The organism is Solirubrobacter phytolaccae (assembly GCF_027587195.1).
GTDB lineage: Bacteria > Actinomycetota > Thermoleophilia > Solirubrobacterales > Solirubrobacteraceae > Solirubrobacter > Solirubrobacter phytolaccae.
Genome location: NZ_JAPDDP010000045.1, coordinates 1 through 56,102, shown reverse-complemented (window position 1 = coordinate 56,102; position 56,102 = coordinate 1). Strand labels below are relative to the sequence as shown.

Below are 56,102 nucleotides of genomic sequence, written 5' to 3'. Positions count from 1 at the left end.
GGGTCGCCTTCGGGCCCACCGAGGCCGTCCGCGAGGTCTCCTTCGAGCTGCAGCCCGGGCGCTCGCTCGCGATCGTCGGCGAGTCCGGCTCGGGCAAGAGCGTCACCGCGCGCACGCTCGTCGGGCTGACCGGCGGCCGCGCGCAGGTCGGCGTGGACCGCTACGAGTACCTCGGGCGCGACGTCTCCGCGCTCAGCGACCGCGAGTGGCGCAAGGTCCGCGGCAAGGAGATCGGGTTCGTCACTCAGGACGCGCTCGTCTCGCTGGACGGGCTGCGGCCGGTCGGCAAGGAGGTGGGCGAGGGCCCGCGCCTGCACGGCTGGAGCGGCTCCAAGGACGAGTTGCGGGCACGCGTCGTCGAGCTGCTGCGCGACGTCGGCGTGCCCGAGCCGGAGCTGAAGGCGCGCCAGCTCCCGCACGAGCTCTCGGGCGGGCAGCGACAGCGGGCGCTGATCGCGTCCGCGCTCGCGCTCGACCCGAGCCTCTTGATCGCGGACGAGCCGACCACCGCGCTCGACGTGACCATCCAGGCCCAGGTCCTGGAGCTGCTGGAGGCGACCCGGGCGCGCGGCAAGGCGCTCATCCTCATCAGCCACGACCTCGCGGTCGTCTCGCGGATGGCCGACTTCGTGCTCGTCATGCGCGAGGGCGAGGTGGTCGAGCGCGGGCCGGCCGCGCAGGTGTTCGGCGACCCGCAGCACGAGTACACGCGCAAGCTGCTGGACGCGGTGCCGTCGGCGCATTCGCGTGGCGCGCGGCTCTCGCCGTCATCGGCGCCGCGGCTCGCGGTCGTGCCCGAGCACCGCACGGCGCCGGCGGGCGAAGGGCCGCTGCTGCGTGCGCGGGACCTCGTGAAGAGCTTCCGCGGGCCGGACAAGCTGGCGCGCACCGTCGTGCAGGACGTGTCGTTCGACCTCGCGCGCGGCGAGACGCTCGGGATCGTCGGCGAGTCCGGGTCGGGCAAGTCCACGACCGCGCGGCTCGTGCTTGCGCTGGAAACGGCGGACTCGGGTGTCGTCGAGCTGGGCGGGCGCGCGTGGTCGACGCTCAGCGAGCGCGAGCGCCGTCCGCGGCGACGCGAGATCTCCGTCATCTACCAGGACCCGCTCAGCTCGTTCGATCCCCGTTGGCCGGTCGAGCGGATCGTCGGCGACGCCGCCGAGGACGCCGCGCAGGTGAGCGAGCTGCTGGACCTCGTGGGGCTGGAACGCAGCCTTCGCGACCGGCGTCCGCTGGAGCTCTCGGGCGGGCAGCGCCAGCGGGTCGCGATCGCCCGCGCCCTCGCGCCGCGGCCGTCGGTGATCGTCTGCGACGAGCCCGTCTCGGCGCTGGACGTGTCGATCCAGGCGCAGGTGCTCGACCTGCTCGCCGACCTGCGCGACGAGCTCGACGTGAGCCTGCTGTTCATCTCCCACGACCTCGGCGTCGTGCACCACCTGTCCGACCGCGTGCTCGTCATGAGCGAGGGGCGCGTCGTCGAGCAGGGCACCGCCGACGCCGTCTTCCTGAACCCGAAGCACGACTACACGCAGCGGCTCGTCGCCGCCGTGCCGCGGCTCGGGTATCAGCGGGAGCAGGTGGCCGCGTGAGAGTGCGCCTCGGGGTCAACGTGCTCGGGGTGGGCTGCCACCCGGCGGCGTGGCGCACGGGTGAGGTCGAGCCGACGGCGCAGTTCGACGTCGCCTACTTCCAGCAGGTCGCGCGGATCGGCGAGCGCGGGACGCTCGACGCCGTCTTCCTCGCCGACCAACCCGGGTTGTTCGAGCCGCCGGACCGGCGCCCGCCGATGACGGCGCTGGAGCCGACGGTCGTGCTGGCCGCGGTTGCGAGCGCGACGGAGCGGATCGGCGTCGTCGCCACCGCCTCGACGTCCTACAACGAGCCGTTCAACCTCGCGCGGCGGATCGCGTCGCTCGACCATCTGAGCGGTGGCCGGGCGGGCTGGAACGCGGTCACCACCTACGCGCCGACGGCGTCCGCGAACTTCGGCTTCGAGGCGCCCGCGTCGCATGACGAGCGGTACGGCCGTGCGGACGAGTTCCTCTCCGTGACCAAGCAGCTGTGGGACAGCTGGGCCGACGACGCGCTCGTCGGTGACGTGGACGCCGGCGTGTACGCCGACACCGGCCGGATCGAGCCGATCGACCATGTCGGCGAGCACTTCTCCGTGCGCGGGCCGCTCAACGTCCCGCGCTCGCGCCAGGGTCGGCCGGTGCTCGTGCAGGCCGGCGGCTCGCCACAGGGCCGGGCGCTGGCGGCCAAGCACGCGGAGGCGATCTTCACCTCGCAGCTCACGCTCGAGGCCGGTCAGGCGTTCTACGCGGACATCAAGTCGCGCGTCCTGCGTGAAGGCCGCGACCCCGACGGCGTGCTGATCCTGCCGGGGCTGACGACCGTCATCGGCGGCACCGAGGCCGAGGCCCACGCGCGCTACGAGCGGCTGGAGGAGCTGGCCGGCGGGTCGGGCTCGCTCTGGCACCTCGCGGCGCAGCTCGGCCTCGACGCCGAGTCGCTGGACCTCGACGCGCCGCTCCCACCGATCGACCGGTCGCGGCTGAAGTCCTCCGTCGGCTTCCAGGACGCGTTCCTCTCGCTGGCCGCGCAGGGCCTGACCGTCCGCCAGATCGTCACCCGCTTCGCGAGCGGCCACCGGCTCGTCGTCGGCGCGCCTGAGCAGGTCGCGGACACGATCGAGGCGTGGGTGCGCGAACGCGCGGCGGACGGCTTCAACCTGATGCCCGACGTGTTCCCGACCGGCCTCGAGGCGTTCGTCGACCACGTCGTGCCGGAGCTGCGCCGCCGCGGGATCTTCCGCACCGAGTACGAGGGCACGACGCTGCGCGAGCACCTCGGGCTGCCACGTCCGGTGCGCCACGAGGCGGTGTTCGTATGAGGGAGCTCCACCTCGGCCTGAACGCGCTCGGCGCCGGCACGCACCGCGGCGCCTGGCGCTGGCCGGAGAGCGACCCGCTCGGGATCTTTGACCCCGATCACTGGATCGGGCTCGCGCAGACCGCCGAGCGGGCCACGTTCGACCTGCTGTTCCTCGCCGACCTGTCGTCGTTCACGACGCCGCCGGCCGCCGGACCGTCGCTCGGGTTCGACACGAGCGTGCTGCTGTCGACGCTCGCGGGCGTCACCAGCCGGCTCGGGCTCGTCGGCACGAGCCTCACCACCTACGACCATCCGTTCCACGTCGCCCGCCGCTTCTCGTCGCTCGACCACCTGAGCCGGGGGCGCGCGGCCTGGAACGCGGTGACCGGGGCGAACCCGGCGAGCGCGCGCAACTTCGGCGGGCTCGAGCATCCCGACCGCGCCGAGCGCTACGCCCGCGCCGACGAGTTCCTCACCGTCGTGCACGAGCTGTGGGACTCGTGGGAGGACGGGGCGCTCGTCGGTGACGCGGCCGCCGGGCGCTACGGCGACGCCGCGCACATCCACCGGATCGAGCACGCGGGCACGTACTTCGAGGTCGAGGGACCGTCGCTGCTGCCGCGCTCGCCGCAGGGCCGGCCGGTGCAGGTGCAGGCCGGCGCGTCGACCGGCGGGCTGGGCCTGGCGGCCAAGTACGCCGAGATGGTGTTCACGTCCGCGGGCTCGCTCGAGGACGCCGAGCGCTACGCCACCAACGTGCGGCGGCGGCTCGCCCTGCACGGGCGCGCGCCCGACGCCCTGAAGATCCTGCCCGGGCTCGTGTTCACGCTCGGCGGCACCGAGGCCGAGGCGCGGGCGCGCTGGACCGAGCTCAACGCGCTGGCCGGCGAGCAGCCGCTGCAGTGGCTGGCCTTCCACCTCGGCGTCGCCGAGGACGAGCTGGCGTGGGACAAGCCGCTCCCGGAACACGCGCTCAGCACGGACGAGATCCGCGCCGGCTCGACGGGCGCGCGCGACATCATCGTCAACCTCGCCCGCCGCGAGCGGCTGACCGCCCGCCAGCTGCTCGAGCGCGTGAGCGGCTGGCACCGGCAGTTCATCGGCACGCCGGAGCAGCTCGCGGACTCGATCCAGGAGTGGTTCGAGACGGGGCTCGTCGACGGCTTCAACCTGATGCCCGACGTCCTGCCCTCAGGGCTGGACGCGTTCGTCGAGCACGTCGTGCCGATCCTGCGCGACCGTGGCCTCTTCCGCCGCGAATACACGGGAACGACCCTGCGGGACCACCTCGGGCTTCAGCGCCCGGTGAGCCGCTACGCGAGAAAGAAGGTGGCGGCATGAGCCGGCGACTGCGGCTGAACGCGTTCACGATGAACGTCGTCTCGCACATCGTGCAGGGCCAGTGGACGCGTCCCGACACACGCCAGCGCGACTACACGTCGCTCGAGCCGTGGGTCGAGCTGGCCAAGCTGCTGGAGAAGGGCCGCTTCGACGCGATCTTCTTCGCCGACGTGATCGGCGCCTACGACGTCTACAACGGCAACCGCGACGCGGCCGTACGCCGCGCCGTGCAGTTCCCGGTGAACGACCCGAGCGCACTCATCCCGGCGCTCGGGCTCGTCACCGAGCACCTCGGGCTGGCGTTCACGCTCTCGATCCTCCAGGAGCACCCGTTCAGCTTCGCCCGCCGCGCCTCCACGCTCGACCACTACACCCGCGGGCGGGTCGGCTGGAACATCGTCACCTCCTACCTGGAGAACGCGGCCAACAACCTCGGCTACCGCGGCCTGCCGCTGCACGACACGCGCTACGACCGCGGCGACGAGTACCTCGACGTCGTCTACAAGCTGTGGGAGGGCTCGTGGGAGGACGACGCCGTGCTCGCCGACACCGAGCGCGGGGTCTACGCCGACCCGGCCAAGGTCCACGAGATCGACCACCGCGGCGAGTACTACGACGTCGCCGGCCCGCACCTGAGCGAGCCCTCACCGCAGCGCACGCCGGTGCTCTTCCAGGCCGGCTCGTCCGAGCGCGGGCGCGAGTTCGCGGCCCGCCACGCCGAGGCGACGTTCATCTCCGCCCGCAACATCCGCGGCGCGCGGGCGAACGTCGACGACCTGCACCGGCGGCTCGTGCTCGCCGGCCGCCGGCCCGACGACCTGCTCGTCTTCCAGGGGCTGACGGTCATCACCGCGGCCACCGAGGGGGAGGCGCGGCGCAAGGAGCGCGAGGTGCAGGAGCACCTGAGCGACGAGGGCACGTTCGCGGTCGTGTCGGGCTGGCTGGGGACGGACCTGTCGGCGGTCGACCCCGACGCCCCGGTCGGTGATCTGCGCACGAACGCGCAGCAGGGCATCGTCAAGTCGCTCGCGGAGGCCGCGCCGGACAAGACGTGGACGTTCCGCGACCTGATCTTCTCGATCGCCAACCGCCGGATCGTCGGCACGCCCGAGCACGTCGCCGACGAGCTGGAGCGCTGGCACGTGGACGGCGGGATCGACGGCGTGAACCTGACCTACACGACGACCCCGGGGTCGTTCGAGGACTTCATCGACGGGGTGGTGCCGGTGCTGCAGGACCGTGGAGTCGTCCAGCGCGAGTACCACGAGGGGACCTTCCGGGAGAAGCTGTTCGACGGGCGGGTGGGACCGCGGCTCGCGGACACGCACCCGGGGACGGCGTACCGGAGAAAGGCGGTGGTCGCGTGAGCCGCCACCTGCACCTGAACGCGTTCGTGATGGACGTCGGCCACCACGAGGCGGCGTGGCGGCTGCCCGAGTCCGACCCGGGCGCGAACCTCGACGTCGAGCACTTCGTCCGGATCGCCCAGCTCGCGGAAGCCGGCACGCTGGACTCGATCTTCTTCGCCGACGGGCCGGTGCTGCGGGGCGACCCGCGGTTCCGCCCGGTGGAGCGGCTGGACCCGACGCTGCTGCTGGCCGCGATCGCCACCCGCACGGAGCACATCGGGCTGATCGCCACCGCGTCCACGTCCTACACCGAGCCGTACGAGATCGCGCGGCGGTTCGCGTCGCTGGACCACATCAGCGGCGGGCGCGCGGGCTGGAACATCGTCACCACCGCGGGCGACGACGCGGCGCGCAACTTCGGCCGCGACGGCCAGGCGCTGCACCACGAGCGCTACGAGCGCGCGGAGGAGTTCGTCGAGGTCGCGCTCAAGCTGTGGGACAGCTGGCAGGACGACGCGCAGCTCGCCGACAAGGACGCGGGCGTCTACGCCGACGGCGACCGGATCCGCGCGATCGAGCACGAGGGCGCGTTCTTCCGCGTCGCCGGGCCGCTGAACGTCTCGCGCACGCCGCAGGGCCGGCCCGTCCTCGTGCAGGCGGGCTCGTCGGAGGACGGCCGCGCGTTCGCGGCCCGTCACGCCGAGGCCGTGTTCACCGCGCAGCGCTCGCTCGCGGAGGGCCAGGCGTTCTACACCGACCTCAAGGCGCGCACCCGCGCGGCCGGCCGCCATCCCGACGCGATCAAGATCCTGCCGGGGATCGTGCCCGTCCTCGGCGCCACCGAGGCCGAGGCGCGCGCACTCGAGCGGGAGCTGGACGAGCTGATCGTCCCGGCCTACGGCCTCAAGCAGCTGTCGAGCTTCTTCGGCGTCGACCTGAGCGGCGCCGCGCTCGACGGCCCGCTGCCCGAGGTGCCGGCCGAGTCCGAGATCGAGGGCACCAAGAGCCGCGCCACGCTCGTCGCCGAGCTCGCGCGGCGCGAGTCGCTGACCGTGCGCGAGCTGATCGGCAAGCTCGGCGGCGGACGCGGCCACCGCACGTTCGCGGGCACGCCGGAGCAGGTCGCCGACACGATCGAGGAGTGGTTCCGCGCCGGCGCCGCCGACGGCTTCAACGTGATGCCGGCCGTGCTCCCGTCCGGCCTGGAGCGCTTCGTCGAACACGTGGTGCCGATCCTGCGCCGGCGCGGGCTGTTCCGCCACGAGTACACCGGCCGCACCCTGCGCGAGCACTACGGGCTCGCCCGGCCGGCCCATCGTCAACTGGAGGTCATCGCGTGAGCATCGAAGGCGTTTGGTACACCCGCTGCCCTGTCCCGACCGCGTTCTCGCTCGCGGTCGAGCAGGGCTGGATCGACGACGCGGTGGGCGAGCACGGCCTCGTCGCCCGCTCGCTGTCCGCCAGCTCGGACCCGAAAGTCCGCCAGGCGCACTTCGACCAGAACCTGAGCGCGTTCTTCCGCCACGGCGGCAACATCCCGCCGCTCGTGGCGCGCTCGCGCGGCGTCGACGTGCGCGTGATCGGGCTCTCGTGGGCGCAGATCCCGCAGCAGCTGCTGACGCTCCCCGGCAGCGGGATCGGCAGCCCCGAGGACCTGCGCGGTCGGCGCCTCTCGCTCCCGCGGCGCGTCAACTCGTCCGTGGACTTCGTGCGCGCGACCGCCCTGCGCGGCTACGAGAAGGCGCTCGCGAGCGCCGGGCTGACGCTCGACGACGTGGAGCTCGTCGAGGTCGTCGTCGACCGCAGCTTCATCGCCGAGTCGACGGCCTCTACCGGCGAGCGCGACTCGCTGTGGGACGCCGGCTACCTGACCGGCTTCCAGCGCGAGGAGGCCGCGGCGCTGCGCGACGGCACGGTCGACGTCGTCTTCGCGAGTGGTGGGCACGCCGCACGGCTGCGCGCGGCGACCGGTGCGCTCGTCGTGATCGACGTCGGCGCGTTCGACGAGTGGGCGCGCAACGTCAACAACGGCAACCCGGCCGCGCTCACCGTCACCGGCGACCTGCTCGACGAGCGGCCGGAGCTGGTCGCGGGCGTGCTGGCCGCCGTCATCCGCGCGGGGCGCTGGGCCGTGGACGAGCCCGAAGCGGCCCGGCCCGTGCTGGCGCGTGAGTCGGGCGTCGCGGTCGAGGACCTCGACGCGGCCTACTCGCCCGCCGTGGCCGCGCAGCTCGACATCGACCTCTCGAAGGCGCGCCTGGCCGCGCTCGCCGACCAGGCGAACCTGCTCGAGCGGCACGGGTTCCTGGACGGGCCGCTGGACTGGGACACGTTCGTCGACGACCGGCCGCTGCGCGCCGCGCGCGAGGTGCTGAAGCGTCAGCTGGCTGCCACTTGACGGTTCCTTGATACAGCGCTGACCCTGAATTGAGAGGCGCGGTCGATCTCCAGGGGTGTGAACCCCCGAAGAGCGCTCGCCCCGCTGGCCGTGCTGGCCGTCCTCCCCTTCACCGCTTGCGGTGCGGACGAGCCGGTGCAGCGGGTCTCCCTGACGCTCCCGTTGGTCGCCGACGGGGGCGCGGAGGCTCCGCTGCGGGTCAGCGGGAACGTGCAGCGGGGCGTGCGGCTCGGCGACGCGACGCTCCTGGCGCTCGCCGACGAGGAGATCGAGCTCTACGAGCCGTTCGAGAAGCGCCGGATGCGCTTCCGGGCCGCACCGCTGCGCGACGTGCTCGGGCTGGCCGGGATCGAGCCGGAGGCGAGGACCCTGCACGCGGTCGCGCTCAACGACTACGTGGTCGACATCCCGCTCGACGTCGCGCTCGCCGACGGCGTGTATCTGGCCGTCCGGGACGGCGCGGGCGCGCCGCTGCCCGTCTCCAGCGGCGGGCCGCTCCGGATCGTCTTCACCGACGACGCGAAGGGCGCGGACGTCGAGAACTACTGGATCTGGAGCCTGGCGACGGTGAGGGTGAAGTGAAGCGCCCGTCGCTGCTGCTGGCCGTGGTGATCGCGACGACGCTGGCCGCGCTCGCCGTGCTCGGCCACCTGCTGCTGAACGTCGGCTCGACGACGGACGAGCTCGCCGCCACGCGGATCGTGGCCTCCCAGACCGCGAACGGCCAGCGCGACCTGCTGCTCTTCCAGCGCGCCGTCAACGGGCTCGCGCTCGACGGGACCGTGGAGGAGGCCGAGCTGCGGCGCGGGCTCGCGCTCCAGCAGCTCAAGAACCTCGAGCGGCACGCCCCCGACCCGGCGTCCATGACGCGGCTGGAACAGCGGGTGCGCGCGGTCGACCTGACCGGCCCCGTGGCGGAGGCCGACGCGCAGATCGCTGCCGTCGAACGCGACTTCAAGGCCTTCTCCGACTCCAGCAACCTGGCGTTCCGAGCGACGGTCGCCGACGCGGTCGACGCGCGCGGCGGCACGCAGCGGCTGCTCGCCGTGCTGATCGGGCTGACGCTCGTGCTCGCCGTCGCCGCGACGCTGCAGGCCCGCGCGAAGAGCTCACGCCGGTTCCGCGCGCTCGTGCAGCACGCCTCCGACGTGACGCTGCTGATCGACGAGCGCGGGGTCATCCAGTACGCGAGCCCGTCGCTCGAGCGCGTGATCGGCGTCACCCCGGAGGACGCGGAGGGCGCCGAGCTGTGCGGGCTGATCCCCGAGGACGAGGCGGGCCGGCTCACGCGCCAGCTCGCGCCGCTCGCCGACACCGGCGGACAGCTCCCGGTCGAGTTCTCGGTGCTGCACACCGACGGGACCAAGCGGCTGCTGGACGGCACGGTCGTGAACCTGCTCGACGAGTCCGCGGTCGGCGCGATCGTCTTCAACGTGCGCGACGTGACGGACCGGCGCGAGCTGGAGGGCGAGCTCACCGAGCTCGCGTTCCACGACGCGCTCACCGGGCTGGCGAACCGCGCGCTCCTGCGCGAGCGGATCGGCCACGCGGCGGCGCGGTCCCGGCGCAACGAGACGGCGGGCGCGGCCGTGATGCTGATCGACCTCGACGACTTCAAGTCGGTCAACGACGGCCTCGGGCACCGCGAGGGCGACCTGCTGCTGCAGGCCGTGGCCCGCCGCCTGGAGGGCGCGATCCGCTCCGCCGACACCGCCGCCCGGCTCGGCGGCGACGAGTTCGTGATCTTCGCCGAGGACGTCGACAGCATCGACGAGGCCGCCGAGCTGGCCGAGCGCGTGCTCGCGGCGTTCGACGCGCCGTTCGAGCTCAGCGTCGGCGCCTTCCACTGCCGCGCGAGCGTCGGCGTGCGCTACGTCGTCGGCGCCCAGCTCGACGCGGACGACCTACTGCGGGACGCCGACCTCGCGATGTACTCCGCCAAGGGCGCGGGCAAGGGGACGTGGACGCTGTTCGAGTCCGGCATGGGCGAGGAGGCGAGCGAGCGGCTCACCCTGCGCGCCGAGCTGCACCGCGCGCTCGAGAACGACGAGCTGGTGCTGCACTTCCAGCCGATCGTCGACCTCAAGACCGAGGCGGTCACCGGCTTCGAGGCGCTCGTGCGCTGGCAGCACCCGACGCGCGGGCTGCTCGCCCCGGACATGTTCATCGGCCTCGCCGAGTCGACCGGGATCATCCACCGCCTGGGCGCGTGGGTCATCCGCGAGGCGACCGGAGCGCTCCGCCGGTTCCAGGACGCGTCGGGCGATCACGAGCTGGCGATGAACGTGAACGTGTCGCCGCTGCAGCTCGAGAACGCGTGGATCGTGGACGTGGTGCGCTCGGCGCTGGAAGTCGCCGCGGTCGGCCCGCGGTGCCTCTCACTCGAGGTGACCGAGGGCGTCTTCCTCTCCGACACGGCGATGGTCGCGGAGCGGCTGCAGGCGCTGAACGCGCTCGGCGTGCGGATCGCGCTCGACGACTTCGGCACGGGCTTCTCCGCGCTCGGCTACCTCGAGCGGCTGCCGCTCGAAGGCCTGAAGATCGATCGCGCGTTCGTCTCCGGGGTCGCCGCGGACAACCGCGGCCAGGTGCTGGGCGCGATCGCGGGCCTCGCGAACGGCCTCGGCCTCTCGACCGTCGCCGAGGGCATCGAGACCGAGGCGCAGCTCGCCGCGGTGCGCGCGCTCGGCTGCGACCGCGGGCAGGGCTACCTGTTCTCACGGCCGCTGCCCGAGGCGGCCGCGGCCGCGCACCTCGCTACTTCGCGATCTTCGGGTCGCCCGTCCGCTTCTGCGTCGCGGTGATGACCTTGTTGTCGGAGCCCTTGATGGCGAGGACGACCTGCGTGTCGGTCGTCTCGCCGGTCAGGACGTAGAGCGTCCCGGTCTCGCTGACCGCCGCCTCGTCCGCCGCGGCCTTCGCGATCAGGCCCTGCGCGGTGAGCGCGCTCACGAGCTCCGCGGCGGCGGGGAACTTGTCCTCGGCCACCGCGGCCACCGCCATCCCCGCGGCGCTCGTGAGCGCCTCCTCGGCGGACGCGGCCTGCTGCTCACGGCCGGCGCTGGCCTGCTGGGTATCGATCGCGGTCTTGACCTTGGCGTCGAAGTACATGATCGCCTGCGCGGAGCCGTCCGTGGACTGTGCGACGCACAGGTCCGGCTTGCCCTTGAGCGCGTGCGAGAGCGTCACCGTGGTCGACTTGGCCTTCTCGGGCCACGTGATCAGGCTCGCCGCGTACCAGCCGAGCGAAGGCGCGGGCTGCTCCTGCGCGCCCATCAGCTTCGCGTAGTCGTCGGTGCAGTACACCTGCCCGGCCTTGCCGCCGGTGCCGGCCGCGCTCGCCGACGTGCGCTTGATCGTCACTTGGTCCCCCGCGACGCTGACGCTCAGCCCCGATTCCTTGTCGGAGGCGGAGTGCGTCGCCACCTTCTGCTCTTCCTCTCCACAGGCGGCGAGCGTGAGCGCCGCGGCGAGCGCGAGGACAGGACCGGTGACGGCAAGCTTCATCCTTCGAGTCTGGCCGCGAGAGGTTGCGCTCGGCCCGATTCTTCATTGAGTCTTCAGAATGCGTACGTGGTCTGACCATGGGGATCCTTCGCGAAGGCGATGACCTTGGTCGCCTCGACGCGGAACGCAGCGGCCGGTCCGCCCTCGGCGTCGTCGAACACGCCGTCGCCGACCGTGAAGCGCCACACCTCGCCGTACTTGGCCACGATCGCGTCCGCGAGCCGCTGGAGCTCGGCATTGTCGGAGACGCGCGCGGCCGTGCCCTCGACGACGACGTCGAGGCCCTGCGCCCAGGTGTTGTTCCCGGTCGTCATGGCGAGCTTCGGGCTTCGCTCGAGGTTGCGGTACTTCTGCTCCCGCAGACCGGTGGTGAAGTGCAGGGCGCCGTCGTGATAGGCGCCGATCAGCGGCGTCACGTGCGGGCGGCCGTCCTCACGCACGGTGGTGATCCAGTACAGCTCGGCCTGCGTGAGCGCGCCCTCGGTCGTCGCCCAGGGCGTGGGGTCGGCGGACGGGTCGCTGAAGCGGCGGTCGATCTTCGCGTGCATGGGGGCTTGGACCGTCCGGCGCGGTGCAACTCATCGCACGCGCAAAGATGGAGGTATGTCTGCGCACCGCATCAGCACCACCCCGAGCGAGCGCCATGTGCGCGTCGAGTCCAACGGCCAGGTGCTCGCCGAGTCCGACCGGGCGGTCGAGCTCCACGAGACTGGGCTGCCGACGCGCTTCTACCTCCCGCGCGAGGACGTGCGCATGGAGCTGCTGACCTCGACCGACACCACCTCGCACTGCCCGTTCAAGGGCGACGCGTCCTACTTCTCCGCGCCCGACGTCGAGGACGCGTTCTGGGTCTACGAGGCGCCGTCCGAGGAGGACGCCAAGCCGATCGCCGGCCTGCTCGCCCCGTGGCCCGGTCGGGTCGAGGTGATCGTCGAGTAAACCGAACCACCGCGCACGGCCGCGGACGGTACCGTCATACGTATGCGCGTCGTGATCACCGGAAGTTCAGGCCATCTCGGCGAGGCCCTCTGCCGTGTGCTGGGCGCCGCGGGCGAGGACGTCGTGTCGATCGACGTCCTGCCCGGGGCGTACACGACGCACGTCGGCTCGGTCACCGACCGTGCGCTGGTCCGGAAGCTCATCGCGGGCGCCGACGCTGTCCTGCACGCGGCGACGCTCCACAAGCCGCACGTCGGCTCGCACACGCGGCAGGACTTCGTCGACACCAACGTGACGGGGACCTTGACGCTGCTCGAGGAGGCCGTCGCCGCGGGCGTCGGCCGGTTCGTCTTCACGAGCACGACGAGCGCCTTCGGTCACGCGCTCGTCCCGCCCGCCGATTCGCCCGCCGCCTGGATCACCGAGGCCGTGCGGCCCGTCCCCAAGAACATCTACGGCGTCACCAAGACCGCCGCCGAGGACCTCTGCGAGCTCGTCCACCGCGACCACGGCCTGCCGGTCGTGATCCTGCGCACCTCGCGCTTCTTCCCCGAGGGCGACGACCGCGACGCGGTGCGCACCGCGTTCGCCGACGCCAACCTGAAGGTCAACGAGCTGCTGTACCGGCGCGTGGACATCGAGGACGTCGTCTCTGCGCACCGCTGCGCTCTGGACCGCGCCGACGCGATCGGCTTCGGCCGCTACATCATCAGCGCCACGACGCCGTTCGTCCCGGACGACCTCGCGGCCCTGCACGCCGACGCGCCGCCGGTCGTCGCGCGCCACGTCCCGTCGTACGAGGCGGTGTACGAGCAGCTCGGCTGGCGCATGTTCGACGCGATCGAACGCGTCTACGTGAACGCGGCCGCCCGCACCGACCTGGGCTGGACGCCGCGGTACGACTTCGCCTCAGCGGTCGCCCGCCTCTCGGCCGGCGAGGAGTGGCGCTCCGAGCTCACGCTCGCGGTCGGCGCGAAGGGCTACCACGCCGAGTCGACCGGCGTCTATACGGTGCGCTGATGGCGGACTGGACGAGGAAGAACTTCGAGGACTTCAAGGACCGCGCCCCGGAGGAGGTCCGGATCCGGTGGCTGTTCTCGCGCAACGAGGTCAAGTCGGAGCAGGTCGGCGTGAGCCGCTTCAGCTACGAGCCCGGCGCGCGGATGCCGTTCGGCCACCGGCACGGTGTGCAAGAGGAGGTCTACGTCGTCGTCGCCGGCTCGGGGCGCGCGAAGCTCGAGGACGAGATCATCGACCTGGCGTTGTGGGACGTCGTGCGCGTGGCGCCGCAGGTGTTCCGCTCGTTCGAGGCCGGCCCGGACGGGATGGAGCTGATCTGCGTCGGCGGCCCTCGCCCGGCCGGCAACGACAACGAGGGCTTCAAGGACTTCTGGCCGCAGGACTAGTCGCGACGGCCGAAGGGCCAGCGACGCCGGCGTTCGGTGGGCGGCGGCGCCTCGAGCGCGTTCGGATCGCCGAGCTGCGGCGTGGGCTCGCGGTCGTCCTCGCTCACGGCGCACACGCTAGTCGAGCTTGCGGCCGAGGGCGGAGGTGACCTCGCCGCCGGCCTGCGGCACGCCGGCCTCGATGAACCGGGACGGCAGCGCGCGGCCGGTCGCGCACTCCTCGCGCTGGTAGTGCAGATGCGGTTCGGTCGAGTGGCCTGAGGAGCCGACGGTGCCGATCGGCGTGCCGACGGCGACCCGCTGCTCGCGCTTGACGGCGACCGTCGCGAGGTGGGCGAAGCGGGCGCAGGTGCCGTCCTTGACGCGGAGCAGCGCGTGGTTGCCCCAGCCGTCGCCGCACTCCTGGCTGTCGAGGATGTCGCAGCCGCCGAACGTGAGGACGACCTCGCCGGCGACGCCCGTCAGGACCGGCTCGTGGATGCCGATCAGGAAGTCCCAGCTGAACCGGCTTTTCTCGCCGCGGTGGCTGTAGTCGCCGTACGGGCCCTGGCTGACCCACACCGCCTTGCCCGGAGTCCACGGCAGGTACTGCGGCGCGTCGGCCTGCGTGCCCCACCCGGTGTTGGTCGGCGGGATCGCCCGGGCCAGCGCGACCACGAGCAGCACGCCGAGCAGGGCGACGCCCAGTCCGGCGGCCAGCATGCGCTTCGAGAACACCGAGTGGACCGTATTCACGGCCGGGCGAAGCGGAATCCGTCATCCGTCGAGCGATGCGAACAGACGTCACAAGGACTCTCGAGGCGCGTTGTTAGGGTGCCCTAATAGATGTTCCGTCGTGATGTCGTTCCGCGGCGGCGAGTGCTAGTGATCGCCGCCGCGTTGATGCTTCCGCTGCCCGCCGCGGCCTCCGCCGCCACGCCCGGCACCTCGCTCCAGCTCTCCGGTCTGAAGGGCGTGAAGGTCACCGCCGTCGGTCCGACCGTGCGTGAGGCGTCGCGCTTCGTCGTGCCGTTCACCGGCTCCCCGTCGACGACGAGCGTCGCGTACCCGTCCGCCGCGGGCCTCCGGCTCAGCGCGGGCCGCCGCTCCGTCCGGCTGACCGCGCTGCGGCTGCAGGGCCGCTCGCTGAGCGCGGCGGTCGGCCGCAAGCGCGTGACGGTCTTCACCGCCGCGCGCGCCCCGCTGACGACGCGCAGCACCACGCTGCGCCTCACCGCCGCGGGACGGTCCGCGCTGCGGTCGGGCCTGCGGCTGCGGCGCCTCCCGACCGGCACCGTCGGCACGCTGAGCGTGGTCCTGCCCGCGCCGGTCCAGGGCCCGGCGACTGTGCTGCCGAGCACGCCGTCGCCGACCGTTCCCGCTCCCACGCCCGTCGCCACCCCCGCGCCGACCGTCGCCGCCACGCCGACGCCCACCCCGACCCCGCCGCCCGCGGATCGGATCTTCCCGCCGGGCGTCCCCGCGGGCGCCGTGCGCGCGAACGCCGCCGACTGGGCCTTCCGCGGCTCCTGGCTGCGCTACCTCGTCGCGGGCGGCGGCACCGTCGCGACCACCGGCGGCGCGGCGAAGACCGCCGACGGCTCGTTCGTCTACCCCGGCCAGGGCGGCACGTACGACCTCACCGCGGGCTGGTCGCTCCAGCACGGCGGCACCGTCACGTTCCTGTATTCCGCGCACGGCATCTCGATCGCGCTCGCCGACCCGATCGTCGAGCTCGGCCCGGCGCCGCGCATCAGCGTCCTGCTGACCGACTCCAGCCAGGGTGGAATCCCCGGCGGCGAGGGCAGCGGCGGCGACGGCACCACGCGCCGGGTCGTGTTCGGCACGCTCGACCTCTCGGCGGCGACGCCGGTCGTCAGCGGCGACACCGTCACGTGGACGTCCGTCCCCGTCCTGCTCACCACCGAGGGCGCCGCTCCCTTCCTGGCCTACAAGGCCGGAGAACCGTTCGGGCAGATCACCGTCCGGGCCACCATCCCGTCCGCCTAGCGCGGACCTGACTCCCCACTCCCCATGACTCTGAACCTGACTCCTCTCCGCGGGGTGCTGGCCGCGTCGCTGCTCGCGCTCGCCGTCGCCGCACCCGCCTCCGCCGCCGGCACCTGGTCCGCGGCGGCCGCGCTCAACACGGCGCCGAACAAGGACGCGTCGACCCCGACCGTCGCCACCGATGCCACCGGCACGAGCACCGCCGTGTGGGTCCGCAGCCTCGACGACAGCGTCGGCTCGGCGATCGTCGAGGTCGCGACCCGCCCGGCCGGCGGAGCCTGGAGCGCCCCGCAGACGCTCTCGACCGGCACCGACCAGACCGCGAGCCTCCCGCGCGTGAGCGCCGCGGCCGACGGCACGGTCGCGATCATCTGGCTGCAGAGCGGGATCAAGGACGACCCGTCGGCGTGGGCGACCGTCCGCCGGCCCGGCCAGGCCTGGGACGAGCCCACGCGGCTCTCCGCCCCCGAGGCCGACGAGCCCCAGATCGCGATCCGCCCCGACGGTCGCGTGATCGCGCTCTGGAGCATCGACTGGGCGGAAGGCACCGCGGTCGAGAGCGCCAGCACGCGCGCCGGTGGCGGCTGGAACCGCACCGAGGCGCTCACCGAGCCCGGCACCTGGGGCTCGTTCCCGTCGCTCGCGGTCGGCGCCGACGGCACCGCGGTCGCCGCCTGGGTCGACTACGACGACGCGACCGGGCAGCCCACCGCCAACACCGCGATCCTCCCGGCCGGCGAGACGACCTGGGACCCCGAGCAGACGGTCAGCGACCCCGCCGAGTACGGCACCTTCCCGGCGGTGACGGTCGCCGATGGCACCCCGACCGTGGTCTGGCAGGAGCGCACCGACAACCCGCGCTACGCCCGCAATCAGCTCTTCACCAGCGACCTCGTGGCCGGCGAGTGGACCGAGGCCGTGGCGCTCACCGCCTACGACGAGCAGGCCAACCACCAGGACGCGGTCCTGACCACGGACGCCGCCGGCAACCAGACCGTCGCGTGGCTGTGGACGGCGTACAGCGGCAACCCGACGGCGGGTGAGGCCGCGACCGTCGACACGATGCAGGTCGCCACGCGCGCCGCCGGCACGAAGACCTGGTCGGCGCCGCTGAGCGTCGCGACCGAGCCGCCGAACGCGACGCTCCGCCACGTCGCGCTGGCGACCCGCGCCGACGGCAGCTCCGTCCTCGGCTGGGCCGGCTACGTCGACGCGGCCAAGCGCAACAAGCTCATCCGCGTCGCCGTGCGTGAGGGCTTCGCCGGCGCCTGGAGCGAGCCCGCGACCCTGTCCGGCCCCGGTGGCACGAGCTCCTCGCAGATGAGCTGGGACATCGGCCTCGCGGCCGGCCCGAAGGAGCTCACCGCGGTCTGGCACGCGAACGCCACGAGTGGCCTGATCGGCGTGCAGGCGAGCACCTGGGTACCCGCGCCGCCGGTCGTCGTCGAGCCCGAGCCGACCGCGACACCGGAGCCGACCCCCGCGACGCCGCTGCCGACCGTCGTCCCGACCGCCACGCCCGGGCCGCCGACCCCCGGCACGACCGTCACGCCGGCCCCGGCCAAGCGCACCCCGATCCGCCTCACCGCGCGCTGGGCCAAGGGCCGCCTCGCGCTCAGCCTCACGGGCCTGACGAAGACCTCGAAGCTGCAGGTCAAGGTCCCCGGCCGCACGGCCGCGCTGAAGGCGACCGGCACCAAGATCACCGTCGCCGCCCGCTACGCGAAGACGGGCCGCAAGCTGACCGTGCGCGTGACCGACGCGAGCGGCCGCTACGTCGCGACGCGCACGGTGCGCGTCCCGCGCCGGTAGGACCCGGCGCGAACCGGGTACGCGCGTCGAATGATGCGCGTACCCGGAGTGCTGCTCGCGGTCCTCGCCGCGCTCGCTGGATGCGGAACCGCCGAACCGGAGGACCGCACGGCGGGCTTCGTCTCCTGCCTGGAGCTCGGGAAGGGAACGGTGGTCGAGCGCCCCGCGCAGCTCGCCGACTTCCCGACCGCCGGCGCCGAGTACTCGACCGGGTTCTCGCTCGAGAGCGTCGCGTTCGACACCATCGACGTCGAGGTCGGGGACAAGGTCCACACGCTCGTGCTCGTCAACCGCCCGCAGATCCCGCAGCCGGCGTCGAATCGCGCGACCGACCCCGCCGAGCTGATCCGCCGCGCCCAGCGTGGCGAGCGCACCGGCGCGCGCCAGCTCGTCATCCTGCCGCCGACGGCCGGCGCGGAGTCGGTGGCGAGTGCCTGCGTCGAAGCCGTCGCGGGCGACCAGATCTACCCGTGACCGCGGTGCGGCTCGTCGTCGTGGCCGCGCTCGCACTGGCGTGGGCGGGGTGTGCGCAGGACGCCGAGCGCGAACCGGCGGAGCGGCGCAACCTCCGCGCGCTCGACGCGGTGCCCAGTCCTCCGGGAGCGACGATGGTGCGCACCCAGACGCTCGGGCACAAGGCGCCCGACACGTCCGACGGCCCGATCGTCGGCTACTCGACCCGGCGCTTGCTCCGCCTCGCGCGCCCCACGCCGGAGAACGAGGTGCTCGCGTTCGTGCACGACAACCTGGGCCGGAACGGCTGGAAGCCCGAGCCGGGCTACGCGGCGGGCCGGCGCGACGGGTCCTGCCTGCACCTGATGGCCGTGTCGTCGCTGCCGGCGTCGAGCGATGACCTTCCGTCCGTGTCGTACTCGCTCGAGCCGTCGTCGTCGGGGCGGAACGGATCGGCACGCGGGCTCGTGCTCGACATCAGCGACTGCCGCGGCTGACGCGCTACCAGTCGCCTTGCTCGAGCTCCGCCCAGTCGACGCCGGGCAGGTCCGCCGTGCTTGGGAACACCGCCACCGCGCTGTTCCACAGATCCTCGTTCGCCCGCTGGCGGTCAGGCCCGTTGGGCGCCACGAGCAGCATGTCGACCTGCAGGAAGTCACCCTCGCGCGTGAACTGCTGATCCGAGAGGTGCGGGAGCCCGCGGAGCGCCGCCTCGATCGCGCGCTGGGTCTGCTCGGCGATCGCGTCGTCGTCGCGCTCCAGGGCCAGCTTCGCGACGACGACCAGCTCGAGCGGCTGCTCGTCGGTCACCGGCTCGGGCGCCGGCCTCGGGACAGGAGCGTTGCGGTCCCTGATGAGCTCGAACACGAGCCGCGGGAGGTGCCAGAACAGCACGGCGATGATCTTCAGGACCCATCCGACCGGGCTCAGCGTCTCCGGCTGGGGCGGCGCGTACCGGTGCACCGTGATCGCCAGCACCTCGCTGAGCGGGACGGGCTCCTCGTGGAGCTTGCCTGGGACTCTGAACCACAACGCCATCTGACCCGTTGCGGGATCGACTTCCGGCTCGGGCGGGATCATCAGGCCGGACCGCTCGCCGCCGCCCACGAGCTCCAGCGTCACGTTCTTCGCGGGACCCCAGCCCAAGGTCTCGCCGAACCACCGTGGCGCGACCTGCGGCGGCACCTCATACCGCGTGCTCACGTGACCGTCCACGCGCGCTAGCGACGGGCGACGCGCACGATCAAGACCACCGCGAGCACGAAGAACAGCACCACGAGAACTTCCAGGGGGCCAATATTGGGCATGGCCACACCAGTGCCCTCTCCACCTCCAATTTATACCGGAACCGAGGCCCTCATGAGGCCGTGATCGGTCCCGCATACTCGCCGCCATGGGCACGACAGAGCACGAGGTGGTCATCGTCGGCGGGGGCCCCGCGGGGATGATGTTGGCGGCCGAGCTGGCGTTGGCGCGGGTGGACGTCGCGGTCGTCGAGCGGCGGGCGGATCATGAGCTGGTGGGCTCGCGCGCGGGCGGGCTGCACGCGCGGTCGATCGAGGTGCTCGACCAGCGCGGAGTGGCCGAGCGGTTCCTCGCGGAAGGGCAGCCGGTGCAGGTCGTCACGTTCGGGTCGACGGTGCTGGACATGAGCGACTTCCCGTCGCGGCACCCGTACACGCTCGCGCTGTTTCAGAACAAGATCGAGGCGATCCTCGGCGCGTGGGTGGCCGAGCTGCCGGCGCGGATCCTCCACGGCCGCGAGGTCACGGGCTTCGCGCAGGACGACGCGGGCGTCGACGTCCAGCTGGCGGACGGCGGGACGCTGCGCGCGCAGTACCTCGTCGGCTGCGACGGTGGGCGCAGCGCGATCCGCAAGGCCGCCGGCATCGAGTTCCCGGGCTGGGACGCGACCAAGAGCAACCTGATCGCCGAGGCCGAGGTCACGGAGGAGCCGCCGGCCGGGCCGCGCTTCGACGCGATCGGCGTCCACGGCCTGCACCGGCTCGAGGACGGCAAGACGGTCCGGATCGTTGTGACCGAGAAGGCGGTCGGGCCGAGCGGCGAGGCCACGCTGGGCGAGCTGCGCGACGCGCTGGTGGCCGTGTTCGGCACCGACTTCGGCGTCCACCGTCCGACCTGGATCTCCCGCTTCACCGACATGACCCGCCAGGCCGCCGCCTACCGCGCCGGGCGCGTGCTGCTGGCCGGCGACGCGGCGCACATCCACTACCCGGCGGGCGGGCAGGGCCTCAGCCTCGGCGTCCAGGACGCCGTCAACCTCGGGTGGAAGCTGGCCCAGGTCGTCCACGGCACTTCGTCGGAACGGCTGCTGGACAGGTACTTCGCCGAGCGCCATCCGGTGACCGCGCGGGCGTTGCGGTACACGATGGCCCAGGGCACGCTCCAGCGCCAGGACGATCGCGTGAAGGCCCTGGTCGACCTCCTCGCGGACACGGTCGTCACGGACGAGTCGCGGCGCCGGCTGGCGGGGCTCGTCTCGGGGCTGGACATCCACTACGACCTCGGCGAGGGGCATCCGCTGCTCGGGCGCCGCATGCCCGACCTGGCGTTGGAAGACGGGCGCCGCGTCTACGAGCTCCTCCACGACGCCAAGCCGGTGCTCCTCAACTTCGGCGAGCCCGGTGCGCTCGACGGCCTGCCGTTCGTCGTCGACGCGCGCACCGAGGACGCGTGGGAGCTGCCGGTGATCGGCGCGGTCCCCGCGCCGACGGCCGTGCTCATCCGGCCCGACGGCTACGTCGCGTGGGTGGGGGAGGGCACGCCCGCGGGCCTGGCCGAGGCGTTGAGCACCTGGTTCGGCGTCACCAGGCGAGGTGCGAGCGAGCGTCCGGGATCTGCGCCATCACGCGCTCGATCGACGTGACCGGACCACCGGTGCCGCGGGGCGCGACGAGCACCTTCGTGCCCTCGACGGTGATCGCGCACCCCGGCAGCGCGGCGCGCAGCCGCCACAGGGCCATGTGGGCTTCGCTGCTGTCACTCAGCAGCGTCAGGGAGTGCGACGAGTGGACGGTCATGTGACGGCTCTCGGCGGGAATACCGCGGACCTTGAGGATTCAACCCACTAATCCGAAAGTGGCGCATAGACGCTCGCCGAGTGGGTGGTTCAGTCCACTGTCCAACGCCCGTCGCGCATCAGCTCGCGGTCGGCGAGCTCGTCCACCTCGCGCCACGCGAGGATGCGCCGCGGCGTGACCCGGAACCAGCAGTACGGCGTCTTCAACGTGCGCGGATCGAAGCCCGTGCGCGCCGCGAACCGGTCACCGGCCGCGGCCGCCAGCGCGTCGATCGCGAGCACCTCGACGTCCCCGTCGATCAGCGTCACGTCGCGGGTCTCGCCGAGCCCGAGCTGCGCGCGACGGGACGCGGCGAGGTTCCGGCCGGTGGGACTGTCCCGCGGCGTCGAGAGCAGCAGCGCGGCGCCGTCCCAGTCGAACGAGAGCGGGATGAGATGCGGCACCCCGTCCGCCGAGGCGCTCGCGACCCAGAGGTCGACGTCGTGGTTCAGCCGCTGCTCGGTGTCGCGACGGCGCTGCGCGCGTGGCCGAGGAGGATCCTCCATGGCGGCAGCCTAATGTCTTGGCGCGTGGTCGAACTCGGTGACGTCCAGCGCGCGCGGCGCGACCCCGGTCTGGTGGTCCTCGAGGGCTTCCACGCCGTCAAGCACGCGGTCCGCTTCGGGGCGGAGCTGCTCGGCGTGTGGACGGCGGACGCCGACGAGCTCGCGGCGCTGTCGGCGCGACTCGCACCGGACGTGGTGCTGTCGCCGACGCTCGTGGACGTGAAGGAGCTGGCGGCCGTCGTCCCGCGCGCGCAGGTGGTCGCGCTCGCGCGGCGCCCGCGGCAACCCGATCCCGACGGCATCCTCGCGTTGCCCGGTCCCGAGCCGGTCGTCCTGCTCGAAGCACCGCGCCACCTCGGCAACCTCGGCGCGGTCGTGCGCGTCGCCGCGGCCGCCGGCGCGGCGGGCGTGATCACCACGGGCGTGCAGGACCCCTGGCACGCGGACGCGCTGCGCGGCTCCGCCGGCCTGCACTTCGCGCTTCCGGTCGCCCGCTCGCGCGTCCTGCGCACGGGCGACCGCCCGCTGATCGCACTGGACCCGGAAGGCACGATCGTCGCCCCGGGCGTGATCCCACCGCGCGCGCTGCTGGCCTTCGGCACCGAGCGCGACGGCCTCACCGACGAGCTGCTGGCGGTCGCCGACGCGCGTGTGGCGCTGCCGATGCGCCCGGGCGTCTCCTCGCTGAACCTGGCCACCTCGGTCTCAGCCGTGCTCTATCTCGGCCACGGTCACTGACGCCGCCGGGGACGCCCGGTCCCCGTTGTGTCGCGGCCACGACAGTCGTTCTGTCGAACACCGCACACTACCGCTGAAGAACCGGCGCGGTAGGGAAAGCCCGCTTAGACTCGGCGGCATGCACAAGGACCTGCGTGAGCTCCTGCATTCGGCCGAAGGGCAGTCCCGGCACGTCGTCGTGATCTTCCTGGACGTGCGAGGGTTCTCGTCGTTCGCGAAGATCGCCGAGTCCTCGGATGCGGCGGAGTTCCTGCGGAGCGTCTACACGCAGATCGTCGACGACTACTTCGTCGAGCCCGAGTTCTTCAAGCTGACGGGCGACGGCATGCTGATCCTGTATCGGTACGACCGGGAGTCGTTGATCGATGTCGTCAACACCGCCGTCGAGACCAGCCTGCGGTTGGTGACCGACTTCGGGGGCCTCTGCGCCGAGGACCCGATGGTCAACTTCGAGGTGCCGGGGAACCTCGGGATCGGCATCGCTCGCGGCGCCGCGACCGCGCTCATCTCGGGTGAGAAGGTGCTCGACTACTCCGGCCGGCCGCTGAACCTCGCGGCGCGCCTCATGGACCTGGGCCGCCCGTCCGGCGTGGTCATCGACGAGGGCATCCGCATCGAGCTGCTTCGGGACGACCTCTCGGAGCAGTTCACCCAGGAGTCGGTCTACGTGAAGGGCATCGCGGAGGCCGACGCGGTGGGGGTCTACGTCGACAAGCGCGTGGACATCCCGGTGTTCAACCGGCACCCGATCGACCGCTTCCACCAGTTCACCGAGGACCAGGTCGAGCGGACGCTCGTCCAGCTCGCGGAATGGGGGGACTTCTCGTTCCCGCTCACGCATGAGCCCGCGGTCAAGGACAAAATCCAGGTCTTCGTCAACGCTCCGAAGCCGACGAAGTCGGGCGGGCGCAGCAAGACCGGGGTCTACAACTGGACCTTCACGGCGCAGTACGACTTCCGGGTCCAGACGCACTACGCGAAGGTGAACTTCGTCGAGATCCGCGAACTGGCGGCGGAGCAGGGCATCAAGCGCACGTGGCCCATCCACCTGACGATCGAGTACCCGATTCGCCCCTCGCTCGAGAACGGGTGATGGGCGCGGCGGGTTTCGAACCTGCGACCTCTCGCGTGTGAAGCGAGCGCTCTCCCACTGAGCTACGCGCCCGCAGAGAAGGAGGAAGCAGTGGGCGATACTGGACTCGAACCAGTGACCTCACGCGTGTGAAGCGTGCGCTCTAACCAACTGAGCTAATCGCCCTCAGGAGGACGAGGAAGTCTAGCGGCACCCCGAGATCGCCGATGGGCCGGAAAAGTCGCTGTCTGAAAGGCCAGGTCCGGGACCGGAACGGACCGGGGCGACCGGATAGGGTCGGCGGCGTCGCGAATCCCCTGCTCCCTGGCTCCGCGCCGCTCAAACCGAAGGATGGCCCCATGTCCAAGCGCTGGCTGACGCTCGTCGCCACCGTTCTCGCCGCTGTGCTCCTGGCTCCCGGAGCCGCGATGGCTGCGCCGTCGTGGCTCACGCCGCAGACCTTTGAGGGAAGCGCGAGGTACTCGGAGACGAAGACCGCGATGGCCGCGGACGGGACGATCGTGACCGCGGCCACGCGGATCGGCGACGGCGGGTCGATCCAGCTCGTGGCGAGCGTCCGTCGGCCTGGGCGGGCGTTCGGGCCCGCGCAGGTGCTGGACACGGTCGCCCCGGGCGCGGCGCTGTTCCTCGGACGGGTGAACGCGTCGCCGGACGGGCAGTTCGCGATCCCGTACCTGAAGGCAGGCGCCGGCGGGATCCTGGTGTCGTTCCTGCGCGCCGACGGCACGTTCTCGCCGCCGAACTTCACGCCGGACAACCTGTACTGGGCGACGAGCAAGATGATCGGGTACGACGCCGCGTCGACGCTGTACGTCGCGCGCCCGTACCCGAGCAACGACACGCTCGGAACGGTCGAGGTGCAGCGTGCGGACGGCTCGCGGGCGACGCAGTTCTTCCCGATGACGGGGTTCGACACGAGCGAGTCGGAGACCGCGATCGCGGTCGCGCCGGACGGCAGCTTCACGGTCCTGTACACGACCCAGGCCAAAGCGGCGGGCGCCGAGTGTGGGACGCAGCGGCTGTTCGCGATCAACGGCACGGCGGCGGGAGTCGGCACGCCGCAGCTGCTCGCCGAGCGGGCACCGATCACCTACGCGCCCGGATCGGACCCGTCCTGCCTGCCGGTGAAGATCGCCGGCGTCAGCGTCCTGCGGCTCGCCGACGGGACGCTCACGGCCGTGTATGACGAGCAGGTCCCGAACCCGGCCGGGTCGTCCCTCGACGCGGCGCAGCAGATCACGCTCGTCTCCCGGGCACCGGGCGCGACGACATGGTCTGCGCCGCAGACCTTCCCGCACCCGTCCTCGCCGATCAGGCTCGCGACCACGAAGCTGACGCTCGCCGGGACGACGCCGGTGCTGACGTACTTCGATCAGGCGCTGGGGGCGAACTTCGTGTCCGTGCGCCGCCCGGACGGCAGCTGGAGGACGCCGCAGCGGGTCGGCACGGGCGCTGAGCCGGAGCTGCCGGCCAGCGTGATCGGCCTGCCGGACGGCACTTCCGAGATCGTGTACGCCGACGCCGCGGCGCTGGCGGCGTACACCCGGTCCGTGGCCGCCGACGGCACGCTCTCCGCCGCGCCGCGGCTGCTCCTCGCGAACTACACCAACCTCGCGCTGGTCAACGAGGGCATGGAAGTCGCCACCGACGGCAAGGGCAACGGCGTCCTGTCGGGCGTGTCGACCTCGGCTGACGCGGCGACGCTCACGCACGTCCCGTTCGACGGCGCCGCGCCGGTGCTGACCGACCTCGCGGTCCCCGCGGTGGGGCAGCCGGGCACGCCGCTCAGCTTCGCCACGACGGCGTTCGACGTGTGGGGTCCGGTCAAGCTCGCCTGGACGTACGGCGACGGCGCGAGCGGCGCCGGCGGCGAGCATACGTACGCGAACGCGGGCCAGTTCACCGCGACCGTGACGGCCACCGACGAGGCCGGCAACGCGAGCACGAAGAGCGGCCCGGTCGCGATCACCCTCCCGCCGCAGCGCACGGGCCCGATCCAGCCGCCGCTCCCGGCCGACACGACCGCGCCGCGCTTCACCACCAAGCCGCGCGTCACGCCGACGAAGCCCACCGCGAAGAAGGCGGCGACGCTCACGTTCGGCCTTAGCGAGGCGGCGAACGTCACCGCCGTCGTGCAGCTCAAGACGAAGGGCATCAAGCGCACCGCCAAGGGCAAGTGCGGCAAGGCGCCGAAGACGAAGCCCAAGGGCGCCAAGCCCTGCACGCTGCTGGTGACGAAGACCACGCGCAAGGGCGCGTTCAAGGTCGGCGCGGGCACGATCAAGCTGCCCAAGACGCTCAAGGCCGGCAGTTACACGATCGCCATCACCGCGACGGACACCGCCGGCAACACCGCCAAGGCGACCGCGACCTTCACGGTCCGGGCGGCGAAGAAGCGAGGTGCGTGAGCACCGCCAGCACCCGGCGGTGATCCTCGTCCGAGGGCGGTAGGTCGAGCTTCGCGAAGATCGAGTTGATGTGGTTGCTGACTGACTTCTCGGTGATGACGAGTCGGTCGGCGATCGCCGCGTTCGAGCGGCCCTCGGCCATCACGGCCAGCACCTCGCGCTCGCGCGGCGTGAGCTGGTCGAACCCGGTTCGCCGCGGGTGCAGCAGCTGCGCGACGACCTCCGGGTCGAACGCGGTCCCGCCGCCGGCCACGCGCCGCACCGACTCGACGAACTCGCGCACGTCGCCGACCCGTGACTTGAGCAGGTAGCCGACGCCGCCCGAGCGGTCCGACAGGAGCTCGGTGGCGTACAGGGGCTCGACGTACTGGGAGAGGATCAGGACCGGAAGTCCCGGCACCGCGCGGCGCGCCTCGATCGCCGCGCGCAGCCCTTCGTCAGTGAAGGTCGGCGGCAGGCGCACGTCCAGCACCGCGACGTCCGGCCGTAGCTCGACAAGCCGCTCGACCAGGCCCGCGCCGTCCTCGAGCGCCGCGACGACCTCGAAGCCGTAGGCGTCGAACATGCGGGTCAGCCCGTCGCGCAGCAGGCTGAGGTCTTCGGCTACGACGACGCGCACGCCAGCTCCACGGTCACGACGGTGGGACCTCCGACCGGGCTCGAGACATCGAGCACGCCGTCGAACGGGGCGAGCCGGCGCTGGAGCCCGCGCAGCCCGCTGCCGTCCTCCACACGCGCGCCGCCGCGCCCGTCGTCGGTCACGCGCAGCACGACGCCGTCGTCCACAGTCACCGCGATGTGCGACGCGCCGCTGTGGCGCAGCGCGTTGGAGACGAGCTCGACCGCCGTGAAGTAGAGCGCGGACTCCAGCGGCGCCGGCAGTCGGCGACGCAGCGCGACCTCACACTCGACACCGCTGCGCACCGCCAAGGCCTCGAGCGCGCCGCCGAGCCCACGCTCGGAGAGCACGGGCGGATGGATCCCGTGCACGAGCGCGCGCAGCTCCGCCATCGCCGCTTCCGCCCCCGCGCGCGCCTCCAGCAGCAGGCCGCGCGCGGCCGTCGGGTCACGGTCGAGCATGTCCTCGGCCATCCCGAGCTGCAGCGAGAGCGCAACGAGCTGCGCCTGCGCGCCGTCATGGAGGTCACGTTCGATCCGCCGCAGCTCCAGGGCGGACGCGTCCAACGCCGCCGACCGCGTCTCGGTCAGCCACTCCACGCGCTCGGCGAGCGACGGCGCGAGCAGCCGCCGCGTCCGCCACGCCTCCGCCCGCACGAACCGCGGCGCGAGCCGCCAGGCCACCCACAGCATCAACGCCCCGACCGGCACCGCGAAGAACGCGCCCGCGAGATCGTCGACGACGACCCACTGGTACCAGAGCTCCCCGTCGCCTTCGAGCGCGAACAGCAGCGGCATCCCGACCCCCATCAGCCCGGCCAGCGCGAGGTCGAGCCAGAACACGGCGAGCAGCAGCCCGAGCGGCGTCGCCAGCCACGTGAGCTCCCGCCAGAGCGAGGTGGGCGCGGTTCCGGCGAGCCGCCGCACGCGCTTCCGCACGCGCGGCATCGCGAACGGCGCGGCGACGAGCAGCAGGAGCCCGAAGAGCCCTTCCCAACCGGCGCGTAGGAGGCGGACGACCGCGTTCACAGAGACGAACCTAGGACGCACGCCACGCTCCCAGAAGGGTGCCAGCACCTGTCTCGATCAAGGTCCCTGCGCTCTCGTCGAACCGCCGCCGCGACACGACGCTGCACGGCATGAGCATTCGACACGCCATGGCCATCGCCATCACCGGCGGTGCGCTCGCCATCACCGCCGCCCCGTCACAGGCGGCCGACACGTCCTCCCAGCTGCGCGCGCTCATCAAGCAGGACGGGTACCCCGCCGCGCTCGCCTCAGTCCGCGAGAAGAGCGGGCACGTCCGCAACGCCACGGCCGGCGTCGGCGACCTCAAGACGCGCGAGCCCGTCCCCGTCGACGGCGAGGTGCGGATCGGCAGCAACACGAAGACGTTCACCGCGGTCGTCGTCCTGCAGCTCGTCGCCGAAGGCAAGCTCGAGCTCGACGCGCCCGTCGAGCGCTACCTGCCCAAGCTGGTTCGCGGCGACGGCATCGACGGCAACAACATCACCATCCGCCAGCTGCTGCAGCACACGAGCGGGCTGCCGAACTACACGAACTTCCTCGCGGACGGCCTGCTGCCGTACCAGCACTGGTACGCCGAGCCGCGCACGCTGCTGGACCTCGCGCTCGAGCAGAAGGCCACCTCCGCGCCCGGCACGACGTTCGCCTACAGCAACACGAACTACCTGGTCGCCGGGCTCATCGTCGAGCGGGTCACGCACCGTCCGATCGCCGAGCACATCGAGCGCCGGATCATCAAGCCGCTGAACCTGCGCCGCACGTACTTCCCGGGCGTGGGGGAGGAGCGGCTGCGCGGCCCGCACCCGCACGGCTACCACCACGACGACCCGGCGCTCCCCCTCACCGACGTGAGCGAGCAGGACCCGTCCTTCGGCTGGGCGGCGGGCCAGATGGTCTCGACCCCGAGCGAGATCAACCGCTTCTTCGTGGCGCTGCTGCAGGGCCGCCTGCTGAAGCCCGAGCTGCTGCGCGAGATGCGCAAGACCGTCCCGGCGCCCGAGGTGGGCAAGGACGCGCGGTACGGCCTCGGCCTCATCAGCAACCCGCTGGCCTGCGGCGGCCTGTCGTGGGGCCACGGCGGGACGATCACCGGCTACGCCACGACGAACGCCGCGACCGACGACGGCCGCGCCGCGGCCGTCGCCGTCACCAACCTGCCGCGCACCGAGGAGCAGGTCGGCCGGATCCAGGCCGTGGTCGACGGCGCGCTCTGCTCACGCTGAGACCGACCGCCACACCTCGTCCCAACGTGCCTCGACGGCGGCGAACGCGCCGTCGTCGAGGCCGTAGGTCGTGACCACCAGCCGCCCTTCGCCGTCGGGTTTGACGCCGAGCACGGCCAGCGTGCCGTCCGCGTCGAAGCCGCGCTGGAACTGGGACGCGTGCCAGGGCGTGCCCGGCAGGTCCGCCAGGCGCGCGGGGCCTTCGCGCAGGATCGTCCGCCGCGGCGCGTCCGGCGCGACCGCCAGCCGGTGCCGGAGCTGGTGGAAGAACATGATCCAGCCCTCCTCGATGTCGCCGTAGACGTCCTTCCACTCGAGCCCGTCGAGGTCGCCGGGCTTCGTCACGCGGATCAGCGTCCGCCGCGCGTCGACCTCGATCAGCTCGATCGTCTGCTCCATGCCCATCTCGATCCGGCTCGGCGGGTGCAGCTCGGCGTGCTCGACGAAGATGACGTCGATCTCGCCGTCGAGCCCGTCGTAGTCCCAGCCGAACCAGTGCTTGATCCGCTCGGGCTCGGTCAGCTCGCGCCAGACGACGTCGCGCGGCGCGTCGACGGTCACCTCGATGTGGAACGGCTTGTCCATGCTCACGGGCGAACCATCCGGGCAGCCGCTGACGCGGCGCCATCGGGGGTCGCTTCAAGCATCGCTTCGCAGATGCTCACGCCGGGTGACCTCCGATCAGGACTCGGTACGTGCGCTCGCCGGGGCCGAACTCCGCCGCCAGCTCCGCGACACGATCGGCCAGCGCGTCGGCGAAGCGCTCCAGGTCCGCCGGGCGGGAGAAGCCGACCTCGGCCTCGATCGCGAAGGTGAGCAGGCGCTGGCCGCGTGCGGTCGCGGCGGTGCGGGCCGCGGCGACGTCGCGCACCAGCCGCGCGCCGCCGGCGAGCAGCGTGTCGGCCGCGAAGCGGTCCTGCTCCCCGCGCAGCTCGCCGACCACCGTCGGCTCCACGACGACCGCGTGGCAGGTGGCGCGCACGATCCGCTCGGTGCAGCCGCGCCGCGCCCGCTCCTCGTGCAGCTCCACGAGCCCGTCGCGCTCCAGCGCGCGCACGTGGTAGTTCACGCGCTGGCGTGACTCGCCGAGCCGCGAGGCCAGCTCTGTGGCCGAAGCGGGCCCTTCTCGCAGCCCCTCTAGCACGGAACGGCGGAGCGGCGCAAGCGGTTTGGACACAAAGTCGACGACCCCCATACGGGGGTCTATCCTCGTTTAGGAAAGTGAATTTGTCAAATGGCGTGCCGATGACAAGAGCAATGGAGCGCATCGTGATCTTCGATCTCGACGACACGCTCGTGCACTCGAACGCGGTGCGCGAGGCGTTCGCCTGTGTCGCGCGCGAGCGGGGGATCGACCCCGTGCTGATGACGCGCACGCTCGACACGCTCCCCGGCCGGCCCGCCCAGGACATCTTCGAGTGCCTCGGCCTCGACGCCGCAGCCGCGCAGGCCGCGACCGACCGCTTCCTCGCCCGCCTCGACGAGCTCAACGGCGCGCTGCCGACCGTCGCCTACGCCGACGCGCACGACACGCTCAACGCGCTCGCCGCCCGCGGCTGCACGCTCGCCCTGAGCACGGGCTCGCCGCCCGAGCGCGCCCGCCAGATCCTCGACCAGGAGGGCTGGGACGCGTTCAAGGTCGTCCTCGGCTCCACCGACGCGTGCCGCAAGGGCCACGCGCACTACGAGCAGGTGGCCGCCGCCCAGGCCGCCGACCCGCGCTGGACCCGCCGGGCGATCACGGTCGGCGACAGCCCGGCCGACATGCGCCTCGGCGCCGAGCACGGGGTGCCGATCCGGATCGGCATCGACCGCGACGGCGACCCGCGCCCGCTCCTCGCCGCCGGCGCGACGCACGTCGTCTCCGGCCTCGCGGACATCCTGCGGATCATCCCCACCTGACGCCGTCCTCCAGGTGACGCGGGGCACAGTCCTCGCTCGGCACCGCGATATAGTTGCTTGCAGAACGCAACTAATTTGCCTGATGCCAGAACCCGTCGAAGACCTCGTGATCGCCCTCTACCGCCTCGGCCGCGTCCAGCGCGCCATCGCCCGCGACGCGCTCGCGGAGCTCGGCGGCCAGGGGTTCGCCGCGCTGGCCGTCGTCCACCGGGACGGTCCCGCGCGCGTGAGCGAGGTCGCCGAGCACCTGAGCGTCGACCTGTCGGTGGCCAGCCGCCAGGTCGCGGCGCTCGCGCTCGCCGGCTACGTCGAGCGCGAGCCCGACCCCGACGACCGCCGCGCGACCCGCATCCACCTGACGACCGCGGGCACGCGCGTGCTGCGCGACTCGCACCGCCGGATGGTCGCCACGGCCGAGACCGCCCTGAACGCGTGGTCCGCCCAGGACGTCACGAGCCTCGCCGCGCAGCTCGAGCGGCTGCGCGAGGACTTCGCCGCGGTGGCATCGCTACCGATTCAGAAGGACGCCGCATGAGCACCACCGCCGCCGAGTTACCGGCACCCGCCCAAGCCCAGATGTCGCATCGGGAGGTGCTCGAGGCGCTCTCGGGCCTCCTGCTCGCGATGTTCGTCGCGATCCTCTCGAGCACGATCGTCTCGACGGCGCTGCCGCAGATCATCGGCGACCTCGGCGGCTCGCAGTCGAGCTACACGTGGGTGGTCACGAGCACGCTGCTCGCGCTCACCGTCACCACGCCGATCTGGGGCAAGCTCGCCGACCTGTTCGACCGCAAGCTGCTCGTCCAGACCGGCCTCGTCCTCTACACGGTCGGCTCGATCCTCGCCGGGCTTTCCGAGTCCACGAGCTTCCTGATCGCCTGTCGCGTGCTGCAGGGCATCGGCGTCGGTGGCCTCACCGCGCTCGTGCAGGTGATCCTCTCCGACCTCGTCTCCCCGCGTGAGCGCGGCCGCTACGCCGGCTACCTCGGCGCGGTGTTCGGCGTCGGCACCGTCGCCGGCCCGCTGATCGGCGGCGTCGTCACCGACGGGCTCGGCTGGCGCTACTGCTTCTACATCGGCGTCCCGTTCGCGATCGCCGCGTTCGTCCTGCTGCAGAAGACGCTGCACCTCCCGCGCCGCCGCCGCGAAGCCAAGATCGACTACCTCGGCGCGACGCTGATCGCCGGTGGCGTCTCCAGCTTGCTGATCTGGGTCTCGCTCGCCGGCCAGCAGTACGACTGGGTGAGCTGGCAGACCGCCGTGCTCGTCGTCGGTGGCATCGTCCTCTTGGTCGCCGCGGTGTTCTCGATGGGTCGCGTGAAGGAACCGCTGATCCCGCTGCGCCTATTCAAGGACCGCAGCGTCGTCCTCGCGGTCATCGCCTCGATCGCCGTCGGCATCGCGATGTTCGGGACCACCGTCTTCCTCAGCCAGTACATGCAGGTCGCGCGTGGCAAGTCGCCGACGGAGTCCGGCCTGCTGACGATCCCGATGGTCACCGGCCTGTTCCTCGCCTCCACGATCGTCGGCCGCCTCGTCACCCAGACCGGCCACTACAAGCGGTTCCTGGTCACCGGCGGGGTCCTGCTGACGGTCGGGCTCGGCCTGATGGGCACGCTCGACGAGACCACGAGCCTGGTCGAGCTCGGCTTCTTCATGGCGATCATGGGCTCCGGCGTCGGCATGCTGATGCAGAACCTGGTGCTCGTCGTCCAGAACACGGTGCGCCAGGAGGACATCGGCGCGGGCTCCTCGCTGATCGCCTTCTTCCGAAGCCTCGGCGGCGCGATCGGCGTGAGCGTCCTCGGCGCCCTGCTCGCCCACCACGCGCGCACGGACATCACGAGCGGGCTCTCCGACGCGGGCCTCCAGGCCACCGGCAGCGCCGACAAGGTGCCGGACGTCTCCACGCTTCCGGGTCCGGTCGCCCAGATCGTCGAGCACGCCTACGGCACCGGCGTGGGCGAGATCTTCCTGACCGCCGCGCCGCTCGGCCTGATCGCGCTGATCGCCGTCGCCTTCCTGCGCGAAGTGCCGCTGGGCGGCAAGAGCGGCATCGACATCGCCCGTGAGCGGGCCACCACCACCAACCAAGGAGCGGCCTCATGAGCGTCGCCGACCCCGAGCGGACCGAGACTCTCGGCGAGCTCAAGCTGCACCGCATCCTCGTCGCCGTCGACGGCTCCGAGCATGCCGACCTCGCGCTGTCCGCGGCGATCACCGCCGCCAACCGCGACAACGCCACCATCACGCTGATCACCGTCGGCCCCGACCTCGCGGCCGGGCCGGCGGCCTGGTCGCTGCCACTCGCCGGCGCGCTCGACCAGGACGCCGTCGACGAGGACGCGAGCAAGCGCCTGAAGGCGACGCTGAAGCGGATGCCGGAAGCCATCCCCGTGACCACGCTCTACCGGCGCGGCAAGCCGGGCTGCGAGATCGTCAAGGCCGCCCTCGAGGGCGACTACGACGCGATCATCCTCGGTGCCCGCGGCGTCGGCCGGGTCGGCTCGATGCTCGGCAGCGTCTCGAGCTACGTCATGCACCACGCGAAGACCTCGGTCTTCGTGGCGCACGGCTCCCCGGCTCAGAAGGTGGAGTAGCCCGAGCGGGCCGGCTTCGACGTGCCGGTCCCCTCGAAGTAGCCGCTCACGCGGTAGCTGCCGCTCGGCAGCGTCGGAATGTCCTTGGTGAAGCGCCCCGTGCGCTTCACCGCGACCTTCACGCGCCGCACGATCGCCCACTTGGCGCCACGCTTGCGCTCGATGGTCACGCGCACGTAGCCCGCCACGGCGCCCTTGACGCTGCCCACGAGCTTCGTGCGCGAGCCGCGGACGGAGACGCGGGTCGAGCCGGGCGCCTTCGCACCCGCGGTGCCGCCGGCGCGGGCGATGCGCGCGCCGTTGCCGCCCGTGGAGACGGTCGTGATCTTGGTGGGCGCGGACGGCGGGGCGGTCGCGACGGGTGGGACCGAGACGGTGGACACGCCCACGCCGGTCTCGGTCGGCGCGACGGGGGTCGGCGTCGGGGTGGGGGTGGAGACCGGCACGGGGATCGGCACGAGCACCGCGCCCTGGCCGCCGGCGAGCGTGACCGACGTGCGCGGCACGCCGTCAAGGTCCCGATAGCCGTCGGGGACGGTGATCGTGCGCGTGGCGCGGTAGGGCTCGTTGACGAGCACGATGCCGCGCGTGAAGTCGCGGCGCCACGTGCCCGTGGCGACCTGGTAGCGGCCGGTGTTCGGCGTGCCCACGTCCACGGTGTAGCCCGCCCACAGCGGCGTGGTGGACGCGTCGTTGGCGATCGCGGAGATGCCGTTGCCGACGAGCAGGTAGCTCGCGAGCCCGTACATGCGCGCGGCCGCGGCCGTGGTCGGGAAGTCGAGGATGACGCCGCCGCCGCGGGCCTGCTCGCGCTCGATGAACCCCGCGAGCGTCTGGTAGCCGTAGGTGCCGCCGCCGTAGGTGACGAGCGCGCCGTTGAAGCCGCCGTCGACGGAGAGGAAGTTCGCGGCCTGGATCGCGCGCAGCACGTCCGTGCCGGAGTCGCCCTTGTACCAGAGGACGTCGTGCACGATCTCGGCGCTCGGCAGCGCGGCGCGCACGGCGACGAGGAAGTCCGCCATGTACTTCTGCCAGTTGGCCTCGGTCATCGCGGCGCCGGTGCGCGGGTCGATCGGCGTGCGCGACGTGCCGCTGAGGTTCGTGGCGCGGCGCTCCATGAAGGCGTCGTCGACGTACAGGCCGCGCGCGCCGCTCGTGGCGGCCTGGGCCTTGGCGATCCACCAGCTGCGGAACGCGGCGTTGCCGAAGTCGGCCGCGGCGCGCGTGCCGATGTACAGCGGTGTGTTCGAGGCGTCCTTGAGCTGCCACTCGGGATGGGCGGCGAGCTCGGCGGGGTCGAGGCCGTAGGCGTGCTGGCGCACCCACGCGCCGGGCACCCACGAGGGACGCACCGTGGCGTCCGCCGTACCACGGACGATGCGCGGCGCTGCCGCGTCAGCCGAGGCGGTGCAGCAGAGCGTGAAGATGGCGAAGAGGGCAGCGGCCAGCGGCCCCCGGAACGTGCTCGGCATCGGGGTCTTTCGTAAGGACGGCGGTACACCCTGGTTTTCGGCAGCAACGCACCGGCCCTGAAGGGCGCTGGCGCACCGGTCCCTACGCTGTCAGATATGGCACGGACCCTGGTGGACCTCCCGTAGATGCGAGCCCTCGTGACCGGCGGGGCCGGGTTCATCGGCAGCCACCTCGTCGACGCCCTGCAGGCCGCGGGCCACGACGTCGCGGTGGTCGACCATCTCAGCCGCGGGCACACGCGCAACCTCGAGCGGGCGATCGGGCGCGGCGTGGCCATCCACAAAACCGATGTCACCGACGTGCCGGCGATGCTCGCGGTCTTCCAGGCCGTTCGGCCCGACGCCGTCTACCACCTTGCCGCGCAGATCGATGTGCGCCGCTCGATCGCGGACCCGTCGACCGACGCGCACGTGAACATCGGCGGCACCGCGGCGGTGCTCGAGGCCGCGCGTGAAGTCGGCACCCCGCGCGTCATCTTGGCCAGCACGGCGGGTGTGTACGGGGACCCCGGGACGCTGCCGACGCCCGAGCACTCGCCGATCGCGCCGCTCAGCCCGTACGGTGCGAGCAAGGCCGCGGCCGAGAGCTACATGCAGCTGTTCACGCGTCTGCACGGGATCTCGACGCTCGCGCTGCGGATGGCCAACGTCTACGGCCCGCGCCAGGACCCGCACGGCGAGGCGGGTGTGGTCGCGATCTTCAGCGGCGCCGCGCGCGAGGGTCGCACGGCGACGATCTACGGCGACGGCACGCAGACACGCGACTACGTGCACGTCTCGGACGTCGTGAGGGCGTTCGTCGCCGCCGGGCGTTCACCGGTCACCGGGGTGCTGAACGTCGCCACCGGCCAGGAGACCAGCGTGTTCGGGCTGGCCAAGCAGTTCGGGCTGGACATGCAGTTCATGCCGGGGCGCGCGGGGGAGATCCAGCGCTCCTGCCTGAACCCGACCGCGGCGGCGCACAGCCTCGGTTGGCGTGCCGAGGTCGTGCTGGCCGACGGTTTGGAGTCGCTCCGGTGAGCGGTCCGGGCGCCGCGAGACGAGTGCCGGCCGGCTGCGCCTGATCGGCGCTGGCGCGCCGATCCCTACGCTGTCAGCCATGGGACGGACCTTGGTCACCGGCGGCGCCGGCTACATCGGGATGGAGCTGTGCGACGAGCTCCTCCAGTCGGGGCACGACGTCACCGTGCTCGACCGGCTGCTGCACGGGCAGGCCGACCACGCGCAGGCGCTGCGCGAGCGCGGCGTGACCGTCGTCGAGGGCGACATCCGCGACCCGGTCGCGCGCGGCCACGCGCTCCAGGGCGCCGACGCGGTCGTCCACCTCGCGGCGATCGTCGGCGACCCGGCGTGCGCGCGTGACCCGGAGCTCGCGAACGAGGTCAACGTCGAGGCGAGCCTGGCGCTGGCGAGCGAGGCGGCCGGCCAGGTCGAGCGCTTCGTGATGGCGAGCACCTGCTCGAACTACGGGCGCATGGCCGATCCGACGACGCCGATCGACGAGACCGGCGAGCTCGCCCCGGTGAGCCTGTACGCGGAGCAGAAGGTGGCGATCGAGCAGCACCTGCTCGGCCTGGACCCGGCGCCGTTCACGCTCACCTGCCTGCGCTTCGCGACGGTCTACGGCGTCGCGCCGCGGATGCGCTTCGACCTCACCGTCAACGAGTTCACGCGCGACCTCTGGGACGACCGCAAGCTCGAGGTCTTCGGCGAGCAGTTCTGGCGCCCGTACGTGCACGTGCGCGACGCGGCGCGGGGCATCCGCACCATCCTCGAGGCCCCGGTCGAGGCGGTCGCGGGTGAGGTCTTCAACGTCGGCGACACGCGCGAGAACTACCGCAAGCTGGACCTCGTGGAGGAGATCCGCCGCCAGACCGACCGCGGCGAGGTCAGCTACGTCCGTCGCGAGGAAGACCCGCGCGACTACAAGGTCAACTTCGACAAGATCGCCGCGCGGCTCGACTACAAGATCACGAAGACGGTGCCGGAAGGCATCGCCGAGCTGATCGGAGAGCTCGAGGCCGGGCGCTTCGCCGACTCCGACGAAGCGCGCTACCGCAACTAGCCCCTGCGCAGGGACCAGCGCCGGCGCGTGGGTGCCGGCGCGGCCGGGGCGGGCGGCAGCGCCTCGCCCGCCAGGATCGCGGCCGGCGCGTCCGTGACCATCCAGCGCGCCCGCGGATGATCGGACGCGGCGACGGCCTCGGCCAGCCCGGCGCGGCCGCCGACGTTGTGCGCGTCGCTGGCGATCACGTGCGCGCGGCCCTCGGCGATCAGCGCGTGGGCGAGCGCGCAGGCGCGCGAGCGCCGGCCTGCGGTGACCGAGGCGCCCGTGAGCTGCACCAGCACCCCGCTGTCCACGATCCGGCCGAGCCGCTCCGGGTCGCGCTGGAAGGTCGGGTTGCGCTCCGGATGGGCGAGCAGGATCCGGAAGCCGCGCGTGCGGATCCGGAAGAGCAGCTCCTCGAGCACCATGGGCAGCTCGCCGTACGGGGTCTCCACGAGCAGGTCGGTGCCGCGCCCGCCGTAGGAGACCGCGCGCAGGGTCTCGTCGGTCTGGTGCTGCGCCCACACCGCGTCGACCTCGCCGCCGACGAGGACCTCGAGCGGCACGCCGCGCGCCTGCAACGCGGCCTGCAGCGCCGCGACGCGGCCCGGAAGCTCGGCCGGATCGAGGTCCGGGTAGTCGTGCCGCAGGTGCGGCGTGGCGACCATCGTCCGCACGCCGGTGGCGGCGGCGTGCTCGGCCAACGCGACGGCGGCGGCCTCGTCGGGCGCGCCATCGTCGATCCCGGGCAGCAGATGCGCGTGTAGGTCGATCAGGGCTCTGTCAACATCGGGAACAGGGATGGACGCTACCGAACGCTCACCGGAGATCCCGCTCTTCGACCTGCGGCTGTCCGGAGAGGACGTCGAGGCGGTCCTCGACGTGCTGCGCTCGGGCTGGCTGACGATGGGCCCGCTGACCGCCGAGTTCGAGCGCACGTTCGCCGAGCACCTGGGCGTCAAGCACGCCGTCGCGGTCTCCTCCTGCACCGCCGCGCTGCACCTCGCCTACCTCGCCGCCGGTGTCGGCCCGGGCGACGAAGTGATCGTGCCCGCGCTCACGTTCGCGGCCACCGCCGCGGCCGTCGTCTACTGCGGCGCGACCCCGGTGTTCGCCGACGTCGTCGGCCCGGAGCAGCTCGACCTGGACCCCGCGTCCGTCGAGCGCGCGATCACGCCGCGCACGAAGGCCGTCTGCGTCGTGCACTTCGCGGGCTACCCGGCCCGGGTGCAGGCGCTGCGCGAGCTCTGCGACGCGCACGGCCTCGCGCTGATCGAGGACGTCGCGCACGCGCCGCAGGCCTACGTGGACGGTCGCGCGGCCGGCTCGTTCGGGCTCGCGGGCGCGTTCTCGTTCTTCTCCAACAAGGTGCTGGCGTGCGGTGAGGGTGGGCTCGTCGCCACCGATGACGACGCCGTCGCCGCGCTCGCCCGGTCCCGCCGCAGCCACGGCATGACGTCCGGCACGTGGAGCCGCCACACCGGCGAGACGATCACCTACGACGCCGAGGGCCTGGGCTACAACTACCGGCTGGATGAGCCGCGCGCCGCGCTGCTGCTCTCGCGCTTCAAGCGGCTGGACGCGGAGATCGCGCGCCGCCGGGAGCTCACCCGCGCCTACCGCGTGGCGCTCGCCGGCCACGACGGGTTGATCGTGCCCTACACGGACGAGGACGTCGAGCATTCGAGTTGCTACGTGATGCCGGTGCTCGTGCGCGACGCGGCGCGCCGTGACGCGATCCGCCTCGCGCTGCGCGAGAAGCACGGCGTCCAGACGTCGATCTTCTATCCCGCGGTCCACGAGTTCACCGCCTACCGCGAGCGCTTCGGCACCCCGTCGCTGCCGCACACCGAGCATGCGGCGCGCGCGGAGATCACGATCCCGCTGCACATGGCGATGGACGCCGCCGCGCAGGAGCGCGTGATCGCCGCCCTCGAGGACACCGTGTGAGCTGGGAGATCCCGCTCACCGACGTCGTCGTGACCGAGGAGGACCTCGCGGCCGCGCGCGCGTGCCTGGAGTCGGGCTGGCTGACCATGGGCCCGCGGACCGGCGCGTTCGAGACCGCGATGACCGAGTGGCACGGCGTGCCGCACGCCGCGGCCGTCTCCAGCGGCACGGCCGCGCTGCACCTCGCCTGCCGCGCGCTCAACCTCGGGCCCGGGGACGAGGTGATCGTGCCCGCGTTCACCTTCCTGGCCAGCGCGGGCTGCGTGCGCTACTGCGGCGCGACGCCGGTGCTGGCGGACGTGGTCGCCCCCGAGCGCCCGAACCTGGACCCGGCGGACGTCGAGCGCCGGATCACGCCGCGCACGAAGGCCGTGATCGCCGTGCACTTCTGGGGCTATCCGGCCGACATCGCGGGGCTGCGGGCGGTCTGCGAGCCGCGCGGCATCGCGATCATCGAGGACGCCGCGCAGGCGATCGGCGCGCGCGTCGACGGCGACCAGCTCGCCGGCACCGCGGGCACGCTCGGCTGCCTGTCGTTCTTCTCCAAGAAGCAGCTGTCGGTGGGTGAGGGCGGCATGGTGCTCACGCGCGATCCGGAGCTGGACGCGTCCGTGCGCTCGTTGCGCTCGCACGCGATGACCTCCGGGACCTGGGACCGCCACACGGGCCGCCAGGAGTCCTACGACGTCGTCGGCTTCGGCTTCAACTACCGGATGGACGAGCTGCGTGCCGCGTTCGGGCTTGCGCGGCTCGGGCGGCTGCGGAGCGAGATCGAGCATCGACGCGCGGCCGTGCGCGGCTACCGCGAGCGGCTCGCCGACGTGCCCGGGGTGACGCTCGTGTGGGACGACGCGGCGGTCGAAGCCGGCTCGCACTTCGCGTTCGCGGTGCTGTTCGCCGACGGCGCCGCCCGGGCCCGCGCGCGCGACCTGCTCGCCGAGCGCGGCATCCAGACCACGCGCTACCCCGTCCTGCACGCGCTGACCGAGTACGCGTCGTTCGCCGGCTACGGCACGCTGCCGGCCGCCGAGGCCGCGGCCGACCGGCACCTCGCGCTGCCGCTGTCCGCGCTGACCACCGAAGCGCACCTGGACGCCGTCAGCGAAGCGGTGCGCGCCGCGGCATGAGCGACGACTACGAGCGCCGGACGGGCGGGGCGAGCGACCGGCTGCGGCACGTGTACCGGGTCCTCGGCGCGCGCCGGCTGCGGCACGTGGACGCGGCGGCACGCGCGGTCTACATCGCGTGGCAGCGCTGGCGGTTCGCGACCCTGCTCGCGTCCGACCTGGAGAGCTACCGCGCCTACCGGCGGGCGGACCATCGCGGCGGCCCCGTCCGTGACACGACCGAGCGCGTAAGGATCAAGCCGCTCGGCGGGCACGCGGTCGAGCTGCGGCCGGGAACCAGCGACGCGCAGATGCTGCGCGAGACGTTCCGCGACAACGTCCACCGCCCTGAGCTCCGGTCGGGCGCGCGGAACATCGTCGACATCGGCGCGAACATCGGGATCACCGTCGCCGACAACGCCCTGCGCCATCCCGACGCGCGGATCGTCGCCGTCGAGCTGGACGCGGGCAACGTCGAGCTCGCCCGGCGCAACACGGCGCGCTGGGCCGACCGCGCAACGCTCCTGCACGGCGCCGCCTGGGTCGAGGACGGCGAGATCGCCTACGTCAACGAGCACGGGCACGAGTTCGGCTTCTTCGTCGCCGACGGCGGGGAGGCCCGCGCGCCGGCGTTCTCGATGGCGACGATCCTGGGTCATGTGCCCGCGGGCGAGCGGGTCGACTTCCTCAAGATGGACGTCGAGGGCGTGGAGGCGAAGCTGCTCGTCCCCGCGGCACCGCACTGGGCCGATCGCGTGGACGAGATCGCGCTCCAGGTGCACCACGACTACACGGTCGAAGACTGCGTGCGCGACCTCACGGCGCTGGGCTTCGACGCCCGGCGCGATCCGCGCCGGATCGACTTCGTCCGCGGTCAGCGCTCGGCGGGTTGATCCGCCTCTTCGCCCAACAGGCGGTGCCGGACGGTCTCGAACTCCTGCATCGCGCGCTCGTAGTCGTCGTGGCGCCCGAGGTCCAGCCAGTAGGCGTCCGGGCGGAACGCGCGCACGTGCTCACGCGCGCCGATGAGTCGCAGGATGAGGTCGGGGAAGTCCAGCCGGACGCCCGGCTCGATGTGCTCGAGCACACGCGGATGGAAGGTGTAGATGCCCATCGACGCCTCGTAGTAGAGCGTCGGCTTCTCGGTGTAGTCGGTGACGCGCCCCTCGTCGCCGACGTCCTGGAAGTGCATGACGCCGAGGGACACCTCGATCGTGCGGCTCGTCGTCGCGATCGTCGAGGCGGCGCCCGAGGAGCGATGGTCGGCCATCAGCGCCTCGTAGGACATGTCCGTGAGGATGTCCCCGTTCATCACCAGGAACGAGTCGTCGAGGCCTTCGATCAGCCGCAGCGCGCCGACCGTGCCGAGCGGCTCGCGCTCGCGGAAGTAGTCGATCCGCATCCCGTACGCGCTGCCGTCGCCGCAGAAGGCCTCGATCAGCTCGGCGAGGTAGCCCGTCGCGATCGTCACGTGCTCGACGCCCGCGCGGCAGAGCTGACGCAGCACGATGTCCAGGACGGGGCGGTCCTTGACCGGCATCAGCGGCTTCGGGATAACCGCGGTGTACGGGCGCAGGCGCACGCCTTCGCCGCCCGCAAGGACCACCGCTCGCCTCATCGCACTACTTTCAGGTGGTTATCGGTCGGCACGTCGTTCAAGATGGTGTACCCGTGACCGGCGCTCGTACGATCGCTCGCAACGCGCTGGTCGTGAGTGCCGCCCAGGTGCTGGGCAAGCTGGCCTCGCTCGGATTCTACGTCGTGATGGCGCGTGTCCTGGGCGAGCACGGCTTCGGCGCCTACACGTTCGCGCTCTCGCTCGCCCAGCTGATGACGACCTTCGCCGGCTTCGGGATCGACGAGTGGACGGGGCGGACGGTCGCGCGCGACCCGAGCACCGCCTCGCGGCTGATCACCGACGGACTGCTCGCCAAGACCGTGTTCGGCGTCTCCGGCTGCGTCGCGGCGGTGCTCTTCGCGGTGGTGGGGGGGTACCCGGGCGAGGTGCAGGCCACGGTCGCCCTGCTGGCGCTCGGCACGCTCGTCGAGCTCTACATGAACACGTTCAACGCCACCTTCCAGGGGCTCGACGACCAGCGCTGGCCGGCGGCGGCGGCGATGCTGGAGCGGGCCTCGATCGGCATCTTCGGCATCATCGCGCTGCTGGCCGGGGCGGGGATCGTGGTGGTCGCGGCGATCTATCTCGCGTGCGCGCTGGCCGCCGCCGCGCTCGTCGCCGTGCGCCTGGCGGCGGTCGGCGTCCGCCCCGAGCCGTCGGCGTCGGCGGCGCGCTCGCTCGCGCTGGTGAAGATGACGTTCACGATCGGGCTGACCGTGCTGCTCAACACGGCGCTGTTCCGGGTCGACACGGTGCTGCTGTCGATGCTCAAGGACAACGCCGCCGTCGGCTTCTACGGCGCGGCGTACCGGCTGCTCGAGAGCCCGTTGCTGGTGGCCTACGCGCTGACGGGCGCGCTGCTGCCCTCGTTGTCGCGCGCCTCGCGGACGAGCAGCCCATCGATCGGTGAGTTCGCCACGACGGGCCTGAAGCTGACCCTGTGCCTGATGGCCCCGCTCGGGACGGCGTACGCGCTGCTCGCCGAGCCGCTCGTCGACCTCGTGTACGGCAGCGACTACGGGCCCGCGATCCCGGCAGTGCGGTTGCTGGGCGGCGCCGCGGCGCTGTACGGCGTGGGCTACTTCGCCTCGTTCGTCCTCATCGCCCAGGGGCGGCAACGGATCCTGCCGGTGGTCGTCGCGGTCGTGCTGGTCTTCAACGTCATCGCGAACCTGATCCTGATCCCGTCGCTGTCGTTCCGGGGTGCGGCGCTGGTCACCTCGCTGTCGGAGCTGCTGCTGGCCGTGGCGTTCATGGTCTACGTCGTCCGCGTGACCGGGCGCCTCCCCGCGGGCCGGATCGTGACCGGGCCGCTCGCGGGCTGCCTGGCGATCGCGCTCCTCACGCTGGCGATGGGACCCACGCTGGCGGCGCTGCTCATCGCGCCGGTCGTCTACGTCGCGGTGCTGGTCGCGGTCGAGCGCTGGCGCTACCCGGAGGACGTCCGCCGCGTGTGGGCGACGCTGCGCCGCTCGTAGCCCTCAGCGGCGCAGCTTGTTGCGCAGCTGCCCGACGAGGAGGTCGACGTGCTGGCGCGTCCGCCGCCCCTCGACGGGACGCAGCACGGCGGCCGGGATCGGGTGGCGGTACGCGGCGACGTCGCCGCGCTGGGTCCAGGCCTGGCGGATCCCCCGCCACCACGCCTTGTGATGACCGAGGTAGATGGCGTCGATCAGGTCGAAGACCGCGTGGAACGCCATCCGCGGCACGGCCATGGCCACGGGATACCGCAGCCACAGGTGCCACTGGTTGTTGCGGGTGCGCAGCTGCAGCGTGCGCGCCGAGGCCGGCTTGCGGCTCAGCGGGCGCAGGTGGTCGAAGGGCGCGTCGGGGAAGTACCGCGTCTCCCAGCCGGCGCCGGCGAGCCGTACGGTGACGTCGATCTCCGAGAGCGTGAAGAAGTAGGGCGGGAAGAACCCCCCGACCTCCAGGAACGGCGTGCGCCGCAGCATGCAGCAGCCCTCGGCGAAGAAGTAGCAGTCCAGCCCCTCGGCCGGCGCGCCCGGACGGCCGCGGCGGAACCACCAGTCGAACGAGCCGAGCTCCGTCGAGACCACGATCTCGCGCGAGTCCGGGTCGACGTCGCGCACCAGGCCCGTCGCCACCCCGAGCCGAGCGTTGGCCTCGAACGCGTCCACGAGGCGCTCGACCGCACCGGGGCACGGGTGCGAGTCGTCGTCGAGCATGACGATCAGCTCGTTGCGGGCGGCCTCCGCACCCAGGTTGCGGCCCGCGGCGCCGAGGTCGGGGACCGGCACCAGCCGGATCGGCTCGCCGAACGCCTGGACCGCTTCAGCACTGCCGTCGGAGGAGGAGTCGGCGACGATGATCTCGTCGAAGACGTCGAGGCGAAGCAGCTCCTCGAGCACCTCGACCAGCCGCTCTTTGCGGTTGTGCGACAGGATCACGGCGCTCACGAGCTGCATCACGCACGCAAGGCTAGCCCCCGTGGCCAGGGCGCAGGGCACCGCTAGTGTTAGTCCGCGCGTGCGCCAGTCGATCGTGATCGTGACGAAGGATCGTCCGGAGCTGCTGGCCGACACGCTTGCCAGCCTCGCGGCATGCGCGCTGCGCTCCGCCGAGGTGCTCGTCGTGGACGCGTCCGAGGGAAGCGAAAGCCGGGACGCGGTGAGCGCGGCGACGGCGGCGCACCCCGCGCTGGAGCTCCGCCATCTGGGCTCCGCGCCGGGCCTCTGCCGTCAGCGCAACTACGGACTCGACGAGGCGCAGGGCGAGATCGTCGTGTACGTGGACGACGACGTGCTGCTCGAGCCCGACGCGTTCGAGCAGCTGCTCGAGCCCTTCGAGGACCCGGGCGTCGTGGGCGCCACGGGAAAGATCATCGAGGGGTCTCCACGGAGGCTGTCCCTCAAGCACTCGCGGCTGCGCCGCTGGCTGCCCGGCGCCGGCGCCCAGGGCACGATGACCCGCAGCGGCTACCCCAACCGGCTGTGGTCGGTCGACGAGCAGCACACGGTCGAGACGATGTCCGGGTGCTTCATGGCGGCACGCATCCAAGACGCGCGGGCCACGCGCTTCGACGAGCGGCTCGAGGCGCCCAACGGCTACGCGTTCCTCGACGACGAGGACTTCGCCTACCGGCTCTCGCGGCGCGGCCGGCTGATCTACACGCCCAAAGCCCAGCTCGTCCACCGCAACACCGGCTTCAGCACGTCGCGTGCGCGTGAGTTCAACCGCAGGCTCGTCGTCCGGCGCCACTACACGCTCGAGAAGTCCTTCTCCGATCGGCGCGGGGCGCACGCGCACTGGTGGGCGATGATGGCGATCACCGTCGTCCACCGCGTGGTCAACGCAGACTGGCAGGGTGCCCGCGGGCTGCTCGACGGGCTGTGGGACGTCGCACGGCGGAGAACCCTCTGAGCGCGCCTGGTCCCGTCCGGGTGACCTTCGTCTCCTCGCACGCGCAACCGGGCGGATCGGAGCGCTATCTCGAGCTGTTGCTCGGCGAGCTCGGACCCTCATGGATCGCCGAGGTCGTCGTCTTGCAGGCGGGCTGGCTCGTGGATCGGCTGGGCGCGGCGGGGTACCCCGTGACCGTCGTGCCGGCGGGCAGGCGACTCGGCCTCCTCACGGGCGCGGTGCGTCTGCGCCGTGAGCTGAGGCGCGTGCGGCCCCGCGTCGTCCATGCCAACGGCATCAAAGCGGCCCTGGTCGCGGGGCTCGCGACGCTCGGCTCGAGCGTGCCCGTCATCTGGGTCAAGCACGACTTCTCCGGCGATCGCTGGCTCACGAGCGTGGTCGCCCCGCTGTGCCGGCAGGTGGTCGGCGTGAGCTCGGCGGTCACCGCGGCCGTGCCCGGCGCCCTCTCCGCGCGTGTGCACGTCGTGCCCAACGGCACCCGGCCGGTCGACGTGGACCGTGACGCGGCTCGAGCGCAGCTGCGCGAACGGCTCGGCCTCGACATGACGGCGCCGGTCGTGCTCTTCCTCGGCCGCCTGAGCCGTGTGAAGGGCGCCGGGATGCTGGTCGCGGCGCTTCCTCGACTGCGCGAGCGCGTTCCGAACACGCAGGTGGTGATCGCGGGGGAGCGCGATGTCTCAGAGCCGGAGATCGCGGACGAGCTGCCCGTGCACGCGGCGGGCCTCGGCGTGACGAGCGCGGTCAGCTTCCTGCCGTGGCAGGACGATCCCGCACGGCTGCTCGCCGGCGCGGATGTGGTCGCGGTCCCGAGCGGGCCGCACGTCCCGGGCGGATCCCCGGGGGAGGGCTTCGGCCTGGTGGCGATCGAGGCGATGGCGGCAGGCACGCCCGTGGTGGCCGTGGCGGCGGGGGCGCTCCCGGAAGTCCTGGGCGACGCCGGCCGGCTCGTGCCGCCGACCGCCGACGCGCTGGCCGACGCGCTCGCCGACGTGCTGCTCGACCCGGCCCTTCGCGAGCGCTTCGCGGTCGCCGGTCGGCGCCGTGTGGCCGAGCACTTCACGCTCGAGCGGATGGCCGAGCGCATGCAGGAGCGGTATCGCGAGGCCGTCCGATGACCCGCCGCATCCTGCACGTCGTGCAACCAGCCGAAGGCGGCGTCCCGCAGCACGTGGTCCACCTCACGGGCGAGCTCAGCGCGCGCGGCTGGGACGTCGAGGTCGCGGCCTCGGAGGCGGCCGGACCGGGCTCTCCGCAGCGCGCCCGGCTGGAAGCGGCGGGCGCGCGTGTGCACGCGCTGCCGATGTCGGGGCTGATCGGCGCCGGGGGCGTGCGGACCATCGCGCGTCTGCGCGAGCTCGACTCCGACCGGCGCTACGACGTCATCCACGCCCACTCGTCCAAGGCCGGCGCGCTGGTCCGCGCGGCGCTGCCGCGCTCCCGGCGGATCGTGTACACGCCGCACTGCTTCGCGTTCCTGGCCGGGTTCGGCGCCGCGCGCCCCGTCTACTGGGCCGCCGAGCAAGCGCTGCTGCCGCGCACCGGCGCGCTGGTGGCCTGCTCGAACTGGGAGGCGGCGGGGAGCCGGCGCAGTCTCCTCGGCACGCGCCGGAAGCTCCACGTCGTTCCGAACGGCGTCCCGGCGTGCGTGAGCGCCGAGCCTGACCCGCGGCTCACGGCCCTGCCCCGGCCGATCATCGGCTTCCTGTCGCGGATGGATCCGCCGAAGGAGCCGGTGCGGTTGGTCGAGGCGGCGGCGCTCGAGCCGTTCCCCGGCACCGTGGTGATCGTCGGCTCCGGTCAGTTCGAGGGGGAGGTGCGCGAGGCGATCGCGGCCCATGGCCTCGGCGAGCGGGTCGTCCACCTGCCCTTCACCCCGCCCGTGGAGCGCTTCCTGCACGGCTTCGACATGCTCGTGCTGCCCTCGCGCTGGGAGTCGCTGCCGCTGGCCATCCTCGAGGCGATGGCCTGCGGGCTGCCGACGATCGCGAGCGACGTCGGCGGCATCGCCGAGGCCGTCGAGGACGGCGTCACCGGCCGGCTCGTCCCGCCGGAGGACACGGCCGCGCTGGCGGCGGCGATCAGCGCGCTCGCCCACGATCCGGAAGGGCTGCGCGCCATGGGTGCGCGCGCTCGCGAGCGCTGGTCCGAGCGGTTCTCGCTCACGCGCATGGTGGACGACCTCGAAGTGGTCTACGCCGAGCGCGCCGCCGCCTGAGCGCGCGCGAGGGCGGCGAGCATCGCGACCTGCGCGATGAACGTCGCCGCAATCACGTTGTTGCGCGGCGGGTAGTCGCCGAGGCTCGTCATCACGCTGCCCACCATCGACGCGGTGAGCGCGAGCCCGAGCGCGCCCGTGACCGGATCGCCGCGGGTGCGAGCCGCCTGCACGACCATGCGGCCGACGGCCACGAGCAGCCAGAGCAGCGCGACCAAGCCGGCCGTCCCGAGCTCCACCGCGAACGTCAACACGACGTTGTGGGCGTGGTCGTACGGCTCGCCGCCCTCGTTCAGCCCGACTTCCCGCGAGACCAGCGGGAAGTTGTGTGCGCCGACCCCGAGCAAGGGATGATCGGCGAAGACGCCGGGCACCGCGCTGTAGATCTCGAACCGCGGGTCGTTGCGGACGGCGCTGCCGCCCTGGCCCAGCGTGCCGAGCCGCGAGGTCACCACCTCGACCTGGTGCGATTGGGACAGCGCCCGCGCGTTCGCGAACGCGGACACGAGCAGCACCGCGAGCGCCACGAACGCGAGGCGACGGAACGGCGGCGACAGCAGCAGCACGAGGAAGGCCAGCCCGGCGCCCAGCAGGCTCGTACGCGACAGCGAGAGCACCAGCGCCACCACGCTCAGCGTGGCCACGACGGCCATCGTGGCGCGGAACCACACCGAGCCCCGCGTCGCCAGCACCATCGCGATCGGCAGCGTCATCAGCAAGAAGAAGCCCATCGTGTTCGGCTGGGGGAAGCTCCCCTGCGCGCGGCCCGTGACGGCGGCGCCGCCCGCGACGAGCGTCTGCGTCCCGCTCGTGGCGATGGCGAGCAACGAGACGAGCCCGCCCGCCAGCGCCATGCAGACCATCGTGCGCTGCACGACGCTGAACGGCGCGTTGGCGAGTTGCACGCCGACGACCGTGAACGTGGACCACATGAGCAGGACCTTCGTCACGGCCTCGGTGTCGCGCGCGACCGTGAGCCCGAGGGCGATCACGAGGCAGATGAGCGCCAGCGCGCGCAGCGCCGGCGGCACCGGCGGCACGCGGCCGAGCACCGCCCACTCGAGCAGCGTGGCGCCGGCGGTGAGCAGCAGCAGCAACTCCGTGGCGCTGAACCCGACGAGGCCGCCGACCCTGAACGAGAAGTACTCGAGCGGCACGGCCAGGAGCGCGAGCTGCAAGCCGAGCAGGGGCTGACGGACGACCACGATCACGACGACGATCGCGATCGGCAGGCCGAACCCGGCCGGCCCGCCGAGCTGTGCCATCACCATGACCTGGACGACCGCCGCCATGCAGGCGGCGGCGATGCCACCCAGGAGCAGGACGCGCGAGCCGACGGTCACGCCGACGATGGTAGGCGGCGCGCTGTCAGCGGGCGCGCCTGGCCACGGCCTTGCGCTTGGCGGCCACGCGCGCCTTCGCCCGGGCCTTGGCCTTCTTGGTGGCGCGCGAGGTCTTCGCGGACACCGTCTTCTTCTTGGTCGGCCGCTTCGTCGTCTTCGCGGGCGGGCGCTTCGTGATGGACGGCTTCGTCGGCGTGGCGGGCGGGGCGGGCGTGACCGGGGTGATGGGCGCGACCGGGCTGACGGGTGTGACGGGCGTGACCGGGACCACCGGCGCGGTGTCCACCGGGGCCGGCGTCTGCGGCGCGGGCGGCGCCGGCGTCAGCGGTTCCCGCGGACCTTCCGGGAGCTGCGGCCCTGGACCCGGCTGCTCTTCGCCATGCGTGAGGATCGCAATGCTGTCTTGAAACGCCGCCCAAGCAGGCTTGGCCGACCCATCCCACCTCCTCAGGCCACAGTTCGCGTAGAGGTCGTTGACGTCGTTGCTCGTGTCCTTGAGGTTGAACCAGATCGTCGCGTCCACGTAGGACCACTTGGCGACCTGCTGCACCTGCAACTTGACGAACTCGGCCTGCGTGGCCTCGGAGACGCCGTTGAGGTAGCGGTGGGTCGAGCGCGTCGGTGAGGTGCTGTAGCCGGCTTCGGTCAGCCACATCGGCTTCGCGCCGTCGCCGTTGGCCACCATCACGTCACGCACCGCCGGCACGCCGCGGATGAACGAGTACTTCGGGTCCTGGTCGATGCGCGGGTCCAGCGGCGAGACGTCGTCGCTGTAGGGGTGGATGGAGAAGGCGTCGAACGAGCCCTTGATGCCGAGCTGGTACAGCCGCGTGGTGAACGCATGGTCGGACGCGGACAGCGAGCCGGCGACGACCGTCGCGTTCGGGTCGGCCGCCTTGACGGCGGGGTAGGCCGCCTTGACCAGCGCGGCGTAGGCCGCGGCCTGATCGGGCGCCTTGAAATAGGCCTCGTGGTTGGGCTCGTTCCAGATCTCCCACGCCTTGACCCGGCCCTTGTAGCGGGCGGCGACCTTGCCCAGGGCGCTGGCGTACGCGGCGGGGTCCTTCGGCACGTAGCGGTCCACACCGCGCGACCACCACTCGCCCGCGCAACCCTGCTTGAGGGACTCGGGCGCGCTGGACGCCCAGCACGGCGTCCACGTGAAGGTCAGCAGCAGCTTGATCCCACGCGCTTCGGCCGCGTTCACGAGCGCGTCGAGGCGGCCGAGGTGGTAGCTGCTGAACGAGTCCGGGCCGGTCTCCTGTAGCGAGGACCAGCCGACGTCGACGCGGGTGATCGTCGAGCCCGAGGACTTGACGAGATCGAGCTGGCGCTTCATCTCAGCGGTGTCGACGTTGGCCCACAGCAGATGGGCCTGCACACCGGCCAGCTTGGTGGCGGCCGCGGCGGACGACGGGATCATCGACCAGGCACCGAGCACAGCAATGAACGCAGCAAGATATGCGCTGACCCGCGGGCGAAGCAAGGTGATGACCTCCCGATGTGCGTCCGCCCACGCAGTGGTCCTGTTCGGCAGCTCGGCTGACTCAGTTGAGTCCCGTGGCTTTGCGTCCCCGCCTCACGACGGGTTTGCCCTTTCGCAGGCGGGAAGATGGCTGACGCTACCTGTTATCGACAGGATGCCCTCTGGACACAAGCTCAAACATTTGATGAGCGTCCAGAATGTTCGCCGAAATTACTTTTCGACGGTGCGTCGGTCGCGCTCGTCGCGCGCCTTCTGCGGCGGCCCTTCGGCGTAATAGCCAGAAGTGAAGGGGCCGGGGTCCACGCGGTTGACCACCACGCCGAAGATCGTGGCCTGGGCGCGTCGCAACTGGTCGACGGCCTGCTCGGCCACCCGGCGCTGCGTCCTGCGGGCGTCCACGACGAGCACGACACCCTCGACGACGGACGCGATCAGCGACGCGTCGGCGGCCACGGAGAGCGGCGGCGTGTCGTACAGGATGAGCTCGTAGCGCGCGCGGGCCTCGTGGTCGAAGTCGCTCAGCGCCTCGGACCCGAGCAGCGCCGCCGGGTTCGGCGGCAGCGGACCGGCCGGCAGCAGGTCCATGCTCGAGTCGGCGATCGGCCACACGGCCTCGCCCATCGAGGAGCCGTTGACGAGGATGCTCGAGAAGCCCCGGGGGGAGTTCACCCAGGCGCCGCTCTTGCTGGCCAGGCTCGGGCGGCGCAGGTCGGCCTCCACGAGCAGCGTCGGCAGGTCGAGCTCGCCGGCGGCGCGGCCGACGCTGAGCGCGACGGTCGACTTGCCCTCCTGCTCGTCCGAGGACACGATGGCCACCGAGCGCGGGCGCTTGCCCACGTTCGCGAAGGTGAGGTTGGCGAGCACGAGCCGGAAGCCCTCGGCGGCCGCGCGGGCGTCGCGCGTCTCGAGGCGCTCGCCCTGCAGCAGCTGCTCCACGTCGGCCGTGGAGCCCTGCGGGATCCGGCCGATGATCGGGAGGCCGAGCACGTCGGTCATGGAGTCGGTGATCTCGAGGCGGCGGTCCAGGCGGTGCGCGGCGAGCGCGGCGCCGATCGCCGCCAGCGCGGCGAGCAGGGCGCCGGCCGCGAGGTAGAGCTTGGGGCGCGGACGGACCGGGGTCGAGGGCAGCGTCGCGGGCTCGGCGACGCTCGCCTTACCCGTCGAGGCCTCGGAGGACGCGAGCTGCCGCGTGCGCTCCTGGAAGACCTGCGTGTACGTGTTGGCGAGCAGCTGCGCCGCCTCGGGCGTCTCGGCCTCGGTCGTCACCCGGAGCAGCTGGGAGTCCGTCACGCCCTCCACGGTCAAGGCGTTCTTGGGGTCAGCGGGCATGCCTGCCCGGCCGCGGACGCGACGCTCGACCTCGTCCGCGAGGTTCTGCGTCTGCAGCAGCTGCACGAAGGTGGTCAGCAGCGCCGAGGAGATCTGCGTCTGCTCGAAGTCCGAGGACACCGGCCGGCTCGGCGTCACGAGCATGTAGCCCGTCGCCTCGTACGCGGGTGACAGCGTCGCCGTGATCGCGGCCACGGAGGCCAGCACGGCCACGAACGCGGTCAGCGCCGTCCAGCGACGGCGCCACACGATTCCGAGGATGTCGTCGGCCGCCGTACGGCGGCCGGAGGAGGTCAGGGTGTCAGCGGTCGCCACGGGCGAAGAGCAAGGCCGGGATCGTCTTCAAGACGATCTTCAGGTCGAGGAGGGGACTCCAATTCTCGATATAGAAATTGTCCCACTCGATCCGGTCTTGCAATGAGGTCTCTCCCCGGAGCCCGTTCACCTGTGCCCACCCGGTCAGCCCCGACTTGACGCGGTGGCGGTCAGGGTAGCGATAGATGGCGTCCTGGAACTGCTCGACGTAGTGCGAGCGCTCCGGGCGCGGCCCGATGATCGACATGTCGCCGCGCACGACGTTCCACAGCTGGGGCAGCTCGTCCATCGAGGTGCGACGCAGGAACGTGCCGAAGCGCGTGCGCCGGTCCTCGGGCGCAGCCTCGGTGCCGCCCTCGGCCAGGCCGAGCGTGGCCATCGCCCAGGCGGCGTCGTTCTCGCCCCGGGAGTCCGGGGAACCGGACATCGTGCGGAACTTGAGCATGTCGAACGCGTGCCCGTCCAGGCCGACGCGGCGCTGGCGGAAGAAGATCGGGCCCGGCGAGCTGAGCTTGGTGCCGACGGCCAGGACGGCCAGGACGGGCGAGAGCGCCAGCAGCACGAACGAGGCGATGATGCGGTCGATCGCGTACTTGATCGTGAACTGCCACGAGCGCGGGTCCGACGGGTTCAACGCGACGACCGGAAGGGCGCCGAGGTGCTCGACGCGCGCGCGGCGGCCCTCGACCTCGAACAGGCGCGGCACGACCATCACACCGACGCCCAGGCGCCAGCAGCGACGCACGATGTCCAGCACGACGGACGGCGGGGCGGTCGAGAAGGCGACGATCACGTGCTGCACGTCGTGCTCGGCGATCACCTCTTCCAGGTGCCAGGACGCGCCGAGCACCGGCAGGTCCAGCAGCGTCTCGTCGTCGCCGGTGAGCGGCTCCTTGTCGAGGAAGCCGATCGGCTGCAGGCCGTACTGCGGCTCGGCGACCAGCCGCTGGGCGAGCGTCTGGCCGACGTGGCCGGCGCCGACGATGAGCGTCGCGCGGCCCGTCGGGGTGGACGTCCGGCGCACGAGCGCCTCGGCTCCGGCGACGCCGAGCCGGCCGGTGCCGACGAGCGTCGCCATCAGCAGCCACAGGCGCACGCCGGCGTCGCCCGCACCCGGGTGGGTGGTCGCGAGCTCGAAGGCGGCGGCGAACATGACGATCAGCGCGGGTGCCACGAGCAGCGTCCGGCGCTCCTCACGGGAGGGCAGCGTCGCGCGGGGCCGGTAGCAACCGGCGGTCGCGAACGCGGCCATGGTGGCGAGCACGACGACGGCGGCGATCCCGTCACGCAGCGGCTGCGTGCTCCAGGCATGCGCGCCGAGGACGGCCAGGAGCATCGCGACGGCGTCGATGCCGACCAGCGCGAGCGTCCGTGCATTGCTCGAACGACGCGCGGCAGTCGTCGGTCGACCGACGGTCCGCAGCTCCAGCCCTGCTGGCAGCCTCTCGCTCGTTGCCACTTGTTCGCTCACGCCTCCGCCTACGCCCCTTCTACTACGCCGTCCTGTACCTCACTGCCGGGCACTGCCGCTCCCGCCACGGGCCGCTGTACCCAATTTCTGTGTGTAGACACTCGGTGTTTCTTCGTTTCGGTGGCCGTCTCCTGCTACCGATGACGCCTCCACGCGCCTGGCGGCAAATACGGTGTTGTCCAGGGATGATTGTGCGGCCGCCCTCGGCGGTACTCAACCAGTACATCCGTCCGTATGACGGATTTTTGGCACTCCGGACCTCTCTATGACCACCGAACTCGCGCCCGGCGCGGACAGTCTTCGCGCGCGTGCGCGCAAGCTCGCGCACCACGCTCCCGCCCCATTTGCAGCCGCTCTGACCCTGCTGCTGGCCTTCCGTGCGGGCGGGTTCTTCCCGTCGATCACGGCGATCACGGCGGTCGCCGGCGCGGTCGCTTTGGTCTTACGGGTGACACTTGCGGAGGATCCATTCGCGGGCTGGAGCCGGCTCGCGGCGGTCACCGCACTTGGCGCGGCGGGGCTCGCCAGCCTCGCGCTTCTGTCCGCCGTGTGGTCGGACGCGCCGGCCCGGGCCACCCTGGAATTCGATCGCGCGTTGCTCTACCTCGAGGTGCTGCTGCTGTTCGCGATGGCGCCGCGAGGGCCGCGGACGCTCGCGGTCCTGCTCCGCTGGCTGCTCGGCGCGTTCGCGGTCATCTGCCTCGCCGGGTTGGCGAGCCGGATCGTGCCGGACGTCTTCCCGACCTCGGGGCGGTTCGTCGCGGGGCGGCTCGCGTTCCCGCTCACGTACTGGAACGCGATGGGGATGGCGAGCGCGATCACGGTCCTGCTCGCGTTGGCGAACGCCGCCGACGCCCAGCAGCCGCGGCTGATGCGCGTGCTCGGCGCGGCCGCCGTGCCGGTCGGCGCGCTCGCGCTCTACCTGACGTTCTCGCGCGGTGCGATCGCGGCCTGCGCGGTCGGCGTCGTCGTCTACGTCGTGTGCGTGCGGCGGCTCCGCGTGTTCCTCGCGCTCGCGGCGGTGACGCCGCCGACGGCCGTCGTGCTGTGGTTCGCCTACCGGGCCGAGGAGCTCGGGACGGACCGCTACGCGGAGGGCGCGGGGCCCGGGCAGGGACACCGCGTGGCGCTCGTGCTCGCCCTGATGGTCGTGGCCGCCGCCGGTCTGCGCCTGCTCGCCGAGCGCGTCGAGCCGGCGCTGCGCCGCGTCGCCCGGGGAAAGGGCCCGCAGCGGCGCGCCGACCGCCTAGGGGTGGGCTTCGCGGCCGTGCTCGTGGTGGTCGCCGCGCTGCTGTGGGTGGACGCGCCGGGCCGCGTCACGGACGCGGTCGACTCCTTCCAGAGCGGCAACGTCGTCCCGGACACGGGCGACGCGCGCGACCGGCTGCTGCAGGTCGGCAACAACGGGCGCCTGGACTTCTGGAAGGTCACGCTCGACATCTGGGAGGACCACCGCGTCCTCGGCACGGGCGCGGGCACGTTCCAGGTCGAATGGGAGCAGCGGCGGCCGTTCTTCTACATCATTCGCGACGCCCACTCGCTCGTGCTGGAGACGCTCGCCGAGCTCGGCGTGGTCGGGCTCGCGTTCCTGCTGGTGATGCTGATGACGCCGCTGGTCGTGGCGGTGCGGCGCGGCTTCGACCGTGAGCGGGAGGACCGTGACGCGCACGCCGCGGTGGCGGCCGCCGGCATCGCCCTGCTGCTGCACGCCTGCACGGACTGGGACTGGGAGATGCCCTCGCTCTTCGTGTGGTTCTTCGCGGCGTCCGGCGTGATCGTCGCCGCCCCGCTGGGCGCGGCGCGCGGACGCCCGCCGGGACGCACGGCCCGTGTCGTCGTCGGCCTCGCCTGCCTGCTCGTGGCGGTCACGCCGTGGCTCGTCGCCAGCGCGGACTCGGCGCTGACGTCCGCCTCCCGCGCCTTCTCGCGCGGCGACTGCGCGACCGCTGTCAACGACGCGCTGACCGCGCGCGACCGGCTGCCGTTCGCGCCCGAGCCCTACGCGATCCTCGGCTACTGCAACCTGCGCGGCGGCGCCTACGCGCTCGGCGTGGAGGCCATGCAGTCGGCCCGCGAGCGCGACCCGGACAACTGGCGCTACGCCTACGGACTCGCCGTGGCCCAGGCCATCGCGGGCCGGGACCCGCGGCCGATGGCCGCCGAGGCGGTGCGGCTCAACCCGTTCGAGCCGATGGCGACGGACCTGCAGAAGGCCCTGAACTCGGACGATCCGGCTGTGCGGTTCCGCGCTGCCGCGCGCGCCAAGCTGCCGGGCGGCTGATCGGGGCGGAGTTCAGCTCGTGTGGCGCGCGGCGGGTTCGTGCGCGTCGGGGAGCACACCGTCGGGCCGCGTGTCAAGCAACTCGCGCTGCGCGGCGAGCCGCTTGACACGCGGCGGCCGGCGCGCTCTTGTGCGGGTGAGCGGCTGCGCCGGTTTGCGCCCGGGCGCGGGCCGAGTGCGCTCGTTTGGGCCGTCGTGCCACGCGAACCGCGAGTTTTGTACCTATGCGGTCGTTTTGTCGAGGTTCGCGTGGCGTCGGCCACGCGAACTCTGACTTTGTTCCCGCTATGGGAACAAACCCGACGTTCGCGTGGCATTGGCCATGCGAGTGATCGGTTGGTCAACCTCTGGTTGACAAAGTGAACGCTCGAGTGGCGGGTGCGCTCTGGGCACGCGTGGGGCTCGCCGGCCCCAGCCGGCCTGACTAGCCCAGAGCGCGCCGGCCGCGTCGGGTCAAGAAACTCGTGACGACGGCCGCGCACTCCGCCGCCGTGGCGGGCACGAGTTTCTTGACGCGGCGCCCGACGGTGTGCTCCCCGGACACGGCGACACAACGAGACGCGTCGCGCGCGGAGCTCCACGGCGATGGCGCGGCGGGACGTGGCGCGGCGGGACGCGGCGGTGGAACGCGGCGGTGGGCCGCGCAACGAGGGGCGGCGCAGCGACAGGCGGCGCGGCGACAGGCGGCGCGGCGACAGGCGGCACAGCGAGAGACGGCGCAGCCCGGCGGTGTGCGTGGCCGAGGCGGCGCGGCGGGGGCGGCGCGGCGAGGCGGGACGGCTGGACGTCGGTCGCGAGCATCGAGCCGCTCGTGTCGAACACCAGC

52 protein-coding genes, 2 tRNA genes and 1 riboswitch (1 of these 55 running past the window's edge) are annotated in these 56,102 nt (G+C 72.5%); of the genes, 34 read left to right on the top strand and 20 right to left on the bottom strand.

Annotation, left to right across the window (positions count from 1 at the left end; translation table 11 throughout):
* The 8 genes in view from OJ997_RS22200 to OJ997_RS22165 are tightly spaced (at most 57 nt apart) and all read left to right on the top strand, a layout consistent with a single transcriptional unit that may run on beyond the window.
* Positions 1–1,589: the 3' portion of a dipeptide ABC transporter ATP-binding protein gene (locus tag OJ997_RS22200; RefSeq protein WP_270027427.1), read on the top strand. The gene continues 34 nt to the left of window position 1, outside the view; 1,589 of the gene's 1,623 nt are visible here — the last part of the coding sequence; its start codon lies beyond the left edge, outside the window; the stop codon is at positions 1,587–1,589.
* Positions 1,586–2,893 (top strand): LLM class flavin-dependent oxidoreductase, encoded by a 1,308-nt coding sequence (locus OJ997_RS22195; protein ID WP_270027426.1) that lies wholly within the window; start codon positions 1,586–1,588, stop codon positions 2,891–2,893. Before OJ997_RS22200 ends, OJ997_RS22195 begins: the two co-directional genes overlap by 4 nt.
* Entirely contained in the window at positions 2,890–4,215 is a 1,326-nt protein-coding gene (locus OJ997_RS22190; protein ID WP_270027425.1) for an LLM class flavin-dependent oxidoreductase, read from the top strand. The genes OJ997_RS22195 and OJ997_RS22190 overlap by 4 nt, the downstream gene beginning before the upstream one ends.
* Positions 4,212–5,582, top strand: a complete 1,371-nt coding sequence (locus OJ997_RS22185) for an LLM class flavin-dependent oxidoreductase (RefSeq protein ID WP_270027424.1) — start codon at positions 4,212–4,214, stop codon at positions 5,580–5,582. Before OJ997_RS22190 ends, OJ997_RS22185 begins: the two co-directional genes overlap by 4 nt.
* Entirely contained in the window at positions 5,579–6,904 is a 1,326-nt protein-coding gene (locus tag OJ997_RS22180; RefSeq protein ID WP_270027423.1) for an LLM class flavin-dependent oxidoreductase, read from the top strand. The genes OJ997_RS22185 and OJ997_RS22180 overlap by 4 nt, the downstream gene beginning before the upstream one ends.
* Positions 6,901–7,962: an ABC transporter substrate-binding protein gene (locus OJ997_RS22175; RefSeq protein ID WP_270027422.1), complete on the top strand. Its 1,062-nt coding sequence runs from the start codon at positions 6,901–6,903 to the stop codon at positions 7,960–7,962. The genes OJ997_RS22180 and OJ997_RS22175 overlap by 4 nt, the downstream gene beginning before the upstream one ends.
* 57 nt (positions 7,963–8,019) lie before the next feature.
* Positions 8,020–8,544, top strand: a complete 525-nt coding sequence (locus OJ997_RS37740; protein WP_270027421.1) for a molybdopterin-dependent oxidoreductase — start codon at positions 8,020–8,022, stop codon at positions 8,542–8,544.
* Positions 8,541–10,766, top strand: a complete 2,226-nt coding sequence (locus OJ997_RS22165) for a putative bifunctional diguanylate cyclase/phosphodiesterase (protein ID WP_270027420.1) — start codon at positions 8,541–8,543, stop codon at positions 10,764–10,766. The genes OJ997_RS37740 and OJ997_RS22165 overlap by 4 nt, the downstream gene beginning before the upstream one ends.
* On the opposite strand, the gene OJ997_RS22160 is transcribed toward OJ997_RS22165, so the two are convergent.
* The gene (locus OJ997_RS22160; RefSeq protein WP_270027419.1) at positions 10,720–11,469 is read right to left on the bottom strand and encodes a hypothetical protein; all 750 of its coding nucleotides are present in this window, start codon (positions 11,467–11,469) and stop codon (positions 10,720–10,722) included. The two genes, OJ997_RS22165 and OJ997_RS22160, sit on opposite strands and share 47 nt — an antisense overlap.
* A gap of 53 nt (positions 11,470–11,522) precedes the next feature.
* A complete protein-coding gene (locus OJ997_RS22155; RefSeq protein ID WP_270027418.1) occupies positions 11,523–12,017 on the bottom strand; it encodes a pyridoxamine 5'-phosphate oxidase family protein in 495 nt (164 codons plus the stop codon).
* 55 nt (positions 12,018–12,072) lie between these two features.
* Here OJ997_RS22155 and OJ997_RS22150 point away from each other — a divergent pair, with 55 nt between their 5' ends.
* Genes OJ997_RS22150 through OJ997_RS22140 form a run of 3 tightly spaced genes read left to right on the top strand, consistent with a single transcriptional unit; the run spans position 12,073 to position 13,814 of the window.
* A complete protein-coding gene (locus OJ997_RS22150; protein WP_270027417.1) occupies positions 12,073–12,408 on the top strand; it encodes a DUF427 domain-containing protein in 336 nt (111 codons plus the stop codon).
* A 42-nt stretch (positions 12,409–12,450) separates the two neighbouring features.
* Positions 12,451–13,428 (top strand): NAD-dependent epimerase/dehydratase family protein, encoded by a 978-nt coding sequence (locus tag OJ997_RS22145; RefSeq protein WP_270027416.1) that lies wholly within the window; start codon positions 12,451–12,453, stop codon positions 13,426–13,428.
* Positions 13,428–13,814, top strand: coding sequence for a cupin domain-containing protein (locus OJ997_RS22140; protein ID WP_270027415.1), 387 nt, complete (start codon positions 13,428–13,430; stop codon positions 13,812–13,814). The genes OJ997_RS22145 and OJ997_RS22140 overlap by 1 nt, the downstream gene beginning before the upstream one ends.
* A 117-nt stretch (positions 13,815–13,931) precedes the next feature.
* On the opposite strand, the gene OJ997_RS22135 is transcribed toward OJ997_RS22140, so the two are convergent.
* Positions 13,932–14,531, bottom strand: a complete 600-nt coding sequence (locus OJ997_RS22135; RefSeq protein WP_270027414.1) for a M23 family metallopeptidase — start codon at positions 14,529–14,531, stop codon at positions 13,932–13,934.
* A gap of 108 nt (positions 14,532–14,639) precedes the next feature.
* On the opposite strand from OJ997_RS22135, the gene OJ997_RS22130 reads away from it, so the two are divergent.
* The 4 genes from OJ997_RS22130 to OJ997_RS22115 are packed head-to-tail and all read left to right on the top strand — an operon-like array spanning position 14,640 to position 18,565.
* Positions 14,640–15,803 (top strand): HtaA domain-containing protein, encoded by a 1,164-nt coding sequence (locus OJ997_RS22130; RefSeq protein ID WP_270027413.1) that lies wholly within the window; start codon positions 14,640–14,642, stop codon positions 15,801–15,803.
* 54 nt (positions 15,804–15,857) lie between these two features.
* Positions 15,858–17,615 (top strand): hypothetical protein, encoded by a 1,758-nt coding sequence (locus OJ997_RS22125; RefSeq protein WP_270027412.1) that lies wholly within the window; start codon positions 15,858–15,860, stop codon positions 17,613–17,615.
* A 33-nt stretch (positions 17,616–17,648) separates the two neighbouring features.
* Complete coding sequence (locus OJ997_RS22120) at positions 17,649–18,089, top strand: hypothetical protein (protein ID WP_270027411.1); 441 nt, start codon at positions 17,649–17,651, stop codon at positions 18,087–18,089.
* Positions 18,086–18,565, top strand: coding sequence for a hypothetical protein (locus tag OJ997_RS22115; protein WP_270027410.1), 480 nt, complete (start codon positions 18,086–18,088; stop codon positions 18,563–18,565). Before OJ997_RS22120 ends, OJ997_RS22115 begins: the two co-directional genes overlap by 4 nt.
* Before the next feature lie 4 nt (positions 18,566–18,569).
* Here the strand turns inward: OJ997_RS22115 and OJ997_RS22110 are convergent, their stop codons facing one another.
* The gene (locus OJ997_RS22110) at positions 18,570–19,271 is read right to left on the bottom strand and encodes a hypothetical protein (protein ID WP_270027409.1); all 702 of its coding nucleotides are present in this window, start codon (positions 19,269–19,271) and stop codon (positions 18,570–18,572) included.
* A 190-nt stretch (positions 19,272–19,461) separates the two neighbouring features.
* Between OJ997_RS22110 and OJ997_RS22105 the strand changes: the two genes are divergently transcribed.
* A complete protein-coding gene (locus tag OJ997_RS22105; RefSeq protein WP_270027408.1) occupies positions 19,462–20,955 on the top strand; it encodes an FAD-dependent monooxygenase in 1,494 nt (497 codons plus the stop codon).
* Here OJ997_RS22105 and OJ997_RS22100 read toward each other — a convergent pair.
* A complete protein-coding gene (locus tag OJ997_RS22100; protein ID WP_270027407.1) occupies positions 20,894–21,109 on the bottom strand; it encodes a hypothetical protein in 216 nt (71 codons plus the stop codon). The two genes, OJ997_RS22105 and OJ997_RS22100, sit on opposite strands and share 62 nt — an antisense overlap.
* Positions 21,110–21,198: 89 nt before the next feature.
* Complete coding sequence (locus OJ997_RS22095; RefSeq protein WP_270027406.1) at positions 21,199–21,654, bottom strand: pyridoxamine 5'-phosphate oxidase family protein; 456 nt, start codon at positions 21,652–21,654, stop codon at positions 21,199–21,201.
* A gap of 24 nt (positions 21,655–21,678) precedes the next feature.
* Between OJ997_RS22095 and OJ997_RS22090 the strand changes: the two genes are divergently transcribed.
* Positions 21,679–22,392, top strand: a complete 714-nt coding sequence (locus tag OJ997_RS22090; RefSeq protein ID WP_270027405.1) for a TrmH family RNA methyltransferase — start codon at positions 21,679–21,681, stop codon at positions 22,390–22,392.
* Positions 22,393–22,510: 118 nt separating this feature from the next.
* On the top strand, positions 22,511–23,485 hold the full coding sequence (locus tag OJ997_RS22085; protein WP_270027404.1) for an adenylate/guanylate cyclase domain-containing protein: 975 nt from the start codon (positions 22,511–22,513) through the stop codon (positions 23,483–23,485).
* Here OJ997_RS22085 and OJ997_RS22080 read toward each other — a convergent pair.
* A tRNA-Val gene (locus tag OJ997_RS22080) sits at positions 23,486–23,557 on the bottom strand. It lies immediately after the preceding gene.
* Positions 23,558–23,576: 19 nt separating this feature from the next.
* Positions 23,577–23,650: transfer RNA gene (locus OJ997_RS22075), tRNA-Val, on the bottom strand.
* Positions 23,651–23,823: 173 nt separating this feature from the next.
* Here OJ997_RS22075 and OJ997_RS22070 point away from each other — a divergent pair.
* Positions 23,824–25,893, top strand: a complete 2,070-nt coding sequence (locus OJ997_RS22070) for a PKD domain-containing protein (protein ID WP_270027403.1) — start codon at positions 23,824–23,826, stop codon at positions 25,891–25,893.
* Here OJ997_RS22070 and OJ997_RS22065 read toward each other — a convergent pair.
* Positions 25,859–26,512, bottom strand: a complete 654-nt coding sequence (locus OJ997_RS22065; RefSeq protein WP_270027402.1) for a LuxR C-terminal-related transcriptional regulator — start codon at positions 26,510–26,512, stop codon at positions 25,859–25,861. The two genes, OJ997_RS22070 and OJ997_RS22065, sit on opposite strands and share 35 nt — an antisense overlap.
* Positions 26,497–27,540: a sensor histidine kinase gene (locus OJ997_RS22060; RefSeq protein WP_270027401.1), complete on the bottom strand. Its 1,044-nt coding sequence runs from the start codon at positions 27,538–27,540 to the stop codon at positions 26,497–26,499. Before OJ997_RS22060 ends, OJ997_RS22065 begins: the two co-directional genes overlap by 16 nt.
* Before the next feature lie 110 nt (positions 27,541–27,650).
* Between OJ997_RS22060 and OJ997_RS22055 the strand changes: the two genes are divergently transcribed.
* Positions 27,651–28,760, top strand: coding sequence for a serine hydrolase domain-containing protein (locus OJ997_RS22055; protein ID WP_372517922.1), 1,110 nt, complete (start codon positions 27,651–27,653; stop codon positions 28,758–28,760).
* Here the strand turns inward: OJ997_RS22055 and OJ997_RS22050 are convergent.
* Positions 28,752–29,351, bottom strand: coding sequence for an SRPBCC family protein (locus tag OJ997_RS22050; protein ID WP_270027399.1), 600 nt, complete (start codon positions 29,349–29,351; stop codon positions 28,752–28,754). The genes OJ997_RS22055 and OJ997_RS22050 overlap by 9 nt on opposite strands.
* 70 nt (positions 29,352–29,421) lie before the next feature.
* A complete protein-coding gene (locus tag OJ997_RS22045) occupies positions 29,422–29,955 on the bottom strand; it encodes an ArsR/SmtB family transcription factor (RefSeq protein WP_272600101.1) in 534 nt (177 codons plus the stop codon).
* 62 nt (positions 29,956–30,017) lie between these two features.
* On the opposite strand from OJ997_RS22045, the gene OJ997_RS22040 reads away from it, so the two are divergent.
* The 4 genes from OJ997_RS22040 (at position 30,018) to OJ997_RS22025 (ending at position 33,262) form a co-directional block, all read left to right on the top strand.
* Positions 30,018–30,662, top strand: a complete 645-nt coding sequence (locus tag OJ997_RS22040; protein WP_270027397.1) for an HAD family hydrolase — start codon at positions 30,018–30,020, stop codon at positions 30,660–30,662.
* Between the two features lie 82 nt (positions 30,663–30,744).
* Positions 30,745–31,197 (top strand): MarR family winged helix-turn-helix transcriptional regulator, encoded by a 453-nt coding sequence (locus OJ997_RS22035; protein ID WP_270027396.1) that lies wholly within the window; start codon positions 30,745–30,747, stop codon positions 31,195–31,197.
* The gene (locus OJ997_RS22030) at positions 31,194–32,771 is read left to right on the top strand and encodes an MDR family MFS transporter (protein ID WP_270027395.1); all 1,578 of its coding nucleotides are present in this window, start codon (positions 31,194–31,196) and stop codon (positions 32,769–32,771) included. The genes OJ997_RS22035 and OJ997_RS22030 overlap by 4 nt, the downstream gene beginning before the upstream one ends.
* A complete protein-coding gene (locus tag OJ997_RS22025; protein WP_270027394.1) occupies positions 32,768–33,262 on the top strand; it encodes a universal stress protein in 495 nt (164 codons plus the stop codon). Before OJ997_RS22030 ends, OJ997_RS22025 begins: the two co-directional genes overlap by 4 nt.
* Here OJ997_RS22025 and OJ997_RS22020 read toward each other — a convergent pair.
* Positions 33,247–34,734, bottom strand: coding sequence for a putative glycoside hydrolase (locus OJ997_RS22020; RefSeq protein ID WP_270027393.1), 1,488 nt, complete (start codon positions 34,732–34,734; stop codon positions 33,247–33,249). The genes OJ997_RS22025 and OJ997_RS22020 overlap by 16 nt on opposite strands.
* Positions 34,735–34,860: 126 nt before the next feature.
* Here OJ997_RS22020 and OJ997_RS22015 point away from each other — a divergent pair, with 126 nt between their 5' ends.
* Positions 34,861–35,754, top strand: coding sequence for an NAD-dependent epimerase/dehydratase family protein (locus OJ997_RS22015; protein WP_270027392.1), 894 nt, complete (start codon positions 34,861–34,863; stop codon positions 35,752–35,754).
* A gap of 79 nt (positions 35,755–35,833) precedes the next feature.
* Positions 35,834–36,799: an NAD-dependent epimerase/dehydratase family protein gene (locus tag OJ997_RS22010; protein ID WP_270027391.1), complete on the top strand. Its 966-nt coding sequence runs from the start codon at positions 35,834–35,836 to the stop codon at positions 36,797–36,799.
* On the opposite strand, the gene OJ997_RS22005 is transcribed toward OJ997_RS22010, so the two are convergent.
* Positions 36,796–37,554 carry a tyrosine-protein phosphatase gene (locus tag OJ997_RS22005; RefSeq protein WP_270027432.1) on the bottom strand — a complete coding sequence of 253 codons (759 nt, stop codon included), beginning with the start codon at positions 37,552–37,554 and terminating at the stop codon, positions 36,796–36,798. The two genes, OJ997_RS22010 and OJ997_RS22005, sit on opposite strands and share 4 nt — an antisense overlap.
* 28 nt (positions 37,555–37,582) lie before the next feature.
* Here OJ997_RS22005 and OJ997_RS22000 point away from each other — a divergent pair, with 28 nt between their 5' ends.
* Genes OJ997_RS22000 through OJ997_RS21990 form a run of 3 tightly spaced genes read left to right on the top strand, consistent with a single transcriptional unit; the run spans position 37,583 to position 40,730 of the window.
* Positions 37,583–38,731, top strand: a complete 1,149-nt coding sequence (locus OJ997_RS22000) for a DegT/DnrJ/EryC1/StrS family aminotransferase (protein WP_270027390.1) — start codon at positions 37,583–37,585, stop codon at positions 38,729–38,731.
* Complete coding sequence (locus OJ997_RS21995) at positions 38,728–39,858, top strand: DegT/DnrJ/EryC1/StrS family aminotransferase (protein WP_270027389.1); 1,131 nt, start codon at positions 38,728–38,730, stop codon at positions 39,856–39,858. Before OJ997_RS22000 ends, OJ997_RS21995 begins: the two co-directional genes overlap by 4 nt.
* Positions 39,855–40,730: an FkbM family methyltransferase gene (locus OJ997_RS21990; protein WP_270027388.1), complete on the top strand. Its 876-nt coding sequence runs from the start codon at positions 39,855–39,857 to the stop codon at positions 40,728–40,730. Before OJ997_RS21995 ends, OJ997_RS21990 begins: the two co-directional genes overlap by 4 nt.
* Here the strand turns inward: OJ997_RS21990 and OJ997_RS21985 are convergent.
* Positions 40,712–41,455 (bottom strand): sugar phosphate nucleotidyltransferase, encoded by a 744-nt coding sequence (locus OJ997_RS21985; protein ID WP_270027387.1) that lies wholly within the window; start codon positions 41,453–41,455, stop codon positions 40,712–40,714. The genes OJ997_RS21990 and OJ997_RS21985 overlap by 19 nt on opposite strands.
* A gap of 53 nt (positions 41,456–41,508) precedes the next feature.
* Between OJ997_RS21985 and OJ997_RS21980 the strand changes: the two genes are divergently transcribed.
* Positions 41,509–42,933, top strand: coding sequence for a flippase (locus OJ997_RS21980; RefSeq protein ID WP_270027385.1), 1,425 nt, complete (start codon positions 41,509–41,511; stop codon positions 42,931–42,933).
* Positions 42,934–42,936: 3 nt separating this feature from the next.
* Here the strand turns inward: OJ997_RS21980 and OJ997_RS21975 are convergent, their stop codons facing one another.
* Positions 42,937–43,881: a glycosyltransferase family 2 protein gene (locus OJ997_RS21975; protein WP_270027384.1), complete on the bottom strand. Its 945-nt coding sequence runs from the start codon at positions 43,879–43,881 to the stop codon at positions 42,937–42,939.
* 61 nt (positions 43,882–43,942) lie between these two features.
* On the opposite strand from OJ997_RS21975, the gene OJ997_RS21970 reads away from it, so the two are divergent.
* The 3 genes from OJ997_RS21970 to OJ997_RS21960 are packed head-to-tail and all read left to right on the top strand — an operon-like array spanning position 43,943 to position 47,051.
* A complete protein-coding gene (locus OJ997_RS21970; RefSeq protein ID WP_270027383.1) occupies positions 43,943–44,836 on the top strand; it encodes a glycosyltransferase family 2 protein in 894 nt (297 codons plus the stop codon).
* 20 nt (positions 44,837–44,856) lie between these two features.
* On the top strand, positions 44,857–45,951 hold the full coding sequence (locus OJ997_RS21965; protein ID WP_270027382.1) for a glycosyltransferase family 4 protein: 1,095 nt from the start codon (positions 44,857–44,859) through the stop codon (positions 45,949–45,951).
* A complete protein-coding gene (locus OJ997_RS21960; RefSeq protein ID WP_270027381.1) occupies positions 45,948–47,051 on the top strand; it encodes a glycosyltransferase in 1,104 nt (367 codons plus the stop codon). Before OJ997_RS21965 ends, OJ997_RS21960 begins: the two co-directional genes overlap by 4 nt.
* Here OJ997_RS21960 and OJ997_RS37735 read toward each other — a convergent pair.
* The 4 genes from OJ997_RS37735 to OJ997_RS21940 all read right to left on the bottom strand — a co-directional run bounded on the left by OJ997_RS37735 (position 47,027) and on the right by OJ997_RS21940 (position 52,995).
* Positions 47,027–48,394, bottom strand: a complete 1,368-nt coding sequence (locus OJ997_RS37735; RefSeq protein WP_270027380.1) for an O-antigen ligase family protein — start codon at positions 48,392–48,394, stop codon at positions 47,027–47,029. The genes OJ997_RS21960 and OJ997_RS37735 overlap by 25 nt on opposite strands.
* A gap of 25 nt (positions 48,395–48,419) precedes the next feature.
* The gene (locus tag OJ997_RS21950) at positions 48,420–49,835 is read right to left on the bottom strand and encodes a cellulase family glycosylhydrolase (RefSeq protein WP_270027379.1); all 1,416 of its coding nucleotides are present in this window, start codon (positions 49,833–49,835) and stop codon (positions 48,420–48,422) included.
* Positions 49,836–49,923: 88 nt separating this feature from the next.
* Positions 49,924–49,999: riboswitch (cyclic di-GMP riboswitch) on the bottom strand.
* 91 nt (positions 50,000–50,090) lie between these two features.
* On the bottom strand, positions 50,091–51,524 hold the full coding sequence (locus OJ997_RS37730; RefSeq protein WP_270027378.1) for a tyrosine-protein kinase domain-containing protein: 1,434 nt from the start codon (positions 51,522–51,524) through the stop codon (positions 50,091–50,093).
* Positions 51,511–52,995: an exopolysaccharide biosynthesis polyprenyl glycosylphosphotransferase gene (locus OJ997_RS21940; RefSeq protein WP_270027377.1), complete on the bottom strand. Its 1,485-nt coding sequence runs from the start codon at positions 52,993–52,995 to the stop codon at positions 51,511–51,513. Before OJ997_RS21940 ends, OJ997_RS37730 begins: the two co-directional genes overlap by 14 nt.
* A 265-nt stretch (positions 52,996–53,260) precedes the next feature.
* On the opposite strand from OJ997_RS21940, the gene OJ997_RS21935 reads away from it, so the two are divergent.
* Complete coding sequence (locus tag OJ997_RS21935; RefSeq protein ID WP_270027376.1) at positions 53,261–55,276, top strand: O-antigen ligase family protein; 2,016 nt, start codon at positions 53,261–53,263, stop codon at positions 55,274–55,276.
* The last annotated feature ends 826 nt before the right edge of the window (positions 55,277–56,102 follow it).

What these genes read in the sequence shown, in the direction of transcription:
- OJ997_RS22035 (WP_270027396.1), top strand. Translation starts at nt 30,745, where the DNA reads ATGCCAGAACCCGTCGAAGACCTCGTGATCGCCCTCTACCGCCTCGGC.
- OJ997_RS22040 (WP_270027397.1), top strand. Translation starts at nt 30,018, where the DNA reads ATGGAGCGCATCGTGATCTTCGATCTCGACGACACGCTCGTGCACTCG.
- OJ997_RS22100 (WP_270027407.1), bottom strand. Translation starts at nt 21,109, where the DNA reads ATGACCGTCCACTCGTCGCACTCCCTGACGCTGCTGAGTGACAGCAGC.
- OJ997_RS21985 (WP_270027387.1), bottom strand. Translation starts at nt 41,455, where the DNA reads ATGAGGCGAGCGGTGGTCCTTGCGGGCGGCGAAGGCGTGCGCCTGCGC.
- OJ997_RS22030 (WP_270027395.1), top strand. Translation starts at nt 31,194, where the DNA reads ATGAGCACCACCGCCGCCGAGTTACCGGCACCCGCCCAAGCCCAGATG.
- OJ997_RS22185 (WP_270027424.1), top strand. Translation starts at nt 4,212, where the DNA reads ATGAGCCGGCGACTGCGGCTGAACGCGTTCACGATGAACGTCGTCTCG.
- OJ997_RS22010 (WP_270027391.1), top strand. Translation starts at nt 35,834, where the DNA reads ATGGGACGGACCTTGGTCACCGGCGGCGCCGGCTACATCGGGATGGAG.
- OJ997_RS22070 (WP_270027403.1), top strand. Translation starts at nt 23,824, where the DNA reads ATGTCCAAGCGCTGGCTGACGCTCGTCGCCACCGTTCTCGCCGCTGTG.
- OJ997_RS21960 (WP_270027381.1), top strand. Translation starts at nt 45,948, where the DNA reads ATGACCCGCCGCATCCTGCACGTCGTGCAACCAGCCGAAGGCGGCGTC.
- OJ997_RS22045 (WP_272600101.1), bottom strand. Translation starts at nt 29,955, where the DNA reads ATGGGGGTCGTCGACTTTGTGTCCAAACCGCTTGCGCCGCTCCGCCGT.
- OJ997_RS22140 (WP_270027415.1), top strand. Translation starts at nt 13,428, where the DNA reads ATGGCGGACTGGACGAGGAAGAACTTCGAGGACTTCAAGGACCGCGCC.
- OJ997_RS22000 (WP_270027390.1), top strand. Translation starts at nt 37,583, where the DNA reads ATGGACGCTACCGAACGCTCACCGGAGATCCCGCTCTTCGACCTGCGG.
- OJ997_RS22085 (WP_270027404.1), top strand. Translation starts at nt 22,511, where the DNA reads ATGCACAAGGACCTGCGTGAGCTCCTGCATTCGGCCGAAGGGCAGTCC.
- OJ997_RS22145 (WP_270027416.1), top strand. Translation starts at nt 12,451, where the DNA reads ATGCGCGTCGTGATCACCGGAAGTTCAGGCCATCTCGGCGAGGCCCTC.
- OJ997_RS21935 (WP_270027376.1), top strand. Translation starts at nt 53,261, where the DNA reads ATGACCACCGAACTCGCGCCCGGCGCGGACAGTCTTCGCGCGCGTGCG.
- OJ997_RS22190 (WP_270027425.1), top strand. Translation starts at nt 2,890, where the DNA reads ATGAGGGAGCTCCACCTCGGCCTGAACGCGCTCGGCGCCGGCACGCAC.
- OJ997_RS22155 (WP_270027418.1), bottom strand. Translation starts at nt 12,017, where the DNA reads ATGCACGCGAAGATCGACCGCCGCTTCAGCGACCCGTCCGCCGACCCC.
- OJ997_RS22150 (WP_270027417.1), top strand. Translation starts at nt 12,073, where the DNA reads ATGTCTGCGCACCGCATCAGCACCACCCCGAGCGAGCGCCATGTGCGC.
- OJ997_RS21975 (WP_270027384.1), bottom strand. Translation starts at nt 43,881, where the DNA reads ATGCAGCTCGTGAGCGCCGTGATCCTGTCGCACAACCGCAAAGAGCGG.
- OJ997_RS22095 (WP_270027406.1), bottom strand. Translation starts at nt 21,654, where the DNA reads ATGGAGGATCCTCCTCGGCCACGCGCGCAGCGCCGTCGCGACACCGAG.
- OJ997_RS22105 (WP_270027408.1), top strand. Translation starts at nt 19,462, where the DNA reads ATGGGCACGACAGAGCACGAGGTGGTCATCGTCGGCGGGGGCCCCGCG.
- OJ997_RS21990 (WP_270027388.1), top strand. Translation starts at nt 39,855, where the DNA reads ATGAGCGACGACTACGAGCGCCGGACGGGCGGGGCGAGCGACCGGCTG.
- OJ997_RS22120 (WP_270027411.1), top strand. Translation starts at nt 17,649, where the DNA reads ATGCGCGTACCCGGAGTGCTGCTCGCGGTCCTCGCCGCGCTCGCTGGA.
- OJ997_RS22015 (WP_270027392.1), top strand. Translation starts at nt 34,861, where the DNA reads ATGCGAGCCCTCGTGACCGGCGGGGCCGGGTTCATCGGCAGCCACCTC.
- OJ997_RS22025 (WP_270027394.1), top strand. Translation starts at nt 32,768, where the DNA reads ATGAGCGTCGCCGACCCCGAGCGGACCGAGACTCTCGGCGAGCTCAAG.
- OJ997_RS22055 (WP_372517922.1), top strand. Translation starts at nt 27,651, where the DNA reads ATGAGCATTCGACACGCCATGGCCATCGCCATCACCGGCGGTGCGCTC.
- OJ997_RS22020 (WP_270027393.1), bottom strand. Translation starts at nt 34,734, where the DNA reads ATGCCGAGCACGTTCCGGGGGCCGCTGGCCGCTGCCCTCTTCGCCATC.
- OJ997_RS22130 (WP_270027413.1), top strand. Translation starts at nt 14,640, where the DNA reads ATGTTCCGTCGTGATGTCGTTCCGCGGCGGCGAGTGCTAGTGATCGCC.
- OJ997_RS22160 (WP_270027419.1), bottom strand. Translation starts at nt 11,469, where the DNA reads ATGAAGCTTGCCGTCACCGGTCCTGTCCTCGCGCTCGCCGCGGCGCTC.